Source organism: Candidatus Binatia bacterium (assembly GCA_036493895.1).
Taxonomy (GTDB): Bacteria; Desulfobacterota; Binatia; order UBA1149; family CAITLU01; genus DATNBU01.
On sequence record DASXOZ010000050.1, the window covers coordinates 1 to 57671 of the forward strand.

A 57671-nucleotide genomic window follows, 5' to 3' on the forward strand; every position below is an offset into this window, starting at 1 on the left:
CGCTTGGCAAGTTGCGCCTGGGTCAGCCCGAGATCCTCGCGAAGCCATCGGATCTGCAGCGCGACCGAGAGCCGTGAGCCGATCGCTACGGCAGTCCCCTTGCGTCGTCGCGGGCGCGGAGGCGCAGCCCCGTCCGCCAAGTGAACTTCGAGCCAGCCTTGTAGAGCGTCGCTCGCCATCGCCAGCGCCTCCTCGCGGCTGCCGCCGAACGTCTGGCAACCCGGACAGTCGGGAATCTCGACGAGCCAGTTCTTGCCTTCACGGGTGAGCTTGGCGACGTACTGCATGTTCTTCCTCTCTGCGCTCAGACCAGCTTTACGCCCGACTGCCGCGTGATCGACTTGAGCGTCCCCTTCGGGAGGTCCTTGCGAGGATGCGGCACCGTCACAAGACCCGGCGTGGTCGGGTGCCGGTAGTGGTGATGGGAGCCTTTGGCTCGTGCCAGCGTCCAGCCGGCGGCCTTTAGAGCCCGGATCACCTCACTCGATGACACAGTGAAAAGCTTACAACCAAAAGGTTGTTGCGTCCATCGGTCGTGGCCCGGGGTGCGCCGGCTCTATTGGGCCGCGGGTCCGCGGTGATGCAGGATTTGACCTCACGGTCATTGACGAACACCCGGACCCCGAAGCGCGCATCGCCGGGATTCCGGTATGCGGCGTCACCGGGATCCTCGCTTTCGCAGGGCAGGCGCATCGCGCGCTATTTCGATCCCTCGAGCGTCTGGATCGGTGGCACCTCATCGAGTCGTTTCTGCATGTCGGCGATCTGCTCTGGCGTCGATTTCTTTCCCGTCAGTTGTTCGTACAGGGTCGCGAGAGTCTCACCCGTGATCTGATCACCTTTCAGCATGTGGAGAGTGGCCGAGGGTTTCGTCACGGTTCTTTCTTCCTTTGGCTGGCCGCGCCTCCCGATGTTGCGTTCCGGTTCACTGTAACGAGCTTCTTGTTGGCAATATCGAAATACGCGATTTGATCATTGTGCCTCCCGAAAACCTCGTCTGACACGACTTCAGGCCGCCAACCGCTCGTAGCGATGATGGAGACCGCCCGCCTCCGGGAACGCCACGACCGCCCCACCCCATCGCGAAGCCCGTTTCCGACCGGCCGGCGAGTCCTTCGCCAACGAAAGATGCGTGCGCGACTGGTTGTAGTAGCGAACGTAGCAATCGAGGACGCCTTTCAGCTGGCGCTCGTTGATGGCGACTACATGATCGAGGCATTCCCGTCGAAGCGTACCAATCACTCGCTCGCAGTAGCCGTTCTGCCAAGGAGAGGCTCGCGCCGTCACGACCTGCTGCAGACCGAGCCCCGTCACCCTCCGCGTGAACTCCTCCCCGTAGATCCCGTCGCCATCACGGAACAGGAACTCCGCGTTCGTCTCCCAAGGCAGCGCCTCGACGACTTGTTGTGCGGCCCAAGCGGCAGTCGGATTCGCCGTCACGTTGACGTGGAGAATTCGGCGCCGGCCGTGGTCGAGAACAACGCAGACGTAGCGCAGTGAGAATCGGATCGTCGGCACGACCGCGAAATCGATCGCAATCGATTGGTGCAGCTGGTTGCGAACGAACGTACGCCAACTCTGTGACGGCGGCCGAGGAGACTTGCCGAGATATTTCGACACTGTTGATTCGGAGACGTCGATGCCGAGCATCAGAAGTTCGCCATGAATGCGCGGCGCACCCCACAGCGGATTCTCACGCTGCAATCCGGAGATCAGTTCGCGGGTCTCACGGTCGACGCGAGGCCGACCACCACGCGGTCTGGCCTTCCAACGCCAGTACGCTCGGAAGCCTTCGCGGTGCCACCGAAGCACAGTCTCCGGCCGGACTATGACCAGCGCAGCACGCCATCCCGGCCAGACCCTGGAAAGACCGACCCCGAACATGCGGTCGCGCCACGACAGGCGGACCCGGCGCGAGCCGAGCCGCTGCCTGAGTACCGCGACTTGCTGACGCAACACGACAATCTCGGCCTCTAAGGACGCCCGGGAACGGAACAGGTCACATAACGCGCTGACGAAGAGACGGAACAACGGGCCGGAGGCTTTCTTCGGTCCCGCCCTGCGTTAATGATCGTTGTGCGGATGGGGTTTTCGGGAGGGACAACGGCGAATGAAGCGCATCCGGCGCGCCATACTCGCATCCCCAACGAATTTCGCTCGGAGAAGATCCCTGCGACGCACCTATCCGTCGACGACGAGCTCGAGGAATGATCGGTAGAGCCGGCTCGGCTCTGGACTGACCCTCCCCAGTCATCTACGAAGGTGCCGGCAGCCCGGCGCCACGGCGCCGGAGAGCCGCCACGTCTTCACCGAACCGAGCCGATCCCGTACTTGGAGAACAATGATGCGTACCTCTCTCGCCGCTCGCCTTGGCATCCTCTTCGCGCTCGTCGCATCGATGCCGCCGTGCGACCTCGATGGATCGTGTAATCCCAACGACAATTGCCCCGCGACTTTCAACCCCGATCAGGCAGATGCCGACAACAATGGTATAGGTGATGCGTGTCAGGGTCCCTGCTCGTCCGCTCCGCTGGGCAGCTGCCAGGCCGCGACGCGCGCTTCCCTGCTTCTCAAGAACAAGAGCGACGACCAGAGCGATGCGCTCAAGCTGTCCTTCACCGGCGACACGGCCCAGGACCAGTCCGTGTTCGGCAACCCCACCGAGACCACGGAGACGAGCCTGTGCCTGTACTACGACGGCGCGCTGCAGGTCTCCTACGACGTTCCCGCGAGCGCCACGCTCTGGGCGGACTCCCCCGCTGGGCGAGGTTGGAAATACACGGACAAGGCGGCAACCGCGGCCGGAGTCACGAGCCTCGGGAACAACGCGGCCGAGATGTTCGAGGCCTGCGACGCGGCTGGACATGCGTTACTCGTACCGTCGCAGCTGGGCGTGTGAGCCGACGCGGAAGCGGAGTGTGGCGGCGGCTCGTCGTCGCCGAGGAGAACCAATGGCCCTGCGAAAATACGCAACGCTGCTCCTGACGATCGTGGTAGACGGATGCGGCGCATCGCGCTTGCCGGCGCAATCGACCGCTGTACCGGCTTTCACGGTCCACACCATCGCACTTCCCGGCTCCAGCTCGGCAGGCGCATCCATGGATGGTCTTGCCTACGATCTACGCCATCATCGGGTGTGGGCCCCTGCCGGCAACACCGGCAGCGTTGACGTAGTTGACGTCACCAACGATCGAGTCTCACGGATCGAAGGGTTCGCTACCGCCGAGGTCGAACGAAATGGTACGAAGCGAACTGTCGGACCGAGTTCGGCCGCGGTTGGCGACGGCGTGGTCTATGTCGGCAATCGAGGGGATTCTGGTGTGTGCGCGATTGGGGCGGCGTCGCTGGAGTTGGGCTCGTGCGTCAGGCTCGATTCCCCGCCCGATGCGCTGGCCTACATTGCGACTAGGATGGAGGTCTGGGTAACGACCCCGCACGACAATTCGATTGTGATCCTCGATGCAGCCGCTGGCCGTCCATCTGTCCTGTGTGGTGCCTGTACGGCATCGGCTCCCTGTGTGCCGAATCTGGGAGCGGTCAGGGCCTCCTTGAATCGAGTGGCCAATCAGGGCGACGGCAGCGCCACGGAGGACGTACTTGGTGACAATGCGGCTCTTCGCACCGATGCAGTCCCCGTAGTCCTGCATGTCGACGCTCGCCCCGAGCGCGACGACAGCTGACGCCACGGTGTTCGCGACCAGCGCCTGCGCATCGGCGGCGTCTCCATAAACCGGGCAGGCTCCGCCCGAATACGCGCTATCGAACTGGCTAGCGAGCTTCTCCGCGCACGATGACAGGTCGAGATCCTCTCCCCGCAATGCCTGCTTCGTGCCGATCTTGATGCCGCACGCGGTGGCGCGAGCGACCGCCTTTGCCTTGATTCCGAGGCAGCCGGCGTCCGGAACGGCCTGGGCTGCGGCCGGCGAAACGGCCATGAGAACGATGCAGCCGAGCATCGCCGACGCCTTCCATTGTGATTTCATGAACTCCCCGTCCACCGTGTCGCCGGATGCGGCGAATGTAACAGATGATCAATGGCGAGACGAGGCGGGGATCGACGCGACGCCCTTGGTTTATCGCGCATTCTCTCCCCGGAGAGGCGTTCTGAGAGAGAGAGAGATGCCGCCGCCGCTGGTCGTCGCCGAGTTGCCGGCGATCGTGGTGGTGCGAACTCCCAGGGCTTTCTCAGGTCCTCGCGAGTTTGGATTCTCTGTTTTTCTGTAGAAAGCCAGTTCGTGCTGTGCGGCGATTCCAACCAGATCGTGCACCCGAACTTCTTCTCGTGGTCGGCAGTCAAGACCATGTTCTGGCAGGGACTGGCGGGTGATGCGCTTTCCCGCCAGACGCTCCACGTCCTGCATGCGAATTACCGCAACACGCGCGGCGTCACGGAACTCGCGAACCGTCTCCTCAAGATCAAGCAGGCACGCTTCGGCTCGGTCGATCGCGACAGCAACTTCCTCGTCGAGAGCGCGAGCGAGATGGACGGCGCAGCCTGGCGCCGCTCGCGCAGTGGAGAACACGATGAGCTGGCCCGGATTGGTTGAGAGCACGTATCGACCGGCACGCCAGCTGTGGGCACGCTCTACGCATGGGTGCTACGTGCCGAACCCTGCAATGCTGCTGCGACGAGGCGAGGACTGGGTGCCTGTCTATGAAGCCATGAATCTCGCATGGATCGACCGTGGGACGGCAGGCGGGCCGTATCGTGCGCGGCCCGCGGCCATCATCGAGCGCGTGGTGAGTGAGCGCGAGGAAATGGCGAGACTGCGGGCGGGGGCGGCAGAGTCCCCGGGGGGCGGTCAACGGCCGCGCTAGGAAAACAGTTCGGCCCGCACCGCCACGCCGGGCGCCCGAGACAGCTTCGCGTCGCAGGTGAGAAGGGTGGCCTCGAGCGCCTCGGCAAGGGCGACGTACGCGGCGTCATACGCCGTAAGATTCCGTCGAAGCGCCCAGATTCGACCCAGCAACGGCTCGTGGGCATGCCGCTGCACGTCGAGAGCCTGCAGGCTCTCCAGCGCTGCCAGCGATGACGCGGCGTCCAATTCGCCATCGCGGACGAATCTCCGAAGCGTCTGGGCCACCTCGATATCCGCCAAATGCGGCATGTGTAACGCAAGGTCCGGGTCAGCAATACGCGCTGCGATCGACCGACCGCTCTCCGTGCCGAGAAGCAGTTCGACGAGCGCCGACGCGTCGAGCACGATCATCTCGACTCGCGCTCAGAACGAATGACTTCGGCGGCACTGCGCCGAAACTTTCGGACCGGCTGCGCCTGCAGTCGTTCGAGAACCTCTTGGCGAGTCGGGCGATCGAGCGACTTTCGGATCTCTCGCAGGACGTAATCGGACATCGACATCCCTTCCGTAGCCGCCCGAACTTTCAGACGCCGGTGAAGTTCGGAGGGGACGTTGCGGATCTGGACCATGATCGACATGTCCGATCACTACTTTCATCGGTATTTCATGTCAAGAACGCTGAGGCGACGCCGGAAGTCCAATTGACCTGCGACCCGCTGGGCCTCACCATCACTGAAGCCGCCGCGCGTCTTTGCGTGACCCGTCAGGCGCTCAACAACCTGGTGAACGGGAAAGCAGGGATCTCGCCGGAGATGTCCATTCGCTTGTCCAAGGCGTTCGGCAGCAGCGCCGAGGTCTGGTTGGGCCTGCGGATGCACTACGACCTTGCCCAGGCGGAGAAGACCGCTCACCGCATCAAGGTTCTCAGAATCAAGGCGCCAATCGGCGGTGGCGACAGAGCGAGCGCGGCACACCGCTGAATGCACACCGATCGAACGGGTCCCCGTTCGTAAGTCGCCGTCGGATCGTGCCGCCAAAGACTCGAATCAAAAGGCGCCGCGGGCTCCCTATCCCACTTCTGGAATACCCATCCAATCGTGCCCTGCCCGACCGGCGAGATGCTCGGTGGCGAAGCGCGGCTCCCGAAATCCCTGCGGAGCCAAATCCTCGTGACACCAAATCTCTCTCTGCGGATAAGCCGCGCCGTTTCCCTGGCGGGAGCGGCGCGAAATCCGCCTGATGTCGCGCATGTTTGCGAATTCGAGCAGTCGGGACTCGACGCCAGGCTGTTAACCAAGGCGGCCGCTGAGAGCGCCAATCCGAGGCTGACCGGGGCGAATTTCGCTCTCAGAACGCCTCTCCCGGGAGAGAATTGTGAAAGTGGTTAACCGATTCTGTTAACCATGCGCTTTGAAACGCATCCCGCGATTAACACGTATCCCAACCCACGGCGACGAGTATTGGTACGGCAAGCGCACGTTTACGTGGAGAATCTGCCGGTCAGGTTACATTTCCGTAAGTTGATAGATCGGCGCGGTTGTACGTGGACATGTGGTCCGGCGGCGTGTTACGTAGACGCGAAGCTACGGAATCGGCCTCGGAGGACCTTTTATGAGCCATGTCACACGCACCGCTTCGGCCATCACCGCCCTGCTTTTCGTCACGGCTGCTCCGTTCTGCAGGGAGGCATCTGCGTACTCCGATTCTGTCGCTGCGATGCTCGTCAACACGACGCCGGCGCAGTGGCAGAACGATTCCGACCTCGCAACGAGCTCCGGCGGCCAGACACTCATCGTCTGGGACCTCAGGACGAGCGGGGGAACAGGCACCATTCTTGGACGGATGTACGACGGCAGCGGGCAGCCGATCGACGATGCACAGCGCGATCTGGTGCCGGACCCCAACGGCGACGAGCGCATCACTCCGCGTATCTGCGCACGCGACGACGGCGGCTGGAACGTCGTATGGGCGAATTTTCCGGCGGCCCAACGGGATCCGGTGACACATGCATTACTTCCGCCGACAGCGGCCGATCTCGCGCGAATCGGCATCTTTGCGCAGCACCTGGCCGCCGACGGCTTGCCCATCGGAGAACCGATCGGTGTCACGAACTACGGCCTCAATCCCGGCGTGGTCGAGGCCGATGTCGCCTGCCTGCCGCAAGGTGGCTTCTTCGCAACTTGGCTCGCTTCACCGTACGCAGTGGACAGCGACGGCAATTCGATTCCGCTGCCTCGATCCGTCCGGGGCCGCCGCTTCGATGGTTCCGGCAATCCACTTGGTGACGAAATCCAGATGAACACGGACTGGACTCCGGAGTTCGATCCGGCCATCGCGTCGGATTCTGACGGCCGAACGATCGTCATTTGGGGCGCGGGCTGTCCCACCTACTACGTCGACTGCGACGTGCACCCGGACGGTTCCGGCTCGAGCCTGCAGGGACGCCTGTTCGGACCCGACGGCAATCCGCTCGGACCGGAATTCACGATCAATTCGACACCGCTCGGAAATCAGGGCGATACCGGATACTCCGCGGCCTTCGGCCTGAACGGAGAATTCGTCGTCGCGTTCACGAGCGGCTACATCGTCTGGCCGACCGTTACCGCACGGAGGTTCGCATCAGACGGCACCCCGCTAGGGGACGATTTCGCGGTCAGCGAGACAACCGGTGACCAGCAACTGCACCCCACGCTTGCGCACGACGGTGCCGGCGGATTCCTGTTCATGTGGGAGCGTACGCAGGAATTTCTCTACGGCCGTTCGTTCGACGCGAACGACCTGCCGCTGTTCCCGTCATTCGTTCTGGATGACCAGAATACGGGAGGGCGTGAGCCTCAACTTGCCGGTCACGGCGGAACCTACGATCTGGTCTGGCAAGGTGAAGTCGACGGCCGGTCGATCATGCATCTGTTCCTGACGACGTTGCCGCCGGCGCCCGATCCAGGCGGTACGGGAGGTACGGGAGGGAGATCCGGCGCATTGTGCACGGATGCGCCGGCCACAGGTTGCGGGAGTGCCGAGCCTGGGAGGCTGCGCATTCGAAGCGGCAATGCCGCATCCAGATTGCGCTGGAAGTGGAGCGTCGCCGATGCCGGCAGTGAGCAGTCTGCGATTGCGGCCGGTTCGGCCCTTTGCGTGTACGAAGACGGGACGCTTGTTGCCGGAAGTGCCGTACCGGGCCCCGATGCAGCGCCCGAAGCATGGCAGGCCGCCGACGGTCTGTGGACTTTCGACCAGCCCTCGCAGGGAACATTTGCCGTAAACAAGCTGAAGGTGCGCAACCGTTCCTTGGTCACGAGCTTGGCCCTCGAGGCCACATCGCACGACGCAGCCCTGGTGCACACGGATCCACTCGTCGCGCAGCTCATCGAAAGTGATGCGAGCTGTCGGGAGAGCATCGTCCCTTAGGTCGTCCCGGTCGCAAGCTGCGCCACTGCGGCGCAAGCCGTCAATAGAGAGGAACCTCTCTGTCGGCGAACTCCTGCGCGCACTCAGGCCGGGCTGAACTGACGTTCCCGTGTGGTCTCGAAATTGTGCCGGACCCCGACTGGTGTCCAAATTGGGCCGGACGTTAGCTCGACCCCCTCAGCCTTTAGCCGCTGCGCGCTGAGCGGCCTTCGGCCCGCTCGCTGAGCCAACCATTGTCGTCAGGGAGCGCATAAATGGGGTATTGCCAGAAGGTGCCCCCGCAGCAGGTCGAACCGTTCGCGTCGCGATTTGTCCCGTCCGGGCAAACCGTGAAACAGTCCCTCACCGACAAGCGCATCGACCTCGCCGTTGAAATTCTCGATGCCACCGTCGGTCATCAATGTCGGCAGCTCGTCCGCACTCACTGTGTTGCCGACTGCTTCTTCCAAGATCGCGGCCGCGTTGGCGATCTCGAAACGCTCGGCAACGCGCCACACGAGAATCCTACGACTGAAGTTGTCGATGACCGCGTGGAGCCACACCTTCCTTCCGTCGACCAGACGAACGGCAGAGGTGTCGATGTGCCATACCGCGCGAGTTCAGCCGCTATTTTAGCGGCAGCAAATCAAACTTTCCCGACGCTTCCTCGTAGAAGAGCGCGCCCTCTTTCGTGTCCGCGCCGCTCCAGTGCTTGTGGCCACCGGGGATTCGGATGAAGTCGCCCACGCCGACACGCTTCTGTCCGGCCTCGTCTTTGTAGAGATACGCACCTTTGAGAACGACGATCCAAAGGTCGTTCGTGTGCCTGTGCATACCGGAGTCGAACGCTGGCACGAACTTTGTAAAGCTGCCGTAGGCGCCCTTGTCCGGATCTCCCCATAGAACCGATTTGGAGACACCGGGAATGACCTCCTTGAAGTCGGCTTGCTCGGCGTTCGCAAAAACTAGCGACCTGGTTTTTGGCCGAATCTCTCTCTGCGGATGGTCCGCGCCGTCTCCCTGCCGGCGGGCGGTGCGCTTTCCTGCGGGCCGGGGCCACCTCGGAACGCCCGCCTTGCCGCAGGAGGCGTTCGCGCTAAGGTCGCCATTCCCCCGAGGTGACCGCGATGGATTTCGAGCATTCCGAACGAGCCCGCGCCTACATCGATCTCGCCGAGCGCTTCGTGCGCGAGCGCGTGGTGCCGAGTGAGCAGACCTACGTCGACCAGCTCTCGGGCTCCGGGGACTGGCGCAAGTGGAAGGTTCCGCCGGTCATCGAAGAGCTGAAGACCGAAGCGCGCTCGCTCGGTCTCTGGAACCTCTTCCTGCCCGAGAAGGAATGGGGCGCCGGCCTCGACAACCGCGACTATGCGCCGATCGCGGAGGTCACCGGACGCAGTTATCTGGCGCCCGAGGTCTTCAACTGCGCCGCACCCGACACCGGCAACGCCGAGGTGCTCGTGCGCTACGGCAGCGACGAGCAGAAGGAGCAGTGGCTGCGGCCGCTGCTCGACGGAACCATCCGCTCGGGCTTCTCGATGACGGAGCCGGCCGTTGCCTCCAGCGACGCGACCAACATGAAGGCGACCTGCGAGGTCGAAGGCGACGACGTGGTCCTGAACGGCCAGAAGTGGTGGACCAGCGGTGCCGGCGACCCGCGCTGCCGCTTCCTGATCTTCATGGGCGTGACCGACCCGAACGCGGATCGCCACCACCGTCATTCGATGGTGCTGGTGCCCATCGATGCGCCGGGAGTGAAGATCCTGCGCATGCTGCCGGTGCTCGGACATCTCGGCGAGCCGCACGGGCACGCCGAGATCCTGTTCGACAACGTGCGGCTGCCGAAATCGGCGATCATCGCCGGACCCGGGCGCGGTTTCGAGATCGCGCAGGGCCGCCTCGGCCCCGGTCGCATCCACCATTGCATGCGCGCGATCGGTGCGGCCGAGCGCGCGCTCGAGCGCCTGTGCCGCCGCGCGCTCGGTCGTGTCGCGTTCGGCAAGCCGCTGGCCAATCTCGGCGGCAATCGCGATATCATCGCCGACAGCCGCATGGCCATCGACCAGGCCCGGCTGCTGACGCTGAAGGCCGCCTGGGCGCTCGACAAGCTCGGAACCTTCGGCGCTCTGACCGACATCTCGGCGATCAAGGTCGTCGCGCCGAACGTGCTGCAGAAGGTCACCGACGCCGCCATCCAGATCCACGGAGCCGAGGGCATGACGGACCCCGAGCTGACGCGCCTGCTCGGCATGGCGCGCGCCCTGCGAATCGCCGACGGGCCCGACGAGGTGCACCGCGGCATGGTCGCCCGCCTGGAGCTGAACAAGTACAAGTAGGCGTCATCGTGCGGAAGCCATCCGTGCGGCGTCGCATTCGGAACACACGAGCGATGAGCAAGCACAAGATCGCCGAGCCGTACCGACGAAGCCCGCCCACGGGTTCCTGCGATGCGATCGTCGTCGGCTCCGGAATCGGCGGCCTGGCGGCGGCGGCGCTGCTGGCGCGCCACGGTCGCAGGCGCGTGCTCGTGCTCGAGCGCCACTACACGATCGGCGGCTTCACGCACGTCTTTCGACGTCCGGGCTACGAATGGGACGTTGGGGTCCACTACATCGGCGACACGATGCCGGGCGGCACGATCCGTGCGCTGTTCGACGACATCACCGACGCCCAGCTCCAATGGGCCGACATGGGAGAGATCGTCGAGCGGATCCGGATCGGCGGTGAGGAGTTCGTCTATCCGCGCGGCAAGGCCGAGCTGCGGCGCGAGCTCGTCGCGCGCTTCCCGGCCGAGGCCGGCGCCATCGATCGCTACTTCGAACTCGTCGACGCGGCGGCCGCTACGCTGCAGGACTTCCTCGCGACGCGCGCGATGCCGCGCCTCGTCGGCGCGCTGATCAAACCGATGGCGCGGCGGCGCTTCTTCCGTTTCTCCGATCGCACGACGCGTGAGGTGCTCGAAGGGTTGACGTCGAATCAGGAGCTGATCTCGTTGCTGACGGCGCAGTGGGGAGACTATGGCCTTGCGCCGGCGCGCAGCAGCTTTGCGATCCACGCGCTCGTCACCCAGCACTACTTTCGCGGCGGGTTCTATCCGGTCGGAGGCGCCGGCCGCATCGCCGAGACCATCGCACCGGTGATCCGCGCCGCCGGCGGCGAGCTCCTCGTCAATGCCGAAGTCGCCGGAATCGCCATCGAGGGCGGGCGCGTCGTCGGCGTGCAGATGGCTGAGGACGGCGCGACGCTGCGGGCACCGCTGGTGATCAGCGATGCGGGCGTCGCCAATACCTTCGGGCGGCTGCTGCCGCGTCCGTTCGCCGAAAAGCTCGGATTGCTGCGCGCGCTCGCCGGCATGAAGCCGTCAACGGCGCACGCCTGCCTCTACGTGGGACTCCGCGGCAGCACGCGCGACCTCGGCCTCGAGCGCTCGAACCTCTGGGTCTACCCCGACGGCAACCACGAGCGTTCCGCCGCGGGCGATCCGTCCGCGCAGCCGTTTGCCTACATCTCCTTTCCGTCGGCCAAGGATCCCGACTTCGACCGACGGCATCCGGACCGCTCGACGATCGACATCATGACGTTCCTCTCCTACGACGCCTTCGCGAAATGGGAAGGAACGCGCTGGCAGAAACGCGGCGACGAATACGATACGGCCAAGTCCGCGCTGGCGGCAAAGCTTCTCGAGCTGCTCTATTCGCACGTTCCGCAGACGCGCGGCGCGGTGGAGGTCGCCGAGATGTCCACGCCGCTGTCTACTCGCAATTTCACCGCACATCCTCACGGCGAGATCTACGGGTTCGAGCATACTCCGGAGCGTTTCCGCAACGAGTGGCTGAGGCCGGCCACTCCGGTCCGGGGACTCATGCTCACCGGCGCCGACGTCGCGACGGCCGGCGTTGCCGGCGCGATGATGGGCGGCGCGATCTGCGCGTCGGCGATCCTGCGGCGCAACCTCGTCGGCGCGGCAATTCGCGCAGCGGCGCGGCGCGCAGCCGTGCTCTGACCCTTCGCACGGAAGCCCCGCGTTCCATGCTCAGCGGAACGATCTTTCGACCGGCACTCGGATTCGATCGGGTGGACGAGTCTGGTCGACTCGTGGCACGTCACCGGACGGAAGCACGCACCGGAACGGACAGCTGACCTCCCGGAAGATTCGACATCTTGATTCGAATCGCAGCGAGGAAGTCGCCGCGAGGCAGCCCCTCGGCCGCGAGGTCGACGTCGAACCGGAAAGTCCCGTCCTTGCCTGCGGGATCCATCGCAACGTGAACGGCAGGGCTGTCGCTCCCGAACGATTCGACGGTCGCCGTCTTCTGCCTGGCGACGACGAGAAGAGTCTGGCGGGACGCACCGAGGTTGCCGTCGGAAGTGCCAGACCGGACCTCGCCGAAGTCGACGCTTTCCGTTGTTGCGTAGAGGTCGGGGTGCACGAGAACGTGAACGTCGATCGAGAGCGACTTCGCGAATTCACTCGTCGTAGCGATGAGCAGGCTCGAGTCGTAGCTGCCGGGCGCAAGGTCGGAAGCCGGGACGACTTCGATCCGCGAGACCTTGCCAGGCTCGACGTCGGTCGCCGACGCCGTGAACCACGATGCCCCGGGCTGCAGACTGCGGATCGCGAGGGGCGCCTTCTCGTTGTTCACGAGGCGCAGAGCCGCAGACTTCTTCTCGCCGGCGAATTCGCTGAGATAGACGGGCCCGAAAGGGTCGATGTCGACGGGCAGTCGTACTTCGCCAGACAAAGTGAGCTCGGTCTCGACGCCATCGGGATCGGCGGTGCGCACCACCGCGGTGCCCTCGATCCGGCCGCGCGCGCCTTCAGGCTTCCAATCGATGACGATGTCGGACGAAGCGCCGGGATCGATCACCGCTTTGGCGGTCGACTTCATGCCGGGCTGCGAGAACTGGATGGATTCGATCTGGAGCGGCTTCGCACCGGGGTTCCGCAGCGTGAAGGGATGCGAGACCGTCCGTCCAAGCGTGATGGTGCCGAAATCCCAGGTCGTCGACGACCATTCGCCGCCGGCAATCGCGCCAAGCGGCAGGAACGCGAGAAGCGCCGGGAGCACAACGAACACCGCGACCGGGGCCGACTTCCGGCCCCGGTCGCTACGATCGGGCCTCACTCTTACTTGACCAGATAGAACCTGATCTGCGCCAGCTTGAGACCGTTGTTGTCGTACTGCCACAGGAAGTCATGAAACCCGTCGGCAAACAGCGACACGCTCTGGCAGATCGTCGTTCCGTAGGTCACGCACTGCATCGTCGTCAGCGCCGGCGTCACGTTGGTGAACATCTGCTTGCCCTTGCTGCGTGCCAGCACGTCGTTGCCGCTCGAACAGACGAAGGTTCCATCGGGTGCGGTCGCGCACGTCGTGATCGTCGCGGACCCGTTCGGCGTGCCAAGCGCCCTGGCCCAGACTTCGTAGTTGGCCATGGCAGTACCACCGTTGCAGCCCGTGTCCGTCGTCACGTTCGTATCGCAGGGCAACTGGAACACCGCTCCCTTCGATGCGATCGGCGCTCCGTCACATCCGTACGCCGTGTCGAAAGCGTTGCCGTCGCAGACGGCGAACGGACCGGGAACAAGGTAGATACTGCTCGTCACAGTGCTGTTCTTGGCGCCGAGAGCCGCGAAGATCGTGTGCCGGTCGCCTCCGGTGAGAGGCTGGGTCTTGGGGTTGGTGACGCCGATGATGTTGAGGTTGTAATGCGCCCCGTTCGGCGCCCCGTTGCCGGCATCGGCAACTGCCGACCAGACCAGCACGGCGATAGGAATCACGATACTCAGCTTTCCTTTCATCAATTCTCTCCTCGAAGACATGCAGTAAAAGTTTGTCCGGCCAGAAGGACCAGCCGGTCGTAGCGCAGTTCTGTCCCTTTTGTAGCTATAAGGATAGGCCTGACGTTCCCGGGGAGCAACGGCGATCATTCGACGGCCCCGGTCCTCTCGAGCACGTCGGTACTCCCGACGGCTTAAAATTCCCGGCCAGGCGAGCCGGTAGCGATGGAACGCGGGACGCCCGCCGCCGCAGGACCTTCATCAACTTGTCAGGATTGCCACTGCGCTGGTTGCCGGAATTCCGCCGAGTCTCGCCGCGCCAACTCGCTGATCTAACTGCGCTTGTTGCTCGATCTGCGGCTGACCAGGAACGCGATCGTGCACAAGGTGGTGCCACCGAGGTCTGTGCCGAGAAGCTGGTAGGTCCCGGCACTCACACCATGGCCTGCCAGAATGCCGATGAACCGGCACGTTCCGAGCCCGAACAGGCTGAGAGCGGCGGCGGCCAGTCCCTGCGTGCGGCGATCTTTCGACGCGGCGCTGTAAATCAGGAAAGCGGCCATTCCGAGTTCCATCCCGCCGTACACTGCACGTGCGTCAGACGTGGCGTCGCCATTGGTAAGGACGATACCAAGAGGCAAGGCCATCGAGATCGGATCGAGGAGCCATTGGAGGCCAAAAGCACCAAAAGCGATCGCGCCGATACTCAGCACGCCAATGGCGAGATAGTCCGCTCCTTTCGACGTCATCGCGCACCGCTAAGTCGATCCGGGGCTTGACGCAAACGAGCGGCTGGCGCCGACGTCCATCCTCGTCATTCGAAGCGGCCGGGGTCGCAGTTGGCGACGCTCGCGCTACTCCACCGTAACCCCGGCGATCCCGATGATCTTGCCGGTAGAGCAATCATTGTCTGCGCCGCGCGCGTTCATCACGGCTGCCGTGTTGCCTGCACCCGGGCAATCCGCGAGGCCCGTCGGCTCCACCGCGGGAGCTACAGCGCCCACCAGAGCTCGAGGAACAGCGTATCGTTGTCCTGCGCGCTGCGCCCGGCACCGTCGAAGTTGGACGACGATCCGTCGAAGCGGTTGTAGTGCGTGAACTGGAGCGAGACCTTCAGGTTGCTCATCGGCCAGAAGCTCGGACCGCCCATCTTGTTGAACGGAAGATAATCCGCCTGCACCACGATGCCGTTCGAATCGGGTGAGCCCGTGCGGCTTCCGTACAGCAGCTGGTCGTCGTCGCCGTTGATCGTGAAGAACTGGAAATCCAGGCCGTAGGTCTTGTCGAACAGGTACGTTGCGGTGATCGCAGTGTCCCACAGATCGTCATGCGAGCTTGACGTGAAGCCGAGAACCTTGCTGGCATCCCAGCTTGCGTGCTCGAATATGCTGCTGCCCATCACGGTAATATCGTGCCGGCCGAGATCCCACTGGTACTGCGCATCGAGGCCGACATCGGTCTGATGGTCGTGGCCGGAGTTTTCGATCCGCTGCGGAAACGTGTCCGCGTCCAGGCCGAACGTTCCGACTTCGATCATGGACGCTCCGAACTGCTGCTCGTACGCGAGACGCCAGTTTGGCGCGGCTCCGTCGATTTCGGCCTCTCCGGACGGATCGACGCCGAGCGTGCGCTGCGCCGATGACGATGCCGTACCGTAGACTCCGAGCTCCGCATAAAGATGAGCGTCGAGCCAGGCGTAGGCGCCGGCGCCGACGACCTGCTGGCCGAATCCTCCAGCAATGAGCGGTGACGCCGCGGGCGCCGGAGCGTAGCCCGAGCCCGTGAACGGGAAACCCCATACCGGCGTCGAGTTCCACAGGTCTTCCATCCCGGGATTGTTGTTGACGAAAGCGCCGTAGATGAGCTGGTGGCCGCGAACGGCCGACTGGTTGGCCATGCGGAATTCGGTGTTGTCGATAGAGAACTGGTCGGCAACGCCGTCCCACGTACCCTGCCCCATCACTCCCATATGGTTGACAACGTCGGCGACCTTCTCGGGCAGGATCATGTCCGAATATGGGCCCAGCAAGCGTCCGGCATAAAACAGGCTGATCTGATTGACCTTGACGTTGTCGTTCGAATGCGAGTCGGACGGCAAAGTACTCGTGTCCTGGCCTTCCGTGGTGTGCGTGTAGCCGGGGCCGCCTTCGATCATCATCGCCAGCGGCGGGAGCTTCGTGGCGTGCGCGCTGATCACATAGCCGTTGGCTTTGAATTGACGTCCGAACGCCGTCAGTTGCGGAAACGCGGTATGGCACGCGACACAGGGAAAGCCTGTCTGTCGTGCGAACGACGGCACCGCCGAAGCGTCCAGAGGGACACCGAACAGCGCGGCAGCGACGGTGGCCGTTATCAGCGCGGTGTGCGCGAGATTCTTGATCCCGAAATCGGATCTTTTCGGCTCGGAGTGAAAACGGACAGTCAGCATCGAGAGCATCGTCGATCTCCCCTGCGCGCTTCCTGAGGTCGGCCGAAGCGCACGGAGGTCATCGAGCAATTGCTGTGCCGCGAGAGTGAGGGGTTGGAATCAGGGCGGATTGGAGGAGCGGCGAGCGGCCGTGCCACCGTCGCGAGGCCGAATCCACGGGAAAAGTTGCGAATTTGGGAACGACGTTACGAAGCGGCGAGTTTCGCAGATTTGGGAAGAATTCCCGGTTTATTTGTCAGAGATGCGCGTGGGCGGCGGGGGATGGTTCCAGAAAACCTCTGGCTCGCCGGGTGTTGGCGCACTCCCGGCGTCAGCCATCGCGCCCAACCTCGACGAGCGACGAGGCACGCGTCACGCTCTGAGGTAGCGTAGTGGCCGCCGTCGCCGCCGCGAACCAGCGGTCGTGGAGCAGCATGCCGACGAGCATGGCGGGCACGACGATCAACGCGGCGTGCACCCCGGCACCGAGCGATACCAGCGCCGGGCCGGGACAGAAGCCGCCCAGGCCCCATCCCACGCCGAAGATCGCCGCGCCGCCGAGGAGCCGCGCGTCGATGTCGGTGCGCGTCGGCACCATGAACGACGCCGAGAACAAAGGGCGGGGTCGGGCAAGAACCACGCGACTCAGGAACGCGTGAGTGGCGAGGGCTCCGACCATCACCATAGCCAGGCTCGGATCCCAGGCGCCGGTGAAGTCCAGGAAGCCGACAACCTTCGACGGCTGCGTCATGCCGCCCAACACGAGCCCCAGCGCGAACACCAATCCGCAGGTGAACGCTGACAGCGTTCCCCCGATCACAGCGATCCTCCGAAGAACTGCGTGACCACGAGCGCAGTCGCCGCCCCCGTCGCCATGAAGGTCATGGTGGCCGTGATCGAACGCCGCGAAGCCCGGGCGATGCCACAGACGCCGTGACCACTGGTGCACCCGCTTCCGAGCCTCGAGCCGAATCCGACGAGAAGCCCCGCCATCGCGAGAGTCGGCGCTGACCGGTGCAGCGTCATCGCGAAGCTGTCGGGCGCGAGAGATCCCAGCACCGCCCCGCCAACGAGCAGCCCCAGTGCGAAGCCCGCACGCCAGGATCGTTCGCTTCGCTCTCCGGAAAGCAGACCGCCGACGATGCCGCTGATACCGGCCACGCGGCCGAGCAGCGCCAGCATCGCAGTTGCCGACAGCCCGATCAGAACGCCACCGAGTAGGGAATGCAGAGGCGTGAAGTGCTCCATCGAATCTCCTTAGACCAGCGCGGAAATCGCCGACCCTGCGGTGAACATGGCGAGTAGGACGAGCCCGGCCGCAAACGCCGTCAGGCTCTTCTGTGCATCAATGCGATCGGCGATGCGACCGCCCGCCAGGACGCCGGCGACGGCCGCCACGCTGAACGCACCTGCGACCGTCCAGTCGATCGACGTCGTACCTACGCGCGCTGCCAACGCCACGGCACTGTTGATCGCAACGACCAGAAGCGATGTCCCGATTGCCTGGGGCATGGCGAAGCCGAGCAGCAGTGTCAGCATCGGAACGATCACGAAGCCGCCACCTACGCCGAAGAGTCCGGTCAAAAAGCCGACGCCGCTTCCGCCGGCCACGACCAACAGTGCATGGCGGATGTCGAGCGAAGGGCCAGACTCCGGTGAGCTGGCGGCATGCTCGAGGGCTTCGGCCTCACCGCTCCGCGTGCAGGTTGGGCAGGCAGTGACCATTCTCCAGGCCGCGACCAGGATGAGGCCCGAGAACGCGAGCAGCAACACGTGAGGATCGATCCTGCGGTTGAGCGCCGTTCCCGCGAAAGAGCCGCCGATGCCCGTCGCACCGAACGCGAGACCGGGCCCCATCTTCACTCGCCCGGCCCGATAGTGAGAAGGAAGGCCGGACAACGTCGCGATCCCGACCAGCAGCAGGCTCGTCGTCGTTGCCTGTTGCGGCGTCTGCCCGGCAGCGTACACGAGAGCCGGCACCGCCAGGATGGAACCGCCGCTTCCAAGAGCGCCGAGCGAAAGCCCCACCACGAAACCCAGCGGGGACGCGAGAAGCGCACGGATCACAGCGGTGCTGCGGGCGCCGCAACGGTCACAGCTACGCGCTTGTGAGCGAGCCGGCGGCGCGTGAGCAGCCGTGCGGAATTGGAGATGAAGGCCAACTCGGAACCGACGTGGACGAGAGACGCGAGAATCGGCGTCAAAATCCCCCCGGCCGCGAGCAGCATCGCAACAGCATCGACCAGGATCGTGCCGATGAAGTTTACATGGATGATCCTTCGGCATCGCCGCGCGATCCGCAGCGTTGCGACGAGTCTCAGCAGGTCGTCGCCGATGAGGACAACGCCAGCGCATTCGCGCGCGACATCAGTTCCCGATCCCATCGCGATGCCGACGCTGGCCTCCACGAGCGCCGGGGCGTCGTTGACCCCGTCGCCGACCATCACGACCGTCGCTCCGGCGCGGGTCAGCTCACGAACACGTTCCGCCTTGTCGTGCGGAAGCAGTTCCGCGCGAACCTCGTCGACGCCGAGCCGATCCCCGATGGACGAGGCAATTCCGCGAGCGTCGCCTGTAAGCAGGATGGTGCGAAGTCCCATCGCGCGCATCGCGCGAATCGCCTCGACCGCCTCGGGTCGCAATGTGTCGGCAACCTCGATCGATCCGAGGAACAAGCCCCCACGCGCCACGAAGACCTCGGTGCCGCCCTTGGCGCCGGCCTCCTGTTCAGGCAGAGCGATGCCACTGGCGATCAGGAACGCACGATTCCCCGCCAGGATCTCCGCCCCGTCCGACATCGCGCGGACCCCCTTCCCCGGCTCCGACTCGAAGGAATCGGGCTCGCGCACCGCCTGGCCGACCGCTCTTGCGAGAATTGCCCGCGCGAGCGCGTGCTCCGAGGGACGCTCGGCGGTTGCTGCCGCCGCAAGAAGATCCGTTTCGATCGTTCCGGGTGTGGGTCGCAGCGTCGCGACCTCGGGACGGCCGAAAGTCAACGTGCCCGTCTTGTCGAGAACGACCGTGTCCGCACACCCCATGACCTCGAGCGCGATCCCGCCCTTGATGATTGCGCCCTGGTGCGCGGCACGCCCGATCGCGCCGAGGATCGCCAGCGGCGTTCCGGCGGCGATTCCGCAGGCCCCGGCCGCGATGACGACGGAGATCGTCGCCCGCAGGTCGTGAGTAAAGACGAAGGTCAGCGCCGCCATGGCGAGCGTGAAATAGACGAGGTAGCCGGCGAGACGATCGGCGGTCTTCTGAATCGGAGCGCGGGTACGCTCGGCGTGCTCGACGGTCTCGATGATTTTCCCGAACGTCGTGTCGCGCCCGAGCCGCTCCGTGCGCACGTCGAGCGTGCCGGTCTGGTTGATGGTACCGGCGAAGACGGACGCGCCGAGCAGTTTTGCGACCGGGAGAGACTCGCCGGTGATGGCCGCCTGGTCCACCGTGGAGCTTCCAGCGACGACGGTCCCGTCGACCGGAACGCGCGCGCCGGGCTTCACCACGACCACGTCCCCCTGCTGGACCTCGGAGGCGCCCATTTCCCGGACGGCGCCATCCCTGCGCACGAACACGCGCTGGGGCAGAAACGCGAGGAGGTCCTCGATCGCCCTGCGTCCGCGTCCGACCGTCAGCTTCTCGATCTCCTCCGCGATAAGAACGAAGAGTACGATCACGAGCACCGTGAGGAACTCCCCGATGGCGAGCGCGGCAAGCAACGCAATCGTCATCGAAAGTTCCATCGTCATGCGACGGGCGGGAATTGCCTCCCACGCCTCCTCGAGAATGGGGAAGCCCCCGACCAACGTTACGGCGACAGCAACGACGCCGACCACCCAGCTTCCCGCCACCAGGTGAAGCCCGACGGCAGCAACGGCGACTGCTACAAGTGCGATTCGCGCGAGCGCCACCGGAGTGAAAGGGGCTTCGTGTTCGCTCTCCGGTTCGGCTTGCTCCGAATGCCCTGGAACGTTCGGAACGACCCCGGTCAGGCTACTCACCGCAGACTCCTTCGGAAGACCTTCACGACTTCTTCAGCCGCCTCGTGTCGCTTCGACTTGGCGGACGGATCGACGACATGCGTGTAAAGGTGCTCCTCGAGGAGCTCCGCCATGAGTGCATGGATGGCGCCCCGGCTCGCGGAGAGAGTCATCATGACCTCCGCGCACCCTCGTTCTTCAACCAGGGCGCGCTCCACAGCTTCCAGTTGTCCGCGGATGCGGCGCACGCGGTTCAGGAGTGGCTTCTTGTGCAGGATCGTGTGGCCCATGGGGTCCCTCCGTTTCGGAGGATCGTATACCCCTATAGGGTATATCCCACAAAGCGCCCGGCGACCTGCGTGTAAATCCCGACATTGCCACGCCTGCCCTCGATCCAGGGTAGCGCCCCGGAATTCGACGGGCACTCCGAGTTTCGGGAATCGCCCTCGCGAAACGTCTCACTTCCGAGAACTTTCCGCGGAAGAAGAGATCGTCACTCTGCCTCTGTCCGGTGTCGATGCAGTTCCCAAGACAGCTCGAGGTCAGCGCCGGAGTCGACGCTTGCTGCCCGAGCGCCGATCGCGAGCGCGATCACGCTTCGTCCCTTCCCGCTAAGCCGTGTCCGCGCTGCTTCACCGCACTGCAGGGCAAGATCGAACCGACGCAGGACTCAACGCTGCCCGGGGCAGCGCGGCCTTCCATGCTGCCGGTGCTCGTAACCGCGCCGGCCGCAGCTCCTTCCGCAATGATCCTCGCTCGAGTTCAGTCGCGGTCATGGGAACAACGTTCTTCGCCCACTCCTGAACGACTGCACGTCTCGCTCCTCGTCTAAGATACGGGTTCAAACCTCGACCTTTCGTTCGTGACCATCGTTGCCGCAGGACTTTCCTCTCACATCGAGAGTCACGATATTTCGCCACCTGGATCTAAAAGAAGCGAACGGAGAATTGGTTATGAACATCACGAAGTACGGAACAGTTTCGATCGTTGCGGCAGCTGGAATTCTTGCGATGCTGGCGGCTCCTTCCGTCGGTCTGGCCGAGGACAAGCGGCGGCACTCCCATGACTTCCTCGCGTCGATCGCACGGCTCGAGGCGCGGGCTCGATGAGTCGGTTCGTTTCCGCACGATCCGATCTGGCAGTCGGTGCCCAGCGACTTCTCGTCAGGCGATCGTGACAAACGAATGAACATGCGCGATGCCTGGAGTTTCTTCGCGCGCTCTGCGGCGAATTGCAGAACCTCACATCGCTTTCCGAATTTGCTCGATTGCCAAACATCGGAAAGAGATTGACGCCTACTCGGCGTTGAGGACAAAATTTTGCGGAGACCGTCGCGCCGGATGTCGAGAAACCGATGATGCGATACGACGAGTACTCTTACCGCTTCCTAAGGAAGCGCTTCACCGAGGAGTGTGGAACGACGATGGGACGACAACTACTGATCACTCGACGAGTCACAATGTTCCTGGCTGCCCAGTGCGCGATCGCCGGGTTTGTCGTGAGCGACGTTCGACCGGCCATGGCCGACAGCACAGCCAGTGTGAGCAAGGCACTGACGCCGACAAGCTCGTTTGCGGGAGCGTCCGGCAAGCTGCGCGTGCGGCTTCACGCAAAGCCGGTATCCGGCGCAACGGGAACGCAGGGCAGTTTCAGCGTTTCCGCCAGGCACCTTCCCACCGACAGCAGTTCATTCGATCTGATTGTCGGGGGAGCGAAGGTCGGATCCGTGCAGGCAAACAGCGCCGGTAACGGCTCAGCCTCCTTCAGCACGACTCCGCACGGCAGGTCGGCGCTGCTCGGAGTCGACCCCCGAGGCAAGACGGTCGTAGTTCGCGATACGGCCGGAAGCGGGGCCGACGTGCTGGTGGGAACAGTTCCCGACGACGATGCCGGTTCCGAAGCCTGCTGCACCACGGACGGCGAGGGCGAGTCGGAATGCGAAGACGTCAGCCCGGACCCGACCACCGGCGTCGTGACCTGCAACGGCACGATCCCCCTGGATGCCAATGGGGCGCCCATCAATTCGTGCCTGCCCGATCCGTGCACCACCACAGTACCGCCTCCGCCTCCGGGCACGGCGACGGTCTGTTGCGTTGCCGACTCCGGAGATGAGGAGGCCCAGAACACCGAGTGCGATGATGGCCTCGACCAATGCGCTGCAAATGGCGGCGTGCTGGTTCAGGTCCAGTTGCCGGCGGACTTCCAGCAGGGCGACGACCCCTGTGACCTGAATCCCTGTCAGTCGGTCACGCCGAATCCGCCGCCCCCTCCCTCGTTCTGCTGCGTTGCGCAAAGCAGCGACGATTCGAGCGAAGTCGAGGCGCCGGAATGCGAGGACATGTCGGCTGATGCGTGCGCGAGCATCGGAGCCCCGCCGGTAAACGGCGCGTGCGCGTACACAGACCAGTCAGGCAATCCGGCATCCGTTCCCTGTCCATGATGGAACGACTCGAGCAGACAAGGCTGCGCCGGGCGTGAATCCCGCGAAGCAGCTCGAACCTTGAACGAAGAAGGGCCGCCCGAAATTCAGGGCGGCCCTTTTTCGACGTGCCAGCTCCAAAATCCGGCGCCGGACCCGTCGAACCCGGTGGAATCTACGAGCCGCCGCGGACCGCGCGCACGAAGCCGTCAATGACCTTGTTGTCGGCGTCCAGGCGGCCGTAGCTGAACTCCGCGTACAACGCCGCCTCCGGGAAGGCCGCAGACGTTGTCGACGACCAATACGAGCCAGTCGCCGTGCAACTGCACTTCGGATCGTTGGCTCGTTTCCGGCAAATCCGTGCGAGCATTGCTGGCTCGAGAACTAACGCGGCTCATACACGCGAATCTCGGCCGGTTGGCTGCCACGACTCGGAATCGCCAGGTAGAGTCTCTTCGAGGCGGGCGCAAGCAACGATGTGCGCGAGCGTGCCGACGTCACGATCCGTTGGCTTCGTCGCCAGCCTTTCCCGTCCGGCGCGAACACGTCCAGGAATCCTTCCCCGCCGGACGCGTAAAGCAATCCCGTATCGCCGTCCAGGAACAGGTCGTCGACGTCGGCGACACAGTCGAAGGACGCAATCGTGGCTCCTGATTCCGTATCCAGCACGACGACCTGCGGTGGGTTCCGGCAACCGACGAACAACCGATGATGCCTTTGGTCGAGAGCCATCGGGAAGTTCTCGCAGTGCGCAGGCAACGCCCACGATGCGAGGACGTTGTGCTTGTCGCGGTCAACGACTGCCACGGACGAGGTCGCGGGCAGATTGACGAATGCGCGCGATCCGAGGCTTTCCATCTCGAACGCTTCAGGATGCGACGTCAATGGAATATCGGCCAGCCGCGTGCCGGTTTTTACGTCGATGATTCCAATTCCGCCGGAGCCGAAGCCCACATAGAGCTTGCCCTGCGTTTCATCGAAACGCAGGTTGTCGGCATCGGAACGGAAGTCTGCCGAGGAGATTTCTCTCAGCGTTTGCGCATCGTAGAAACGGCAGCTGCCGTCACCACCGCTGCTGACGGCGACTTGGCCGGCACCGGAAAGGTATGCGACGCCCTGGGGTTCGGTCACTCCCGCGATGCGGCCCGCGATGCTGCCGCCTTCGAGATCGACGACGAGGACGGAGTTGCTGGCGAGCGCGGCCACGAAGAGTCGCTTGCCCGCGGCGTCGATCGTCATGTGATCGATGCGGCCTGAGATGCCGGGCAGCGCGATGGTGCGGACGAGCTCGAGATGGGATTCGCCTGCCGACGCGTCAGGCACTGGAACTGACCCCAGCAGTAGCGAGAGAACGCAGAGGTTTCCGACTGCCCGACCAATCGTCAGCGCCATAGTCCTGATCCAGAAAAGGCTGTCACCCTCAGGCGGGGAGCCGGTCCAATAACACGCCGCTTCCGCAATGGAAGATCGAAAGGTTCACCCGGTTGGGGCGGGTCAACTTCGAGCGCACGACTTCGAGGTTTCCAGGCGGTCCTGTTCTCATTATTTTCGTTGCGTGCCGTTACCCCCGAAAGCGGTTGCCTCAGTTGGTGCCGAGCCGTTGCGCGAGAGCGAGGAGCGGTTTCGCATCGCGACGCAAGCAGGAAAAATCGGCGTCTGGGACTGGGACATCCTCGCCGACCGGATTCTATGGAGCGAATCGCTCTACACCATCTACGGCGTGACCCCGGGGAAGACCCACACGATCGAAGACTTCCGGGCCAGGGTCCACCCTGACGACCGCGACATGGTCCGCAGCGCGATCGGCAACGCGCTGGAGCACGACTCGCCCTCCGAGCTCGAATATCGCGCGGTGCGGCCGGACGGAAAAATCGTCTGGCTGTTCATCAACGCGAAAGTGATTCGCTCCGATGGCCGCCCGGTGAGAATGGTCGGTTCCACCCTGGACATCACCGAACGCAAGCGCGTCGAGATTGCCCTTCGCGAGAGCGAGCAACGCTTCGTCAAAGCTTTCAGCGCCAGTCCGCTCTGTCTGACGATATCGTCCCTTGCTACCGGCAAATTGCTGGAGGTGAACGAAGCATTCGTTGCGGTCACCGGTTACTCGCGCGACGAAGCGATCGGCAGGACCACCGCCGAGCTGGGCGTATGGGTACAGCCGAACGAACGGGAAGAGGAGCTGACTGCGGTCGAGGCTGCAGGATCGCTTCGCAACCGCGAGTATCGCTTTCGCATGCGCAACGGCCAGGAGATCACCGGGCTGCTCTCTGCCGAGGTGATCGACGTGGCCGGCGAGCGGTGCGCCTTGACGGTCATCCAGGACATCACCGACCGCACGAAATACGAGGAGGCATTGCGCGTGGCGGATCGTCGCAAGGACGAGTTCATCGCCACCCTCGCTCACGAGCTGCGCAATCCGCTGGCACCGATCCGCAACGGCATCGAACTTCTCAAGCGCGCGGCCGACGACCCTGTCCGCAATGCCGAGGTACTGGCGATGATGGACCGGCAGCTCGCACAGATGGTGCGCCTCGTCGACGACCTGCTCGACGTCAGCCGCATCAGCCGCGGCAAGTTCGAGCTGCGCACCGAACCGATCGAGCTGTCGAAGGCCGTTCGCAACGCCGTCGAAAGCTGCCGTCCGACCATGGACAGTGCCGGTCACCACTTCGTCGTCAGTGATCCCGACGAGACGATCCTGGTGCAGGCGGATCTTGCACGCCTGTCGCAGGTCATTGCGAATCTTCTCGACAATGCGGCCAAATACTCACCGCGCGGCAGCACGATCCGCCTCAGCGTCGAGTCCGGTCCGGGCGAGGCCGTGGTGCGGGTTCGCGACAACGGCATCGGCATTCCCACGTCGATGCTGCCGCAGGTCTTCGAGATGTTCACGCGCGCCGACACGTCGCTGGAGAAGCCGCAGTCGGGTCTCGGCATCGGCCTGACCATCGTCAAGCGGCTGGTGGAAATGCACGGCGGAAGCATCGAGGCGCACAGTGAAGGCGAAGGCAAGGGCAGCGAGTTTGTCGTGCGGTTGCCACGTCTCGGCTCGTCGCCGGCCCAGGAAGACTCTGCGTTCGACGCGACGCCCGATGTGACACACTGCCGGGTGCTGGTCGTGGACGACAATCGCGATTCAGCAGAGAGCATGGCGATGGTGCTCGGCGCCATGGGACACGAGACGCGCATCGCCTACGATGGTCGCCAGGCACTCGCGTCCGCGGAATCCTTCCAGCCCGACATGATCCTGCTCGACATCGGCATGCCGGTCATGAACGGCTACGAAGCCTGCCGCCGCATCCGCGAGCTGCCGTGGGGACGCAACGTGATGGTAGTGGCGATGACGGGATGGGGACACCTGCAAGATCGCGAGCGCTCGCGCAACGCCGGGTTCGACCATCACCTGACCAAGCCCGTCGACGTCGCGTCGCTGCAGCAGCTGCTCGCGGACCGGACGGGTTCCGGCTCCGGTGCGGGCGCACCTTCGTCGGCGTAACGGCCCGTCATCTGTTCGCGGTTGGGGGACAGATCGAGCGATCGTCCGGGCAAGTGCTGGATTCACTCCTTTAGCAGCTGTGCCTAGCAGGCTGCGGAAAAACCCCTCCCGTCGGCCCGCACGCCGCTTGCACGCGACACCGGCGTTGCGAAAACTTGCTGTAGTCCGCAGCTACAGCGGCGTTTTCGCGCCTTGGTGTCGCGCGCAATCGACGCACGGACCTCGGTCCGGAGTTTTTCCGCAACCTGCTAGAGAATCGTTCCGTGCATGACCACCATGGCGACCGAGAAATAGATTACCAGCCCGGTCACATCCACGAGCGTCGCGACAAAAGGAGCGGAGGAAGTGGCGGGGTCGGCACCGAGGCGTCGCAGGATCAGCGGGAGCATCGATCCCGAGATGGTTCCCCACAGCACGACGCCGACCAGGGAGAATGCAACCGTGAGCGCCACCAGGACCCAGTGGGGACCGTAGATGTCCGAGAACGCGCTCCACAACGCGATACGCACGAAACCGATCGAGCCGAGGATCGCGCCGAGCGCGAGTCCCGACAGGACTTCGCGGCTTGCGATCTTCCACCAGTCTCCCAGCCGGAATTCCCCGAGTGCCATTGCACGGATGATGATCGTAGAGGCCTGGGAGCCCGAGTTTCCGCCGCTCGAGATGATCAGCGGCACGAACAGCGCCAGCACGACCGCTTTCGAGATCTCGCCTTCGAAATGACCCATCGCCGTGGCGGTGAGCATCTCGCCGATGAACAGGACGACCAGCCACGTCGCGCGCTTCTTCACCATCGTCGCAAACGAAGTCGTCATGTACGGCTGGTCGAGGGCGCCCGGTTCGACGCCGCCCATTCGCAGGGCGTTCTCGGTCTCTTCCTCGACCATCACGTCGATCACGTCGTCGACGGTCACAAACCCCACGACCCTCCCCTCCTTCTCGAGCACGGGCACGGCGAGCAGGTTGTACTTGCTGATCTTCTGCGCGACTCGCTCCTGCGGCTCGTGGACGCCCACGCTGATCGGTCGTCGCCGCATGACGTCCGTCACCGCCGTGGCCGGACCGGCCATGATGAGATCCTTTAACGAAACCGCTCCCAGGAGACGGTCTGACCCCGGCTCGAGGACATAGCACGCATAGATCGATTCCTTCTCGGCAGCTTCCGTACGGATGCAGTCGATCGCCTGCGACACCGTCATGGCCGGCTCGAGCCTGACGAACTCCGTCGTCATGATCCCGCCGGCCGATTTCGGCGGATATTTGAGCAGCACCTCGACCTCCGCGCGGACGGCGGCGCTGAGGTTCGGCAACATGCGGTGTCGCTCGTGCGGGCTCATCCGCCGAAGCACGTACGCCCGCTCGTCTGACGATAGCGCTTCGAGGATCTGCGCGGCCTTCGCGGGATCGAGTTGTTCGACGATCGTGCCGCGGCGCCGCAGGTCGGGCTGGTCGAGCACCTGGACCGCTTTGTTCAGCGGCAGGTGCCCGAGGGCGTGAGCTGCCTCGGCCGTCGACATGTGGTTCAGAAGGTCTGCGAGGTCAGCGTCCCGCTGCTCCAGCAACTCGCTCGGAAAGTCCGGCGGCTCGTGCTCGAGCGAAGACCGCAGCGCGTCGATCAGTTCCTGTTGGTTCGACATAAAGACTCCTGAGGGCGCCCGGCAACCCACACCATCGGCGATGTCGGTCCACTGGTCGTGAACCGCGCCGGCCGAGCGGGCAACACGGGCGCAGACGATACGAGTCGCACGCCCGCTTCTTCAACTGGAATGAAATCTGGCCGCGTCACCCGCAAGAACAAACTCCGGAACGCCGCAGCGCCGGCGGGGACCAGCTGCCGTAAGGTGTCGATCCCCTGAAAGTTCCCCATTGATTCTATTGCCATCCTCGCCATCGTCCTGGCATCGCGCGATGAGAGTCCGGCCGAGGATCGAAGGGCCACCCGCTGACGAACGGGTGACGTCCGTTCACGGGCGCGAACCGGATCCTTTCTCAGGGCCGCGGCTGCTCCGAGGCGGCTCGATCACTGCGCAACGCAGCCCGGCTCGTCGCTCGCGCTTCCAGTCGCCGGCGCTTTGGCGCATTGGTGAGTGCCACGATGAGACGACTCGCCCTCGCCACCGCGTCGCTGAACTTTCTCCTTTTCTCCGGTTTGATATCGGTCCCGCCGGCCGGCGCGGCCCATACCAAGGGTCGTGAGGTCGCGCCGCTCGCACCGGAATTCAAACCGGGTGACTACGTCTGGAAACCGGAGGCCTCGCCCGCCGGACCGGTCGTCGTCATCGTCAGCATCCCCGAACAGACGATGTTCGTTTATCGCAACGGCGTGCGAATCGGTCGATCCACCGTCAGCACCGGCGCGAAGGGGCACGCGACGCCGACCGGCGTCTTCACCATCCTTCAAAAGAAAGTGGATCACGAGTCCTCGATCTACAAGGGCTCGAAGATGCCGCACATGCAGCGACTGACGTGGGGCGGCATCGCGATGCACGCCGGTCAGCTCCCCGGCTATCCGGCGTCCCACGGGTGCGTGAGACTGCCCGTGGATTTCGCTGCCAAGCTCTACAAGGTGACGACCATGGGCACGACCGTCATCGTGACGGATCAGCGCAACGCGCCTGGCCGGACCGCCGACCCCGGCCTGCTGCTCAGCGGCAAGACCGGAGAAGCACCCGGGGCACCATTGCCCGTCCAGGGCTTCGAATGGCAGCCGGAGAAATCTCCGAACGGCGCCGTGTCGATCATTTTCAGCATGGCGGACATGGTCGCCTACGTGTATCGCAATGGCGTGCAGATCGGGCGCGCGAGCTTCGGCCTCGACGAGCAGAGGCGTGTGCACGGAAGTCACGTCTACTCCGCGCTCGCAGCGGCGAATGTGGATGGTCCTCGTGAGTGGCTCTCCACTACGAGCATCGGCGGCGGTACGGCGCCGGACGTAAAGACCCTCGCTGCCGCTACGACAACGATCTCCGCAGAGTTCGTCAGGAACGTGCGCGCGATCGTGGAACCGGGGACGTCGCTGATTCTTACCGACCTGCCGGTGTCGCCCCAGACTCACAGCGAAAAAGGCTTCGAGATCATGACCACGGATCCGGAGTAGGCGCGCGGCTACGGCACCCAGTCTACCGAATGATCTTGCAAATAATCATCGACCGCCGCACCAACGGTCGGATGGAACGTCTCCTCCCCCAGCAGTTCCATCAGCTCGAAGCGTACCAGCTTTTCCTTCACCGGATCTTTCATCTCGGCAAAGTGCAGCTCGATGCCCGCCTGTCTGAGCGTCGTAGCGAGTTCGCTCAGCATGTCGGCCGCCGTGACGTCGACACTCGTCATGGGCTCGGCGGCCACTGTGACTCGACGAATCGAGTCAGGGGCCTCACGGATGGCCTCGACCATGCACTGCTGGAATAGGTCGGCATTGGCGAAGAACAGCGGCGCATCCCACCGGAACAGCAACAGTCCTGGCACGAGGCGTGCCTCCGGATAGCGCTGGATATCGTGAAAGCCGCGCACGCCCTCGACGCGTCCGAGCACGGCGTAATGCGGCCGCCAGCCGTCCCACAGAAACTCGATCACCGCCAGCACGACCGCGATGCAGATTCCCGGCACGGCGCCCAGGATCAGCACGCCGGCAAAACAGGTCATCGACAGCCAGAACTCCCACTGCTGGATCCGAAAGATCCGCTTCAGGTCCGCGAACTCGAAAAGGCCGATTGCCGCAGCGATCACCACCGCCGCCAGGGCGCTGCTCGGCAGGTTTTTCAGCAGGTCGGGCGATGCGACCAACAGCAGCGCCACGGCTAACGCACTGACGACCCCGGTCAGTTGGGTTTTGTCGCCGGCAGCTTCGGCAACCGGGGTACGCGACGAACTGCTGCTGATCGGAAAACCCTGGAAAAAGCCCGCCGCCAGGTTGGCGACACCCAGTCCAACCATTTCCTGGTTGGGATCGACATAGCTGCGAGTGCGCGCCGCATAGGTTCGTGACAGCACGCTGGTGTCGGCGAAAGCCACCAGTGCCGCAGCCACGCCGCCGAGAAGTACGCTCGTGACATCCACACCGCTCAGTCACGGAAGCGCGAAGGATGGCAGGCCCTGGGGCACTGCACCGAGAACCTTGACGCCGTGGCTGCTGAGATCGAGCCCTGCAACCGCCAGTGTTGCCAGCCCCATCACGATCAGCAGCGACGGCAGGCGCGGGACGCGCTTGAGCGCAAGAATCAGCGCGAGGCTGCCGCCGCCGACCGCGAAGCTATACCAGTTCGCTCGACCGGCGAGCAGTGCCTGTACCAGGTGCCAGACATCCAGTCCTGGACGCTCGCTTGTCAGCGAGATTCCGAAGAGCTTCGGGCTCTGGCTGATCAGCACGGCCAGTGCGATGCCGTTCATGTAGCCATAGCGTATCGGCTTGGAGAGCAGCTCGGTGATGAACCCGAGACCCGACAGACCCGCAAGGATGCACACCGAACCGCTGACAACGGCCATCATGCCGGCCAGCGGCACCGCACGCATCGGATCAGAGCCGGACAGCGGCAGGACGACGCCGAGGATCAGCGCGGCAAGCGCCGAATCCGGACCGAGCACCAATATGCGACTCGGGCCGAATGCGGCGTATGCCAGCAGCGGGACGATCGTCGCGTACAGGCCGTAGACACCCGGCACACCGGAAGCTTCTGCGTAAGCGATACCGGCCGGCACCAGCATGCTGGTAAGTACCAGGCCGGCAGTCAGGTCATCGATCAGCCAGCGCCGCTCGTACTGCCTGAGCATGCCCAGACCCGGCAGCCAGCGCTGCCATCCGGTCTGGCGAGTCGGGATCGCGAGAGAGATGCTCCTGGAACCGGCCTGCAGTTCGACCGACATCTTCGTGCCCTTATCGCGTCAGCGAAGCAGGGCGAACTCCACGTCACGAGAACTTACCTGCGTCACAGCAGACTTCATCGGAACTTCATATAAAATCGAGTATTCTCGCCCGTCGAGAGTTTCCCGTGCCGTCCGCTCCGAGACAAAATGGCTCCCCCATGGAGTTCCTGCCTGCGTTCGAGCGGCGGCACCGCATCCAACACGGACGGGACAGGCATCGTTGATCGCCTCTGACGCCCTAAGAAGGGGGCTCGCGTCGATGCGCCGACCTTCCTGGCTGACGAAGGCGTCGCTTCTCATCACGGGGACCGCGCAAGACCCGGTGGCGTTCGTGGCCAAGCTCCGCGACGAGGACCCCGTCTTCTGGATCCCGTACTACGAAGCGTGGCTCGTGACCCGGCACGATGACGTGCGGGCATTGTTCGCGGACGCGCGGGTGACAACCGATGCCCGCGCATATGAGCGCCACATCCCGTCGGGCATCGCTGGCGCCGCGCGCTGGCTCGGTGCGATGCCGTTTCGCTCGATGCAATCGGACCCCCAGTCGGTGCCGCGTCGCCTGGCGATGGGCGTGCTGACACCGCGCGCCGTCGAGAGAACAGAGGAACGCATCCGTGAGGTGGTCGAACAGTGTGCCGCGCCGCTGCGGTCGCGCTCCGACGTGGTCGACCTGATGACGGAGTTCACAACCCCGATTTCCACGATGGCCATCGGCCGCATCCTCGGGGTGCCGCCGAAGGGTGCCGACGAGATTCGCTTTCGTCAGCTGGCCGTCAAAGCCACGCGCGGCATTCGGCCCTTCCTCAGCGACGAGAAGCGGCTCAAGTCCGAGCGCTCCGCGGTGGAGATGTGCGAGTACGTGTCCGAGCTTGTCCGGGAACGTCGACGCGAGCCTGCCGACGATATGATTTCGGACCTGCTCGGTGCCTCTCGGGCGACCAGCAGCGATGAGATCGATGATGTCGTCCGTATTGTGGCCGCGCTCGTCTCGGCCGGAACGGGAACCGTCGGCACCGCCTGCGCGCGCGCACTGCGCACGCTGCTGCTGCATCCCGCTCAACTCTGCCAACTGCGTAGCGATCGATCACTGCTGCCCAACGCCGTGGACGAATTGCTGCGCTACGACAGCGGGCTGGCCGTGGTGCCCCGCTATGCGCTCGAGGACTTCGAACTTCGCGGACGAGCCATCAAGAAGGGACAGCTGGTGGCACCCTGTATCCTTGCGGCCAATCGCGATCCGGACGTGTTCACGGATCCAGACCGCCTCGACCTCGGCCGTGACTGCAGGCAGGCGCTCAGCTTCGGGTATGGGCCCCACTACTGCACGGGCACCGGCATTGCGCGTATCGAAATGCGGCTGATGCTCGACGCGGCTCTCGATTTCCTGCCACCCCGCGCCCGGCTTCTGACGGACCAGATCCGCTGGAGCGCCAGGGGCATGATGGCTCAGATCAGGAGCCTTCCGGTCGACTTTGGGGCGTGACTGGTTTGCGCCCATGGCACCACTCGGTCTCCCCGAGGACGCGTGCCGCGAAAATGCCATGAAGAAACTGCCTGAGATCACTTTACTGTTCTGGATCATGAAGATCGCAGCAACGACACTCGGCGAAACAGCCGGTGATCTCCTGGCCCAGACTTTGGGCGTCGGGTACGCCGTCGCCTCTCTCCTGCTGCTTGGCCTGTTCGTGATCAGTCTGGCGCTGCAGCTGCGTGCGCGAAAATTTCATCCCCCGCTCTACTGGACCGTGATCCTTTCCACGAGCACGGCCGGTACGACGATGTCGGACTTTATCAATCGCACCGCGGGGCTCGGTTACGCAGGCGGAGCGTTGCTCCTGATCATTGCGCTGGCAGTTGTTTTCGCTGTCTGGCATCGCAGCGGCTACCCATTCGACGTCGCCACCATCACGACTGTGCGGGGCGAATCGCTCTATTGGGCGGCGATCCTCGTCTCCAATACCCTCGGCACTTCGCTGGGGGACTTCCTTGCCGACAGCTCGGGCCTTGGCTTCCTCGGAGGCGCGCTGGTGGTGAGCGGCTTGCTGGCGGCCCTCGTCATCGCCAGGTCCACTACGCGCGTCTCGCACACGTCGCTTTTCTGGATGGCGTTTGTCCTGACCCGACCGCTCGGCGCGACGACGGGCGATTTTTTCACCAAGCCGATCGCCGCCGGCGGCATGGGCTACGGGACACTCGGCTCGTCGGTCATCCTTGGTTCTGTCCTGGTGGCACTGATCGCCCACACGTATCGAAAGCAGCAGCAGCCGGTATTGGTCACGCCGCTGACTGTCTGAACCTGCAACCGAACACGAACTGGCTTGCCGCTGTCCAGCCCGCGCGCGGCGACCACTGCGCCACGGCGACCGAGCCTGCCGGTGCCAAAGCGTCCAGTGAAGCGCTTCGGCGGGGGGGCACGATGCGGTTGTTGTTGACACCCCCGCGCTCATCGGCGTAACCATTCGCTATCGCGCTCCTCCTGCCTGGACGTCGAACTGGGGGTCGTATGCAGCTGCGCCTCATCGTCATTTGTATTCCTGCGCTGGTGTTCATTGCTGCATCGGCTCGCGCCGACGTGGCGGATCATCTCAAGTGCTACAAGATCAAAGATCCGCTGAACCTGTCCGCAACGGCCGACCTCAACACTCCGCTCTTCGGCGCCGACGCCGGATGTTCGATCTCCAAGGCCAAGCTCTTTTGCGTACCTGCGACAAAGACCAACGTTTCGGCGAAGAACAAGACGACAGGCACGACGATCACGCTGCAACGCGTGGATGGTCCCGACCCCGGAGCCCGCATCTGCTACAAGGTGAAGTGCCCGGCCTCGGTCCCCGATCAGGAAATCAGTGACCAGTTCGGGACACGAACCGTGGGTGTTGTCGGCAGCTCCTTGCTCTGCACTCCTGCGGTCCAGGGGCCCGTGCCGACGACGACCACCACAACGACGACGACCACCCTCTCGTGCGGGTCGCCGTCGCTTCCCTGCTGCGGCAGCGTATGCAACGTCGGCTGCTGTGTAGGAGGGACCTGCGTCGCCGAGGGTCAGCAATGTGGCGCGCCGAGCTGCAGCGACTCGACGGCCTGTGCCTTCGAGGGCGACCCGACCTGCGATGAGACCGGGACGAAGCAGCAGAACTGTACGCCGCAAGTCTGTTCGACTGGTAGCTGCACTGCCGGCACTCCCTTCTCGCAGACGATCGATTGCTCGCGCTCGACGGATGGTACAACTTGTTTGGTCACGCAATCCGGTTGTCCCGTCAATAATTTCCGTGAGATTTGCTGCAGCGGGGGAACCTGCAGCCAGCAGTGCGCTCCATGCGGGCCGTGAAGGTCCGATCCCGGAGCTGGTTCAGCGCTCCTCGGCGTAGAGACGCAGCGCGAATCTGCCGGCCGCCGTCGCTCGCAGCGCCTCGACTTCCTCGCGCCACGCCGGCGTCAGTCGGTCCAGCGGTAGGCGGCGCATGCTCGCGGCGCTTCCGGCGTAGCCTTCCGGGAACAGCGCAAGCGCTGCCAGGCTTGCGAACGTGATGTCGACGAAGGTCTTCTCCGGTCCTGCTTCGAGATAGCGGCGACCGTCCGAGAGCATCGCGTCCACTTCGGCGAACACGCGCCGGGTCGCCTCCAGTCCCTCTTTGGCTCGCGGCCCGCTGACGCCGAGCGCCCGCCGCAGCATCGTCGCGAGCGGAAATCGAATGTACGGAAGGATCCCGCGCTGCCAGCCTGGGATCTGCGGCTCGTCAATGCCCCACATCAGCAACGTCAGGTCGGGCTGCTCGAGTAGATGCCAGTACGACCAGAGGCGGACATTGATCCCGAGTTCCTCGTCGAAGTGCTTCTCGAGCGCGAGCCGCTCCGGCGACGGAGCAAGCAGCCCGGCAGCCGGCAACGTCGCCGACCACGCGCCCCACAGGTAGCGCAGGATCTGCGACGATTCGCAGATCGTCGAGCGTGCCGCTGGAACGACGAGCATCGGCACTGTGCGGCCGGTCAGCAAAAGGCCGAGGATGCCGATGCTCGGCAGCTCGCGATACGGAATTCCCGTTGCATCCAGGCACCAGCGAACCTTCTCGACGTAGTGCGAGTACGTGATCGTGTGCAGCTCGAGAGTGCTGTCTGCCGGAGGCGACATCACCCGTCGCTGGCGCAGGGCCAGTCCGGCAGCTGCGACGAGTGCCGTCGCCACGAGCGCCGCCGCTACACCGAGCCCCAGGAGTGCCGTGACGGGTGCGAGCGCATAAAGCGCGAGCGTCTGGAGCGTGATCGGGTCGCCGAGTCGCATCAGTCCGGATCCTTTGCCAGGCAAGCCACGACCCCCGCCGGACGTTCGGCGAGCGCGTCGTCCGTCAGCGTGCGGAACGGATCCGTACCGCAGGGGCAACGCCGAGCCTAACCGGGCGCCGACGCCTCGGCGGCGTACTGTCCATTGCTAAACCCTCGGCCTTCGGGCATCCGGGAACGCGACTGATCGGACGAGGCACTGACGAGGTCGAGGAGATTGTGATGGCGACAACGATGCGCGCCGCGGTGTTCTGCGGAAAAGGAAAGATCGAGATTCGCGAAGTCCCTCGTCCCGAGCCCGGGGTCGGCGATGCGCTCGTCCGGATCACGCTCACGACGATTTGCGGGACCGACGTTCACATTCTCAAAGGAGAGTATCCTGTCCGTGAGGGTTTGATCATCGGGCACGAGCCGGTGGGCGTGATCGAGTCGCTGGGAGCCGGTGTGACGGGGTATGCGCTGGGAGATCGCGTGATCGTCGGCGCCATCACACCGTGCGGCCAGTGCGGCGCCTGCCTTTCCGGTACGCATTCGCAGTGCGGGCACGGCGGCAACGGCTACGAGGCCATCGGCGGCTGGCGATTCGGCAACACCATCAACGGCTGCCAGGCCGAATACGTCGTCGTGCCCAACGCGCAGGCCAACCTCGCCAGGATCCCGGATGGGCTCTCGGACGAGGAAGTGCTGCTGTGTCCCGACATCATGTCGACCGGATTCTCGGCCGCAGAAAACGGCCACGTGCGCCTCGGCGACGCCGTGGCGGTTTTCGCCCAGGGACCGATCGGCCTGTGCGCGACGGCTGGCGCCCGCCTCGCCGGCGCGTCGCTGGTCATCGGTGTCGACAGCGTGCCCCATCGACTCGAAGTCGCGCGACGCATGGGCGCGGACGTCGTGATCAACTACAAGGAGCAGGACGTGATCGGGGAGATCAAGCGCCTGACAGGCGGCGGCGTGGACGTCGCGATCGAAGCGCTCGGAACCCAATCCACGTTCGAAAATGCGCTGCGCAGCGTCCGTCCCGGCGGGACGGTCTCCAGTCTCGGCGTCTACTCGGGCCACCTCATGGTGCCGCTCGATACGATCGCCGCCGGCCTCGGCGACCACACCATCGTAACGTCGCTCTGCCCGGGCGGCAAAGAGCGTATGCGCCGCCTCATGAACATCGTCGCGGCAAAACGCTTTCCGTTCGGGGAACTGGTCACGCACCCGTTCGCTTTGGCCGACATCGAAGCTGCATACGACCTGTTCGCCCATCAACGCGACGGGGTGATGAAAGTCGCCATTCGCCCGTGACCAATGGACCTCGCCGGTCAATTCCTTTCGATCGCCTTCACGCCCGTTGCCGCCGCAGCCCTTGTTTTGACCCGGCCCGTTCGGCATCTGGAGCCTGACCGGCGGGGCTTCGGGCCTCGGCCGAACTCCGGGATGGCAGCAGCGCGCCGTCAACCACCGATCCGTCCTGCTACGTGCCTACTTCGTGCAACCCCGGTTGTTCTTGCCCTTCACGCAGGTGGTGCCGTTCGGTCCCTGGACGACCCCTTTCCCGTTCTTGGTCTTGGCTTCCCCACCTCTGCTGCCCTTGGTGGTCGTAACGCCGTTCGCGTTCTGTTGGGATGCCCGTGCAGTTCCGGTTTTCGAGTTATAAGTGGCAGTTCCGTTCTGGCCGCTGACCGCATGTTGATCGCTGTCGCCGTTCGGAACGACCACAGCGGCGGGAGCTCCGTTCTTCGGAACAATCACGGCCTTGTCTCCGTTGCTGCAAACGGTCCGGCCGCCGGGGCCGGTCTTGCAGTCCGCATATGCGCTCGAAGCGATTGCCAGCAAGGCGAGGACTGCGAGTGTGGTCTTCATGTTCCGTTTCTCCTCTCGGGTTATGACGCGATGCGATCGAAAAGCGAGGTCTTACCTCGTCTATGATTGCTTGCTGCTTGCCGCAAGTAGAATGCCGCCGCCTTGCGCTCGTCGCGGTCCGGCCAGCAGGCTGGTTCTCGAGGAAAATCCTCGCCCGACGAGCGGATGCCGCCGGCCGGGAAGGATCCCGTTGGCGCAGGTGGGAACGAACGCGCTTTCCGAAACCGACGGTTGGCTTGGATTGTTCGCTGCGGGCAACCAAGGCCGCGCCCTCGGTCGCGTTTTCAACCGGCCGAGTTTTGGCACGATCGCGGGAAGCTGCGGTTTCTGTTGGCCTTTGCCGTGGGATATCGTCCGCCGCGCGTTCACGGGGTGTCTGAACTCCAGGTGGCTGCCGATTGCAGCGCAATGGTCGCGAACCGCAATTACCATGCGGAGGGTGCGTTATGACGAAGACAATCTTCCTTGCACTATTCAGCCTCGGCCTTCTGCTGACTTCCGACTTCGCTTTGGCCGGCGGCAAACCCGGCGGGGCAACGTGCAACGTCAGCAGAAGCTGCAAGAGCCTGATCTGCATCCGACAGAACCCGAGCGACAAATTCGGCACCTGCTGCACACCACTGTCGTGTGCCGCGCTCGGTGCCCAGTGCGGCAGCATCGACAATGGCTGCGGCATCCAGATTGACTGCGGATCGTGCGACTCCAACAGCAACTGCGTGAGCAACCAGTGCGTGGCGATTCCGACGACGACCACGACCTCCACGACGTCCACGACGACCTCCACTACCACCTCGACGACCACGACCACGACGACGACGTCCACTACCACTTCCACGACCACGACCACGACCTCCACGACGACGTCGACGAACTCGACGACGACGACGACAGTGCCGGCCGTAGCCGACTTGTCGCTCAGCAACGTCCCTTCGACGAGCGAGATCTTCGGAACCAACGCGCCGGTCACGTTCAACCTGACGCTGCAAAACGCCGGCCCGGACACGGGCACGGGCATCGCGGTCACGGATCTCCTCCCGGTGGCGTTCAATTTCGACTCCGCCATCGCCAGCCAGGGGTCATACAATGCCGATACGGGCGTCTGGTCTGTCGGCACGCTCGCGAGCGGCAACCAGGCGACGCTCGGAATCGATACCCACGCGAACAGCTGTACAGGGAGCGCGCAGCCGAACACCGCCGAGGTTACCGCCTCGGATCAGGCGGATCCCGACTCTACGCCCGGCAATGGCGTGGTCGGCGAGGACGATGAGTCGATAGCGTCGGTCCTGTTCGGCTGCGACTGAGCAGCCGTCCATCATGCTGGGGATGCTCCTTGCCCTGCTCGCCTCCGGGACGCGCCTTCGCGTTGCAGAGGCGATCGGGCTGGGCGCGCTGGAAAGGTGGCGTCCGGCAGTGCCCGGCCAGCGAATCCTCCGGCGCGGCGTCGCGCTCGACGTCGCGTTCTCCTATCTCGTTCCCGTGATCATCTATCCCGCAATGTATGGCGTGCTCCTGCTCCTGCGGGGTGCGCAGGGCATCCGCGGGCCGCTCGGGCAGCTCGACTTCGCGGCGCAAGTCGTGCTGGCAGTAATCGTCGGCGACGTTGTCGCGTACTGGAAGCACCGACTGCTGCACACGCGGCTGCTCTGGCCGTTCCACGCCGCACACCACAGCTCGGTCGAGGTGGACTGGTGGTCGAACGAGCGCGTCCATCCGGTCGAGTCGGCGATCAACGCGACCACGCAAGCCGTGACGCTCGTCCTGCTCGGCTTCGCGCCGGCGGCGATAGGTCTGGCCGTTGCGACCCGTCAGACGTACAGCGCTTTCACGCATGCAAACGTGCGTCTTTCGTTCGGGCGGCTCGGCTGGCTCTTCGTGAGCCCCCACCAGCACCGCTGGCATCACTCCGACGAACCCGCGATGGCGGCCCGCAACTTCGCCAACATGTTTGCCGTGCTCGACGTGCTGGGTGGGACGTGGACGGTACCGGAGGCGCAGCCGCAGTCGTTCGGCATCCGGGGCCGGACAGTAGCGAAGGGATTCATCGGTCAACTGGTCGCGCCGTTCATGGATATCGTGACACGACGCGCGCAGAGCATCGTGCCGGTGACCCCCGCGGTGCCTGACGACGCAGCCAGCGATCTCCAGGAAGCCGGGGGGCTCCGTCCGGCTGCCGAATGAGCAGCACGAGGTGATACAGATGAGTGAGCTTCGGTATCCGAACGAGAGCAGAGAGTATCGGGACGCTCGCGACAGCCTGCTGAAGGATGAGGAAGAGCTCGTCGCCAGGATCAAGGCCGTCGCGGCAAAACGCCGCTCGCTTCCGCTCGGCGGCGAGTTGAAGGAGGACTACGTCTTCCGGCGGGCCAGCGAAGGCCACGTCGGCGCGAGCGTAAGATTCTCCGAGCTGTTCGAAGACAAGAGCTCGCTGCTCCTCTACTCGTTCATGTACGGTCCGAACTGGGACAACCCCTGCCCTTCGTGCACTTCCTTGATGGACGGGTTCGATCGCAGCTCGTACCAGGTCACTCGCAATGCCGCGTTCGTGGCACTGGCCAAGGCCCCTGCCGAGAAGATCCACTCCTGGGCGAAACAGCGCGGCTGGTCGCAGATCTCGCTGATCTCCGGCGCGGAGAGCTCGTTCCAGGCCGACTACAAGTGCCAGGGAGCCGGCGACGACATGCAACTGCCGGTGATGCTCTGCTTCCGGAAGAAGGACGGGAAGATCTATCACTTCTGGTCGACGGAGCTGCCGCACAACCACGTCGATACCGTGTGGCCGTACTGGAACCTGATGGACTTTACGCCGGAGGGACGGCCCGACATCGTGACTCCGCCCCAGAAGTTCCGGTCGGAGTTTCTCGAGAAGAACTATTTGAACAAGAAGTGAGGGCGAACGGCCTCGGGGACGCCGCACGAGGAGTCGACAGAAACGTGGCCCGATCCTTGCTTCACATCAGGATGTACGCCGCATAGAGCGCGTACCGGCCACCGACGGGAAGCCAGATGCTCGCGAGATGCATCCTTCTCGAGCGGCGGACAAAGGAGAGAGCAAGAATGAGCGCTGCAGCGAAGAAATCCACACGGACGAAGAAGTCGGCGAAAAAGGCACCTGCGAGCACGGTGTCCAAGGTCCAGAAGGCGCTGTCGCGCGAAGCCAGGAGCGCCTACGGTGAGATCCAGTCGGGCGTCCAGGGTCTCCAGAAGGCAATCGTTGAGATCCGCAAAGGTGCGAATCGAGCCGAAAAGAAGATCGAAGCCGATGCCCGCCGTCAGATCAGCGAGCTGCGCAAGGAAGCCAGGATCCATCTCGGCAAGCTCGAGCGTGCCCAGCGCGATGCCAAGCGACGTCTTGGGAAACTCGCCACCGCCGCCGACGAGTCATGGGTAGAAATCAAGGACGCGGCCAACGCGGCGCTGAAGGATGCGACAAAGACGGCGGACTTCGTGATCCGCCGCATTCGCAAGGCCATCGGTGCCTGATCGGGGCCTCGACGCGGCGAAATAACCGCTGCGCCGGGAATTCCCGTTTCGGCGAAACCGGTGCTCGATTCTTCGCAGGATCGGGGACTCGTGGAGCTCCGCACCGCTTCCCCGGAATGGAAGCGGTGCGGAAACCCAGCCCCGGGTCTGCCGCTGGCGGTGGGTTCCGAGCCCGTTTGACGATCGTGCGGGTGAGCGCCATCGTCCGCGCCAATGATGCATACCGAGCTCGTCCGCTCCTGCATGCGCGGACAACGTATTCGCATGACCGCCGTCTCCTTCGCATGCGCTGCGGCGTTCGGCTGCGCCGCTTCGGCCGGTTCCGTCTCCGCGCCGCCCCCTGCCCGCCTGGACACCCTCGATTCGGGCTTCCTGTCCGACTACAAGCGGTTGCAGCCTACCGAGCAGTCGCCGTCCGTGCTGATGTTCCGCGACGCAGGCGTGAAAAAGGGCTACCGCAAACTCCTGTTCCGTCCGATCCAGGTCTGGCGCGGCGCCGACCAGCGCCTCGAAGACATTCCCGATACCGATCTGCAGTACCTGGCCGACTCCTTCTACCGCGCGATGGTGACGCCGCTCGGCCACTCTTTCGAGCTGGTCGAGAAGCCGGGGCCGGGCGTTCTCGAAATCCAGGTCGCGCTGACGCTCGTCACCAAACCTCACCAGCCGATCGACTTCTTCTCGACCGCCGTTCCCGTGCGCGACCTTCACGAGCGAACGCAGCAAATGAGCGACGGGACAAAGCTGTTCGTGCACGACTGCGCGCTCGAAGTGGAGTTGTCCGAAGCAGGCCCGGCGTCGGCCACACACGCAGCCGGCAAGCCGGCTCGGCCGAAGCGGATCGTGAAGGCAGAATTCTTCGACAAACGCCGCGGCAGCGAATCCCCCAAGGCTGCCGTCCAGAGCTGGACCGACCTGGACGCGGTGTTCGCGAAGTGGGCGACGACCTTTGACAGCCAGCTCGTCGCGCTGAAGGACGGAACGTTCAAACCGAGGTTCACCGTCGCCACCAAGCCCGCGGCGAAGACTCACTGAGAGAGCGGAAGCGCGGCCGAGGCCCGGCGCTCTTACCAGCAGTCGACCTGGGCGTTGGCGGTGCAGCGATACACGGTATCGTCGTCGTCACCCTGCGCGTTCCAGTTGCAAAGGCCGCGGTCGAAGCTGCGGTTGATCTTCGGCTCACCGCCGGAGTTCTGGCAGCGGTTCGCGCTGTCGTCCTGGGCTGCACCGACCGCATCGGCGCAGCAGTCGCGCTGGTTGTCCTCCGTCCACCCCGTATCGCCCCATCCGACGTAGGAAGTCGCCCACGCCGCGGACGGCATTACCATCTGCACGAAAAGCAGGGCGCCGACCGCGAAGGTGGCGGCGGCGAGCACGGTGTTGCTCGCGACCGGGAGTTGTACGCGCTTGGGGTTCACCGGCCGTACCTAGCACGAGTTCTCGCGTCGAGCGAGGGGGGTTCTCCCTTTGCGCATCGTCCGCGCCGCCGACCGGAGCGGCGCGAAATCTGCGTGATGCCGCAGGACCTTGCGACACTGGCCCTAACGCTGACCGTCAGGCACGTTCCAGATCGATGACTCGGTGCCTATCGATCGTAGCATCCTGGGATCTCGCCCCGGGACCACGCAAGCTTCGCCGATCGGACAGGTTTTTTTCCTGGAAAAGCCCGATTTCGACTGGGGTGCTGTGATGAGAGCTTCACCGCTTTCGATCACGGTCCTGATCGTCGCTGGATCGGCGTTCATCTACAGTCCCGGTATCGGCTATGGCGGATGGCTTCCGGGGACGCTGCCGGCCTCACCTTGGATTTACCTGGTTTTCCGGCTGGTCTTCCGATTTACGAAAACTTGAAAGCGCCGAATATGGGATTCCTCGACTTCGTATCCCCATGACACCGTCCCCGCTATATTCTCGCATCACGATCGGAGCGGCCTTCGTCGTATGGTGGCTCTACGTTTTCTGGGGTAGCGGGGATATGCACCTCGTCTTGCTGCTGTTCTTACTGTTCTTGTTTTGGCCCCGCACTCCCTCTGCTCCGTGGCGATAGCGAGCGTGTGGCGAAAGACGTAGACCTACGGCAGGTTGAGGCTGTTCACGGAGACCTCGGAGAAGACCCGCCGGCGCTCACGTTGCCACTCGACCGAGACCCATGCGGATTGCCCGTCTGTCCCGGCCACCTGTTGCGCAAATATCGACGCGCAGCTTTCATCAGTCGCGCCAACGGTCGATGATCGCCTGAATAAGGCGTCTTGATGACGCGGTGGCAGAACAGGGCGCCAGGCCGCCACCAAGGGGACCCAGATGACACTGAAAAATCGTCTCATGGCCGAATGCGTCGGAACGTTCTGGCTCGTATTCGGTGGTTGCGGGAGCGCCGTTCTGGCCGCTGCCTTTCCGAATGTCGGAATCGGGCTGCTCGGGGTCTCGCTGGCGTTTGGCCTCACCGTACTCACGATGGCCTATGCGATCGGCCACATCTCGGGCTGCCACCTCAACCCGGCCGTAACCCTTGGCCTGGCTACCGCCCGGCGCTTTCCATGGTCCGACGTCGCCTCCTACATGGTCGCGCAGGTCGTGGGCGCGACCGTCGCTTCGCTTGTCCTCTATCTCATCGCCAGCGGTCATCCGGGATTCAGCCTCGCCGGTGGCTTTGCTGCCAACGGGTACGGCGCGCATTCGCCGGGAGGCTATTCGGTGCTCGCTGCACTTCTGAGCGAGACCGTGCTGACCGCGATGTTTCTCGTCGTCATCCTCGGCGCGACCGATCGTCGCTCGCCGGCCGGCTTCGCGGGAATTGCGATCGGACTTGCACTGACGCTCATCCATTTGATCGGTATTCCGGTAACCAATCTGTCGGTGAACCCGGCACGCAGCACCGGTCCGGCCATCATCGTCGGAGGATGGGCACTGGGACAGTTGTGGCTGTTCTGGATCGCGCCGATGGGCGGAGCGGTGATCGGGAGCATCCTCTATCGCAGCATTGCCGGCGAGGACATCTGAGGTGAGGATGAAGGACTTCGTTACCGGCGCGATGCGGTCGCACCCTTCGGTTTCGTCGGTCTCTTCTTCGGGCTGAACAATAGATCCGGTTCCTGGTCTCCCGGTCCCGTTCTCCAATCGACAGGATGGCGACAATCGGCGACCGAATCGTGATCTCGAGTGTCACCCGGATCCGCCGCCCGGAGGGCCCGGAACTCGAGCTCGACAGCTCAGTCTTGTCGAAACCGATGACGCCGGCCGCCTGCGCCGCGTGACTCTTTTCGACCCCCAGGACCGTTCCGAAGCGATGGTCGTCGCCGTGCAAGTGGAGATGGCTCCCGACTTCATGCCGGAGCCGCTGAACGTGATGGCGTGGAACTGCCACGGCCTCGTGATCCTCACCCGTGCTTACGGGAACCTGCAGGGAGACGGCCCCTACGAGAACGTCAGCTCGTCCATTTTCATGACGTCCGGGGAACGGCTGGCTCGTGTCGAGCCCTTCGCGACGGGCGAGACCTCCGAGGCCCTTGCGCGCTTCGACGAGATTTGCGCCGCGCTCGACGTGCAACAGGCGCTTTGACGTTCTCCGTCGGAAACGTCCGCTCCTGTTTGAAAACACCGATGATTGAGGATTTTGCGCGTTCGTCCTGCGAACGGATCCCCACTCCTGTCACCAGCAGCTACTGTGAGACGAATCACTAGTGGGCAATGTGTTCGGCGTCATGATTGTCGCCGCTCGGGGTAGCACCACCCGTGCCTCCAGCCCGCCACCGTCCCTGTTCGAAAGCCGTAATTGTCCGCCGAGTGACGCCGCGAGCTGGTCCGCGATCGCAAGGCCGAGACCGGTGCCGCCCGTCTCGCGGCTGCGGGAGTTTTCGAGCCTGACGAAAGGCTCGACGACGGCCGCAAGCTTGTCCGCGGGAATGCCGGGGCCGCGGTCTCGCACAGTGATCGCAAGAGTTTCCGGCGACAGCGTCTGGACGAGGATGTCGACATCGTCCGCGAAGATCAGCGCGTTGTCGGCAAGGTTGGAGACGATGCGCGTCAGCGCGCGGGGCCTCGTGACGATCGCAGCGCCGGCATCGTCGCGCTCGTCTCGAAGCAGCAGGGACCTCCCGGCGTCGGCGTAGTCGAAAACCAGGCTCTCGAGCAATGCGTGCAGGTCGACGCGACAAAACGGCTCCCGCGCCGCCTCCGCACTGCGTGCATAGGCAATGCCTTCACGCACCAGCGCCTGCATCTGGTCGAGGTCGGAGCCGAGCTTCGGTCGCAGCTCGGCGTCGGTGCTCATTTCGACGCGCAGCCGCATCCTCGTGATCGGAGTCTGAAGATCGTGCGAGACGGATGCGAGGATCTGCATTCGCTCACGCAGATGTGCCGCAATGCGACCCTGCATCGCGTTGAAGGCGGCAGCGGCACGCGCGACTTCGACGGGCCCGTCTTCCGGAAGCGCGCCGCCGGCGGGATCCGAGCCCATTTGATCTGCCGCAGCAGCCAGGTCGGCAAGCGGCCTCGTCACGCTTCGCACCGCCAGCCAGGTAAAGAGCGCAAGCAGCAAGAGCTGGAGAGCGAGCAGGACGACCACCCACGGCGACAGTGCCATGCCCGGCGACTCGAGCTCGACCGAAACCGGCGCTCCGTCGGCGAGCGCGAACTGCAGATCTAACCGCTCGCCGTCAGCTGCGCTTGCTTTGACCGGGCGCGAGCCGAGGGCATCGGAAACCGCCTGGACGAGCTCGGCGGCCGAAGACGGCGGGGCGTCTGGCGAAACCGGGCCGGGGCCGAGCGCGTAACGATAGTTGCGGCGCGCGATCCGCTCGAGCCAATGCGGCCTCTCCTCGGCAGGTACGCGCTCGAGAATGGCGACCGAACCCGCGATGTCGCGCGCAACGTAGGCAATCATCATGCGGCGGGTGCTCATGCCCCGCTCTGCCAGCACGAGCAGCATCGTCAGAGCCTGGGTTACCGCGAGCCCGGCAAAAAGAATCAGCGCGATGCGGCCGAACAGCGTTTTCGGCCAGAGTCTCATCGCGCCTCGTCGCGCGCTTTGACCGACACCGTAAATACGTAGCCTTCGCTGCGCACGGTCTTGATGTAGCGGGGCTCGCGCGCCTCGTCGCCGAGCCTCTGTCGCAGGCGGCTGACGAGCAGGTCGATCGAGCGGTCGAAGACGTCCGCCTCGCGGCCCTGGGTGAGGTCGAGGAGCTGATCGCGGGTGAGCACACGGCTCGGATGCTCGAGAAACACGAGCAGCAGCCGGTACTCGGCGCCGCTCAGCGGAACCACGGTGTCGCCGGCGTCGACCAGATGACGGGTCGTCGTGTCGAGAGTCCAGTCGCCGAACTCGAGGCGCCGTGTCCTTTCGGGCGGCCTCAAGTTCGGCGGCAGCATCCGCGTGCGACGCAGGACAGCCCGGATTCGCGCGAGCAGCTCACGGGCGGCGAAAGGCTTTGCGAGGTAGTCGTCGGCGCCCATTTCCAGGCCGACGACGCGATCCACTTCGTCGCCGCGCGCCGTCAGCATCAGGATCGGCAAGGCGCGATGCGGGCCGGCGCGCAACTCTCGGCACAGCGTCAGCCCATCGTCGCCGGGCAGCATCAGGTCGAGCACGACGAGGTCGACCGAACCTGCTGCCAAGGCCTCGCGCATGCGCCGGCCGTCGGGCACCGCCGACGTGCGCACTCCGTTCCTGCCGAGGTACTCGGCCAGCAGCTCGCGCAGCTCGCGATCGTCGTCGACGACGAGGACGTGGTCAGACCTTTCCATTGCAAATTCGCCGCCGGCGGCTCCGCCGCGCTTCCATAGCGCAAACCGGATCCTGACACCCGGACGATTTGTAACAGACTGTGTCGGCATGCGTCTCTGACACGGGAGCTTGCGAAACAGTGTCCATCCGACACACGGGGGATACGTCCGGGGCGTCCACTGCCCCTCGTCCGCACGCCGACAGCCCGATTCGGGTCGTCAAGGACGGCGGCAAGGAGCGATCATCCATGAGCAGTCCCGCACGAAAGTGGCTCCCGGTGCTTCTTCTCGTCGCCGCGGCGACGGCGACGGCGATCGCTGTCGCCGCGCAACCCGGTGTTCCCACCGCCACTGCCGGCGCCGAGCTCGGGCGCTGGATCACCGAGAGCGGCAACCTTGAAGTCGAGATCGCTCCCTGCGGCGACGCGCTGTGCGGGACGGTCACGCGAGTGCTCGCCAATCACTCGATGAGCGATTCCGGCAAGGAGATGGCCGCCGCCGACTCGCGCTCGCCGCTCGGCACGAAGCTCGTCTACGACCTCGTCGCCAGCGGCGACAACCAGTGGCGCGGCCAGATCTACAACCGCGAGAACGGCAAGACTTATCGTTGCATCGTTTCTGTCGAGGACGCCAACAGGCTGCGGGTACGCGGCTACGTGGGCATTCCGTGGATCGGCAAAACGCAGATCTGGACTCGCGTATCGTGATCGAAGCGGCGCTCGCATTCTGCTGCGGCTCGCTCACGTTGCTGTCGCCTTGCGTGCTGCCGATGCTGCCGGTGATCCTCGGCGCCTCGGTCGGGCGTTCCAATCCGCTGCGGCCGCTCGCGATCGCCGGCGGGTTCGTCGTGTCGTTTTCGGTCGTCGCTCTCGCGCTCGGAACCGTCGCCACGACGCTCGGTCTTTCGGCCACTACGCTGCGCAGCGCGGCCATTGCCGGACTTTTCGTATTCGGGTTCCTGATGATCTGGCCCGCGCCCTTTGAGCTGCTTTCCGCGCCTTTGGGCCGCCTGGCCGGGCGCGCAGCGCGTGTGCGTGGCGACGGTACGCTCGGCGCGTTCGTCCTGGGCGCCACGCTCGCCGTGGCGTGGACGCCTTGCGCTGGACCGGTGCTCGGAGCGGCGCTGACGCAGGTCGCGACCAGCGGCATCTCCTTTCATGCGGCGCTGCTCATCCTCTGCTTCGCACTCGGCGAGGGCCTGGTGATGCTCGCGATCGCCCGCAGCGGCCAGCTCGCGAGCCGTCGAATACGCGGCTTCCTGCCGTGGGCGCACCGCGTGCAGCAGGCGTTCGGTGGCGTCGTGATCCTGGCCGCGATTGCGATGCGCTATCGCTACGACGCGTTGTTGACGCTCTGGATCGCAAATCGCGGCTGACGGGGATTCGATGAAACCCTCCACCTTCTCGTTTGCCGCTACGGTGGCACTGCTCGTTGCAGTCCTCGCCGGCGGCCTCGGAATCCCGTCGGCAGCCACCGAGGCCGGCGACTATGGCCCGGCCCCGGAATTCGCAGGCATCGGCGCGTGGATCAACTCGGCACCGCTGACGATGGCGTCGTTGCGCGGCAAGGTCGTGCTCGTCGATTTCTGGACCTGGTCCTGCGCAAACTGCGTGCGATCACTGCCCCACGTTCGCGACTGGCACGAGCGCTACTCCGCGGATGGTCTCGTGGTGATCGGCGTGCACACGCCGGAGTCGGACTTCGAGAAGGACCGCGCCGACCTCGAGTCTGCAATCGCACGCTACGGCATTCGTCATGCGGTGGCGCAGGACAACGACTGGGCGACCTGGAAGGCCTGGGGCAATCACTACTGGCCGGCGGTCTACCTCGTCGACCGGCGCGGGCACATCGTGCTGCGGCACATGGGAGAAGGCGGCTACGAAGAAATCGACGCAGCGATACGGCGAGAGCTCGGTCGGTGACGCTTACGATCGGCGGACGAGCCGCGGAAACACCCCTCCCCCCGGGCCGGGGTCTTTCCGAGGCCCGCTAGACGTCACAGGCACTGTAGAGCACCTGGTTCGGTGAGTCCGGGGCCTTGGTGGGCCCGACGACCACGCCCTTCGTCGATTTATCGACGAGATGGGCCTTCACCTGGGCGGGTGTCCACGTGTGATGCTCGTCCAGGACCTGTGCGGCCACTCCGCCGAGAAAGGCGGCCGAGATCGAAGTGCCGCTGACACTCACGATGCTCCCCAGGAGCCCATCGGTATCGATGCCCACGCCGGGCGCGAAGAACGAGACACAGGTGCCACCGTTGGAGAACGGAGCGATGTGGTCCTTCAGGTCCACGACGTCCGTGTTGTCGGTGGCCGCGGCGGTCATGACGCTCGTGGCCGAGGCCGGAGAGTACTTGCATGCGTCGGCATGGCGATTGCCGGCCGCAGCAACAGTAGTGATTCCCGCTGCGGTCGCCGCGTCGACGGCGGCATTCAGGGCGTTGTTCAACTTGCCGGCGAGGGAGAGAACGATCACCGACGGCTTGGGGCTGGCCAGGTAGTTGTCGGTTGCCCATTCGAGGCCGGCCACCACGTCCGAAGCGAAGCCGATGCCTTTGCAGTTGAGCGCGCGCACCGCGATGAGCGACACCTGCTTGGCGACTCCGTACGTCGTCCCGCCGATCGTGCCCGCTACGGCCGTGCCGTGTCCGTTGCAGTCCTGATCGGTGCCGTCGATCTCGTCGGCGCCCCAGGATGCCCGCCCGCCGAGATCGGAGTTCGTCGTATCGATGCCGGTGTCGATCACGTAAACGTTGACGGCCGCACCCGTGAACTCGTACTGATACTCGCCGTCCAGCGTGATTGCCCGCTCGCTGAGGCGGTCCAGTCCCCAGCTCGGGACCGCCGACTGTGTCACACACACGATCTGGGCGAGCTGAACCTTGCGATCATGCTCGACGGTCACTCCGGGCCCGCCGCGAAGCTGCTTGATCAGCGCTCCGGGGAGCTTTCCCGAATAGCCTTCGTGAAAGATGTGAGTGATGACCGCGCCGCTGGCGGTGGCCTGGTTCGCGGCCGCCTGGACGTCGGTCCCGGGAGGTAATGTAACGATTGCCCGGCCCGCCGAGGCAGCCGAGGCCGTTGCGAGTATCCAGCTGCACACCAGTAGTGCGGTGAGTTTCGCTCCCCTCATCCGAACCCCTCCTAATTCCGAGATTGGGGAAATCTAGCCGAGTACTTGGCAGCGTCGCAACTGAAAGTCGCCCCAGAAGGGGGCTGTCGAGCGACGAAGCCCGCGATTCTCCAGGTCCTCGCAGAGGCAGTCGCCGTCAGTGCATGCCGGCATGCGATCGTTCTTCGATCGACCGCAGCAGCGTGCCGAGCGCGTGCACGTCCGCCGGTTTGACCAGGTGGTAGTCGAATCCGGCTTCGCGCGAGCGGCGGCGGTCTTCGTCCTGGCCCCACCCCGTCATCGCGATGAGCGTGACGGCAAGCGGCTGCTGGCGGATGCGGCGCGCCACTTCGTGGCCGTCCATTCCCGGCATTCCGATATCGAGCAGCACGACCGCGGGCTGGAAATCCGACAGTGCCTCGATTGCTGCCGCGCCGTCGTAAACGACGCGCGTTTCGACACCGAGGCAGTCGAGAAGAGCGCCGAGGCTGTCGGCCGCATCGACGTTGTCATCGACGACCATCACGCGCCGGCCTGCGAGATCGTGGATCGAGACGGCATCGACATCATCGCAGCCCGCCGCGGCACCCGCGGCAGCGACCGGAAGGCGAACGGTGAACTCGCTGCCCCTGCCGATTCCCTCGCTGCTCGCGTCGACCGATCCCCCGTGCATCTCGACCAGGCGCTTGACCAGCGTCAATCCGATTCCGAGGCCGCCTTGCGCACGAGTGGGACTCTGCGCGACCTGCGTGAACAGATCGAATACACGCGGCAACATCTCGCGCGCGATGCCGGTGCCGTTGTCGCGCACCGCGATCTCGACCACAGGGCCGGCGCGTCGCACGCGGAGCCAGATTTGTCCGCCGGAGTCCGTGTACTTCGCCGCGTTGTTGAGCAGGTTGGCCAGCACCTGTGCGAGCCGAACCGGATCGGCATCGAGGAAGATCCCTTCCACGGGCAAATCCATTTCGACCCGATGTCCCGCGGTATCGATCTGCGGCCGACTCGCCTCGAGCGCGGCGCGCACCACCTCCTCGAGCTCGACGCGCTCCTTGCGCAGATCGATCTTGTCGCGAGTGATCCGCGAAATCTCCAGCAGGTCGTCCACCAGGCGCACCATGTGGTTGACCTGGCGCTCCATCATCGCCGCCAGCTTGGCAATCTCCGGTGACGAGCCGCCTTCTTCGAGATTGTGCAGGATGAAGAGCGAGTTGCGGATCGGCGCGAGGGGGTTGCGCAGCTCGTGCGCGAGGATCGCCAGGAATTCGTCCTTGCGACGATCGTTGGTCCGCAGTGCCTCCTCGTTGCGCTCGCGCTCGGCAAGATGGCGCCGGATTTCGTATTGGCGTCGTCGGGCGCGAAGCGCGCTCCTGGCAGCACTGACGAGCGCCGCGACTCGCGTCGGTCGCTCGAGCACCGTCACGTTGCCGAGCAGCCCCATGGCCCGCGCGATCGCCTCGGAGTCGGCGCCGTGGCGTGCGAGCACGAGAACCGGAAGATCCGACCATGGCGGCTGGCGCGCCATCCACTGGGCAAGCCGGTACTGCTCTTCTCCCGCGAGCACTTCTTCCGGAAGCAGCAGAGCGCCGGCACCGTCATCCAGCTCGGCGCACAACTCGCGGATTGCGAGAAAGCAATTCGCCTCGATCCCGGCGTCGCCGAGGATACGGGCAGTCAGCGCCGCATCCTTTTCGGTCGGGGCAAGCGCGAGCATGCGCAGCTCGTTGTGCCCTTCCCTCATGGACGGGCCTCTTCCGTCCCCTCGTCTTCCCCGGATCCGTCGAACTCCGGGGTGCCGGTGAGGATCCCCCGGAACTTTCTGAGCGGCGGCCCGATGTGGATGCCGCCGTCGTCCATCCGGAATTCACGGATCGTCCGTTCGTGCGCACTGCCGCGCTTCTTGACCACGGAAATCGCCTGTCGCACGGCCCCTCGCGCCTCGAAATAGCGCATGAGCACGACGGTATCGGCCAGGTAGCTCGCATCGACCGGCGACTGCATATGACCACCGATCAGACCCTGGTGCGCACTGATCATGACCGTCGCGACGCCCGCGTGGCCGAGATACGCCAGCAACTCATGGAGCTGGATGACGAGGAACCTCTCGCCGGGCATCGCGTTGAGGTAGCCGTTCAAGCTGTCGATCACGATCACCGCGGCCGATCGCTTCTCTACCGCTTCCCGCACCGCCTGGATGAACGCTCCCGGCGCGAGCTCGGCAGGATCGACTTTCTGCAGTGTCAGGCGCCCGGATTTGACGTGGTCTTCCAGGGGCATGCCGAGCCCGGTCGCGCGCATCCGAAGCGTGAGCAGGCTTTCGTCGAAAGAGAATAGCGCTGCTTTCTGGCCTCGCTCCGCGGCCATCCAGACGAGACGCGTGGCGATCGTGGATTTTCCGGTGCCTGGTGCACCGGCGATGAGCATGCTCGTTCCCCGCTCGATGCCTCCTCCGAGCAGATGGTCGAGCTCGGCCAGCCCGCTCGACAGCAGCTCGGGGGCCTTGGGCGCAGAATGCTCGCGCGCAACCAGGCGCGCGAACACCTCGACACCGCCGCGGCGGATCACGTAGTCGTGATAACCGCTGCGAAACGGCACGCCGCGATACTTGACGACGCGCATGCGGCGGCGGTCGGCGCCGTAGTCGGGATTCATCTGTTCGAGAAGCACTACGCCGTGCGCGATGCTCTGCACCTGGAGATCATGGTCGGTGCTCGTCATGTCGTCCAGAAGGATCACGGTGCATCGCCGACCGGCGAAGAATTGCTTGAGGGCGAGGATCTGCCGCCGGTATCGCAGCGGATTGCCGGCGAGAAGCCGCAGCTCAGACAGGGAATCGAAGACAGCGCGCACCGGTTTTTCTCTGTCCACGTCCTCCAGAATCGTTCGGATCGTCTCCCCGAGCTCGATCTCGGATGGATGGAACATCGTGTACTGCGCGTCGGGCTTCAGGCTGTCCTCCGACGGGATGATCTCGCGGATCGTGACGCCGTCGAGCGACCATCCGTGCGACTCCGCGACGCCCTGCAGCTCCGCGGCCGATTCGGACAAGGTGATGTAGAGGACCGGCTCGCCCCGGCGGGCGCCTTCGAGCAGGAACTGCATTGCGATCGTCGTCTTTCCGGACCCGGGAACGCCTTCGACAAGATAGAGCCGATCTTGCGTGAGCCCGCCGCCGAGCACTTCGTCCAGCCCCTGGACGCCGGACGTGACGAAGCTCGAAGCGCTGGCGGAATCTTGGGCATTCATGATCTCTGCCTTTTTGAAGGTGACCACGCAGCGGGGCTCGCACGAAAGGGACCGAAACTATTCCACGAAACCGAAAGGCCCGAAAGATTCCCGCCTGCCTTCAGGGGGTGCGCACCTGCAGAAGTGAGCATGCGCGTGGGCCCTGCTCGGTACCCCGGCAACGTGCCACCACGGTGAGCAATGGCGTCCGCAATCAGTGGCCCACTCGTTGCGGCAGCAGCCCACCCAGAATGTTCACGAGAGTGTCGGGATCGACAGGCTTCGGCACATGCGTCGCAAATCCAGCCGCCAGCGCGCGCTCCCTGTCCTCGTCCCGCGTAAAACCGGTCAGCGCGACAGCCGAGAACGAGTCGCGCGTGCGGGTCTTCTGGATGCGACGCAGCAGCGAATAGCCGTCCTCCTCGGGCATGCTGAGGTCCGAAACCAGCACGTCCGGTTCCTGCTCCACGAACGCCCTCCACGCGTCGGCCGCGGACGAAGCAGACCGGACCGACGCACCACTGACGCGCAGTACCATCGACATCGCGTCGAGGGAATCCACGTCGTCGTCCACGAGCAGGACCTGCACGCCGTCGAGTCGACGAACGCTGCGGTTCGGCGCCGGTGCCGGCTGCCCGCGCGTCGAAGAGAGCGCCAACTCCGGAATGCGAACCTCGAAAGTCGCGCCTCGGCCGATACCGTCGCTTCTCGCGCGGACCGTGCCGCCGTGAAGCTCGACCAGTTGCTTGACGATCGCCAGGCCGAGACCAAGTCCGCCATACCGGCGCGTCGACGAGGTGTCCGCTTGCGTGAAATGCTCGAAGAGCCGCGGCAGGAACGACGGGTCGATGCCATCGCCGGTATCCGACACGGCGACAACCGACTGGTCGCCCTCACGCCGGCACTCCAGTGTTACGCGTCCGCCCGATGGCGTGAATTTCATCGCGTTGTCGAGCAGGTTGGCGAAAACCTGATGCAGCCGACCGGTGTCGCCGAGCACGAGACCGCAGCCGCCGTCGAGCACCGACAGATCGATGCCCTGCGCGGCCGCGCGCGGCAGGCATTCGTCGGACGCATTGCCGACGATGCCGCCGAGATCGACCGGCTTTCGATCGAGCTCCACCTTGCCGGCGGCGATCCGCGAGACATCCAGCATGTCGCGCACGAGCTGCAACTGCACGCGGACATTTCTCTCGACCGAATCCAGGGCGCGCGTCCGTTGCGTTTCGTCGAGCCGACCCTCCCGCAGGAGCGTCAGCCAGTTCAGAATTCCCTGCAGCGGCGAGCGCAGCTCGTGGGAGACCGTCGCAAGAAATTCATCCTTTGTGCGGTTGGCGTCCTCGGCTGCAGCGCGGGCAAATTCGATGGACTGCTCCATCCTCTTGCGATCGTCGATGTCGACCACGGCCGCAACCCAGCCGTCGCAACGTCCCGAGCGATCGAACGTCGGCCGGTACGTTGCCGTGATCCATCGCAACCCGATATTCTTGACGTCGAGCAGCTGCTCGTAGTGAACGACCTCGCCTTCGAGCACGCGCTCGAAATGAGGACGGAGCTGCTCAAAGGCGTCGCGGCCGAGGATGTCGACGATCGGACGGCCGACGATTTCGTCCACCTCCAGCTCCAGCCACTCTGCGTAGGGTTTGCTGACCCAGACGTAGTGGAGATCCCGGCTGCAACGAGTCACCAGTGCCGACATCGTCTCGGAAATCTGGCGCAGCTGTTCGTCGGCCGCCCGCAGCGACTGCTCGCTGCGCTTGCGTTCGACGTATTCGGCGGCCTGTCGCGCCAGCAGCTCGAGAAGCACAAAATCCGCGTCGTGTGGACGATGAGGCTGCGAAAAGTGGGTCGAGATCGTGCCGAGCACGTGCCCGGCTGCGCTCTTGAGAGGCGTCGATTGCACAGCCCGGATACCGGCGGCCAGCACGACCTCCAGAGTCCACGGGTCGGCAAAAACCGGGCTGTCCAGAACGTTCTCGACGACGACCCGAGAGCCCGTCCTCAGCGCGGCAGTGCAGGCCGAATCGGCGCCGGCACGGACTTCACCGAAGAACTCCACGAAGCGCGGCGGCAGCCCTTTGTGGGCACCGATCCGCAGCACGTTCGCCGTCTCGTCCAGAATGTGAATGGCCCCCTTTTCGGCGCCCATCACCCACATCGCGGTCTCGAGCATCCTTGCCAGGCACTCCTCGAGCGACGGCCCGAGCTGCACGAAGTACTCGGACAGTTCGTGGATCCTCGTGAGCGCGTCCGCCCTCTGTCGCAACTCCGTCGTTTCGACGAAGTAACACGCGACTGCGAAGTCGCCGTCGGGAAGCAGGATGCGGTGAATCTCCCACTCGTAGGATTCGACGTCCTCGAGATCGACGCGAGTCCACGTCGAGCGTTGCGAATGATACGGCTGACCAGTCTCCAGGGTACAACGGAAATGCGAGACGAGCTCGCGAGCCGTCGGCTCCGGGAACAGGATCCGCATCGCGTCCAACAGCTCGCATCCGATCACCGGTCGAACATTGCGGAATATCCCGTTCCTGGATCGCGCGTCCATGTGGACGATGCGAAGGGAGGAATCGACGACGGCCATGCCGAACGGCGAATGCTCGATCACGCTCCGCAGCGCTCCATGCGTCAGCGCGTCGGTTTCCTCCGTTCGCACGATCGGATTGGCCATGTGCTACCTGTCCTGCGGGCAGAAGCTGGACGGGATCATCCCCGAGCGGTTTTCGAATCCGCAGAGTCCCGGGCTTTTACCGCAACAGCGTCGCTTTGACAGCCCCGCGCACCGCTCTCTCGGGTATCTTTGTAACTCGGATCACAACCCTGGTCTCCAACTCATGGCCGCCTTGGTGGGTGGCCCTGAAGGGCAGCTATGCGATTCGTTCGCCCTCCTCTGAGACGTCGGCGGGACGTCCTCTTTGCGAGCGCGGAGCGCGGGGGCTTGCTCCATCGAGGCCCCCGGGCCCCGTCTACTGCGACACCGGCGGATCGCCCAGCGGCATCCCCCCATAGAGCACACCGCCGTTTCCATCCTGGTAGGTTTGCCACGGGATCGTTCCCTGCTGATCGACGCCAGGCTTGGTGAAGTCGCAGACACCGTCCGAAAACAGTGCCTGCAGTTGCGCCCACTGGGCGTCGGTCAGTGCAACGAGCCCGTAGTTGTCGCCGCGGTCGAGCGGCCGCAGCTGGCATTTGTTGGTGTCGGTCGTGATCGCATCGCCGGCTACGGTTCGCGGCGTGCCGTACGTCGCGACGACTGCCTGGCCGCAGAGATCGTCGAGCAGTTTCTGTCCCGCGCCGTCGTAGCAGCGGTCCGTGAGATCGGAAGGCTTGTCGTCCAGGACCTTCTGCGCAATCGGTTTGGAGGAGCCGTCCTGTTCGATGACAGCGAGCCAGCGGTCCATCGCGATGAAACTGTTCTTGGTGCACTCCGCATCGCCGAGCAGCGCCACCGGGCCCTCCCAGATGAGCTGGTTGCCGTGTCCTCCGTGCTCGCGGTCCAGGCGCGCGCGAATCGCGAACGCACGATAGGCATCATGGAACGCTCCGGGATCGGGGCCGCGGCAATCAATGATGGGGGTACGGTCGAGGTTGTTGGTCTCATTGACGAGGCCGGTGCGATACGCGTTGGCGAGCGCCGGCCGGGTCGCGGCAATGCGAGCCGCAGTGGGATTGATGTCGACGTCCAGGCCGCCGATCTTCTGGTTGAGATCGAGAAACTGTGCGGCGGTGATGGTGCCCTGTTGCAGCGCGCCGAGGCCGTACTGCACGCCGACGTTGTCGATCGGAACCCCGGCAAAACCGTGACCGAGCGCCTGCTCGTTGGCCGACCAGTCGGACGGGGGCCGCGGCCCGAACAGGTTGATCGCCGCGTCCTGGATGTCGCAGCGTACGCCGCCCGGGTTGGTCTGGGGATCGTAACGCTCTTCGGCGCTGACTCCGGCGCAGGCATCGGTGGGAACCGCCACGTGGAACTGCGCCTGGTCGCTGACTTCCGAGTTGACGATGGTGATGTGTCCCTGCACGTCGGACATCTGGTTCGGCGTCCACGCGATGCCGGTGCCCCATTTGGTCGGATCGGTGAAGTACGCGAGCGTGAGGTGGTAGTCGAGGAACTGGGTCGCCGTGCCCCACGCGTCGGGGAATGAGCAGGTCGGGAGGATTCCGTCATAGAATCCCGGGTACGCGTTGGCGATCCATTGCGCGGCAAGCGATCCGCCCGAGCAGCCCGAGCCGATCATGTAGCGAACCTCGCCGAGCTCTTCGATCAGGCGTTCCTTCGCCATGATGAGCGACTCGGCCTGCACGGCGACGTTGCAATTGTGTCCGCTGTTGTCGAGCGCCGTGGACATCGTCGCGAAACCCTCGCCGAGCGCGTACTCCGCGGTCGAAGCCGGATCGGCAACGGTGCCGCCGGTCGTCGTATCGGGCGCCGTTCCCGTCTGGTGGTCCACTCCGCACGATGCGCCGTGCACGACGAGAACCTTGTGGTTCCACTGCGGCTGCGGATCCCACGGCGTCCACGGCTGTCCGGGCTGGAACAGCGTGGAAATCTGGTACTGGTCGCGATCCTGGTAACCGTTCTCGACACGCACGATGAAAGGAACGGTGACGCCTTGGTCCGTCGTCGTCTGGGCTACATCGGTCGGAGGATTGTTCGGGTCGTATGCCTGGAAACCCGTCGCCGCCGGGCTGGTGGACTTGTAGACGTACGTGTAGACCGGCGGCTGGTTGCACTGCGCGTCGACGGCGCCGGACTGGCAAATCCACGGCAGGATCTGCGGACCCGAGAGCAGCGGCCCGCCGTTTGGATGATCAGTGATCGTCAGCTGGCGCCGCACGTTGCCGATGTGCGCCGAAACCACGTTCGCACCGAGC

General features: G+C 64.6%; 54 protein-coding genes and 2 pseudogenes (1 of these 56 running past the window's edge). 25 read left to right on the forward strand and 31 right to left on the reverse strand.

Annotation, left to right across the window (positions count from 1 at the left end; genetic code table 11):
- The 4 genes from VGK20_12365 to VGK20_12380 form a co-directional block, all read right to left on the reverse strand.
- Positions 1–287, reverse strand: a 287-nt coding sequence (locus VGK20_12365) for a type II toxin-antitoxin system HicB family antitoxin (GenBank protein HEY2774832.1), incomplete at its 3' end; no start/stop codon positions are given.
- Positions 288–304: 17 nt separating this feature from the next.
- Positions 305–493 carry a type II toxin-antitoxin system HicA family toxin gene (locus tag VGK20_12370; protein ID HEY2774833.1) on the reverse strand — a complete coding sequence of 63 codons (189 nt, stop codon included), beginning with the start codon at positions 491–493 and terminating at the stop codon, positions 305–307.
- 206 nt (positions 494–699) lie between these two features.
- Positions 700–876, reverse strand: coding sequence for a hypothetical protein (locus VGK20_12375; GenBank protein HEY2774834.1), 177 nt, complete (start codon positions 874–876; stop codon positions 700–702).
- Positions 877–1008: 132 nt separating this feature from the next.
- Complete coding sequence (locus tag VGK20_12380) at positions 1009–2031, reverse strand: integrase core domain-containing protein (GenBank protein ID HEY2774835.1); 1023 nt, start codon at positions 2029–2031, stop codon at positions 1009–1011.
- Positions 2032–2344: 313 nt separating this feature from the next.
- On the opposite strand from VGK20_12380, the gene VGK20_12385 reads away from it, so the two are divergent.
- Entirely contained in the window at positions 2345–2899 is a 555-nt protein-coding gene (locus VGK20_12385) for a hypothetical protein (protein HEY2774836.1), read from the forward strand.
- A 298-nt stretch (positions 2900–3197) separates the two neighbouring features.
- On the opposite strand, the gene VGK20_12390 is transcribed toward VGK20_12385, so the two are convergent.
- Positions 3198–3998: a hypothetical protein gene (locus tag VGK20_12390; protein HEY2774837.1), complete on the reverse strand. Its 801-nt coding sequence runs from the start codon at positions 3996–3998 to the stop codon at positions 3198–3200.
- Here VGK20_12390 and VGK20_12395 point away from each other — a divergent pair.
- Both VGK20_12395 and VGK20_12400 read left to right on the forward strand, forming a co-directional pair.
- Entirely contained in the window at positions 3943–4224 is a 282-nt protein-coding gene (locus VGK20_12395; protein HEY2774838.1) for a hypothetical protein, read from the forward strand. The genes VGK20_12390 and VGK20_12395 overlap by 56 nt on opposite strands.
- Before the next feature lie 5 nt (positions 4225–4229).
- A pseudogene (locus VGK20_12400) lies at positions 4230–4478 on the forward strand (hypothetical protein).
- 336 nt (positions 4479–4814) lie between these two features.
- Here VGK20_12400 and VGK20_12405 read toward each other — a convergent pair.
- Positions 4815–5210: a type II toxin-antitoxin system VapC family toxin gene (locus VGK20_12405; protein HEY2774839.1), complete on the reverse strand. Its 396-nt coding sequence runs from the start codon at positions 5208–5210 to the stop codon at positions 4815–4817.
- On the reverse strand, positions 5207–5437 hold the full coding sequence (locus VGK20_12410) for a hypothetical protein (GenBank protein ID HEY2774840.1): 231 nt from the start codon (positions 5435–5437) through the stop codon (positions 5207–5209). The genes VGK20_12405 and VGK20_12410 overlap by 4 nt, the downstream gene beginning before the upstream one ends.
- Before the next feature lie 63 nt (positions 5438–5500).
- On the opposite strand from VGK20_12410, the gene VGK20_12415 reads away from it, so the two are divergent.
- Both VGK20_12415 and VGK20_12420 read left to right on the forward strand, forming a co-directional pair.
- Positions 5501–5779 carry a HigA family addiction module antitoxin gene (locus tag VGK20_12415; protein ID HEY2774841.1) on the forward strand — a complete coding sequence of 93 codons (279 nt, stop codon included), beginning with the start codon at positions 5501–5503 and terminating at the stop codon, positions 5777–5779.
- 631 nt (positions 5780–6410) lie between these two features.
- Complete coding sequence (locus VGK20_12420) at positions 6411–8207, forward strand: hypothetical protein (protein ID HEY2774842.1); 1797 nt, start codon at positions 6411–6413, stop codon at positions 8205–8207.
- Positions 8208–8446: 239 nt separating this feature from the next.
- Here VGK20_12420 and VGK20_12425 read toward each other — a convergent pair whose 3' ends face one another.
- Both VGK20_12425 and VGK20_12430 read right to left on the reverse strand, forming a co-directional pair.
- Entirely contained in the window at positions 8447–8788 is a 342-nt protein-coding gene (locus VGK20_12425) for a transposase family protein (protein HEY2774843.1), read from the reverse strand.
- A 25-nt stretch (positions 8789–8813) separates the two neighbouring features.
- Positions 8814–9176: a DUF4437 domain-containing protein gene (locus VGK20_12430; GenBank protein ID HEY2774844.1), complete on the reverse strand. Its 363-nt coding sequence runs from the start codon at positions 9174–9176 to the stop codon at positions 8814–8816.
- A 137-nt stretch (positions 9177–9313) separates the two neighbouring features.
- Between VGK20_12430 and VGK20_12435 the strand changes: the two genes are divergently transcribed.
- Entirely contained in the window at positions 9314–10522 is a 1209-nt protein-coding gene (locus VGK20_12435; GenBank protein HEY2774845.1) for an acyl-CoA dehydrogenase family protein, read from the forward strand.
- 53 nt (positions 10523–10575) lie between these two features.
- Positions 10576–12189 carry an NAD(P)/FAD-dependent oxidoreductase gene (locus tag VGK20_12440; protein ID HEY2774846.1) on the forward strand — a complete coding sequence of 538 codons (1614 nt, stop codon included), beginning with the start codon at positions 10576–10578 and terminating at the stop codon, positions 12187–12189.
- A 100-nt stretch (positions 12190–12289) separates the two neighbouring features.
- Here VGK20_12440 and VGK20_12445 read toward each other — a convergent pair whose 3' ends face one another.
- From VGK20_12445 to VGK20_12485, 9 genes are all read right to left on the reverse strand, one after another.
- Positions 12290–13264, reverse strand: a complete 975-nt coding sequence (locus VGK20_12445; protein HEY2774847.1) for a DUF1573 domain-containing protein — start codon at positions 13262–13264, stop codon at positions 12290–12292.
- Positions 13265–13314: 50 nt separating this feature from the next.
- Positions 13315–13989, reverse strand: coding sequence for a hypothetical protein (locus VGK20_12450; GenBank protein HEY2774848.1), 675 nt, complete (start codon positions 13987–13989; stop codon positions 13315–13317).
- A 311-nt stretch (positions 13990–14300) separates the two neighbouring features.
- A complete protein-coding gene (locus tag VGK20_12455) occupies positions 14301–14717 on the reverse strand; it encodes a DUF4345 family protein (protein ID HEY2774849.1) in 417 nt (138 codons plus the stop codon).
- Positions 14718–14959: 242 nt separating this feature from the next.
- The gene (locus VGK20_12460) at positions 14960–16405 is read right to left on the reverse strand and encodes a hypothetical protein (GenBank protein ID HEY2774850.1); all 1446 of its coding nucleotides are present in this window, start codon (positions 16403–16405) and stop codon (positions 14960–14962) included.
- A 301-nt stretch (positions 16406–16706) separates the two neighbouring features.
- Complete coding sequence (locus tag VGK20_12465; GenBank protein HEY2774851.1) at positions 16707–17192, reverse strand: DUF6691 family protein; 486 nt, start codon at positions 17190–17192, stop codon at positions 16707–16709.
- Positions 17192–17623, reverse strand: a complete 432-nt coding sequence (locus tag VGK20_12470) for a YeeE/YedE thiosulfate transporter family protein (protein HEY2774852.1) — start codon at positions 17621–17623, stop codon at positions 17192–17194. Before VGK20_12470 ends, VGK20_12465 begins: the two co-directional genes overlap by 1 nt.
- A gap of 9 nt (positions 17624–17632) precedes the next feature.
- Positions 17633–18442, reverse strand: a complete 810-nt coding sequence (locus VGK20_12475; GenBank protein ID HEY2774853.1) for a sulfite exporter TauE/SafE family protein — start codon at positions 18440–18442, stop codon at positions 17633–17635.
- The gene (locus tag VGK20_12480; GenBank protein HEY2774854.1) at positions 18439–20376 is read right to left on the reverse strand and encodes a cation-translocating P-type ATPase; all 1938 of its coding nucleotides are present in this window, start codon (positions 20374–20376) and stop codon (positions 18439–18441) included. The genes VGK20_12475 and VGK20_12480 overlap by 4 nt, the downstream gene beginning before the upstream one ends.
- A complete protein-coding gene (locus tag VGK20_12485) occupies positions 20373–20645 on the reverse strand; it encodes a metal/formaldehyde-sensitive transcriptional repressor (GenBank protein HEY2774855.1) in 273 nt (90 codons plus the stop codon). The genes VGK20_12480 and VGK20_12485 overlap by 4 nt, the downstream gene beginning before the upstream one ends.
- 663 nt (positions 20646–21308) lie before the next feature.
- On the opposite strand from VGK20_12485, the gene VGK20_12490 reads away from it, so the two are divergent.
- A complete protein-coding gene (locus tag VGK20_12490) occupies positions 21309–21464 on the forward strand; it encodes a hypothetical protein (protein HEY2774856.1) in 156 nt (51 codons plus the stop codon).
- Positions 21465–21709: 245 nt separating this feature from the next.
- On the forward strand, positions 21710–22795 hold the full coding sequence (locus VGK20_12495; GenBank protein ID HEY2774857.1) for a hypothetical protein: 1086 nt from the start codon (positions 21710–21712) through the stop codon (positions 22793–22795).
- Positions 22796–23158: 363 nt separating this feature from the next.
- Here the strand turns inward: VGK20_12495 and VGK20_12500 are convergent, their stop codons facing one another.
- Entirely contained in the window at positions 23159–24166 is a 1008-nt protein-coding gene (locus VGK20_12500; GenBank protein ID HEY2774858.1) for a hypothetical protein, read from the reverse strand.
- A 208-nt stretch (positions 24167–24374) separates the two neighbouring features.
- Here VGK20_12500 and VGK20_12505 point away from each other — a divergent pair, with 208 nt between their 5' ends.
- Positions 24375–26270 carry an ATP-binding protein gene (locus VGK20_12505; GenBank protein HEY2774859.1) on the forward strand — a complete coding sequence of 632 codons (1896 nt, stop codon included), beginning with the start codon at positions 24375–24377 and terminating at the stop codon, positions 26268–26270.
- Positions 26271–26518: 248 nt separating this feature from the next.
- On the opposite strand, the gene mgtE is transcribed toward VGK20_12505, so the two are convergent.
- Positions 26519–27907 carry a magnesium transporter gene (gene mgtE, locus VGK20_12510; protein HEY2774860.1) on the reverse strand — a complete coding sequence of 463 codons (1389 nt, stop codon included), beginning with the start codon at positions 27905–27907 and terminating at the stop codon, positions 26519–26521.
- A gap of 458 nt (positions 27908–28365) precedes the next feature.
- Here mgtE and VGK20_12515 point away from each other — a divergent pair, with 458 nt between their 5' ends.
- Positions 28366–29367 (forward strand): L,D-transpeptidase, encoded by a 1002-nt coding sequence (locus VGK20_12515; protein HEY2774861.1) that lies wholly within the window; start codon positions 28366–28368, stop codon positions 29365–29367.
- A gap of 8 nt (positions 29368–29375) precedes the next feature.
- Here VGK20_12515 and VGK20_12520 read toward each other — a convergent pair.
- A pseudogene (locus VGK20_12520) lies at positions 29376–31037 on the reverse strand (SulP family inorganic anion transporter).
- Positions 31038–31350: 313 nt separating this feature from the next.
- Here VGK20_12520 and VGK20_12525 point away from each other — a divergent pair.
- The 3 genes from VGK20_12525 (at position 31351) to VGK20_12535 (ending at position 34455) form a co-directional block, all read left to right on the forward strand.
- Positions 31351–32613 (forward strand): cytochrome P450, encoded by a 1263-nt coding sequence (locus tag VGK20_12525; protein HEY2774862.1) that lies wholly within the window; start codon positions 31351–31353, stop codon positions 32611–32613.
- Positions 32614–32671: 58 nt separating this feature from the next.
- On the forward strand, positions 32672–33424 hold the full coding sequence (locus tag VGK20_12530; protein HEY2774863.1) for a hypothetical protein: 753 nt from the start codon (positions 32672–32674) through the stop codon (positions 33422–33424).
- A 209-nt stretch (positions 33425–33633) separates the two neighbouring features.
- Complete coding sequence (locus VGK20_12535) at positions 33634–34455, forward strand: hypothetical protein (protein ID HEY2774864.1); 822 nt, start codon at positions 33634–33636, stop codon at positions 34453–34455.
- A gap of 21 nt (positions 34456–34476) precedes the next feature.
- On the opposite strand, the gene VGK20_12540 is transcribed toward VGK20_12535, so the two are convergent.
- Positions 34477–35406, reverse strand: coding sequence for a glutathione S-transferase N-terminal domain-containing protein (locus VGK20_12540; protein HEY2774865.1), 930 nt, complete (start codon positions 35404–35406; stop codon positions 34477–34479).
- A 233-nt stretch (positions 35407–35639) separates the two neighbouring features.
- Here VGK20_12540 and VGK20_12545 point away from each other — a divergent pair, with 233 nt between their 5' ends.
- The gene (locus VGK20_12545; protein HEY2774866.1) at positions 35640–36698 is read left to right on the forward strand and encodes a zinc-binding dehydrogenase; all 1059 of its coding nucleotides are present in this window, start codon (positions 35640–35642) and stop codon (positions 36696–36698) included.
- Positions 36699–36875: 177 nt separating this feature from the next.
- On the opposite strand, the gene VGK20_12550 is transcribed toward VGK20_12545, so the two are convergent.
- Complete coding sequence (locus VGK20_12550; GenBank protein HEY2774867.1) at positions 36876–37256, reverse strand: hypothetical protein; 381 nt, start codon at positions 37254–37256, stop codon at positions 36876–36878.
- A gap of 446 nt (positions 37257–37702) precedes the next feature.
- Here VGK20_12550 and VGK20_12555 point away from each other — a divergent pair, with 446 nt between their 5' ends.
- The 5 genes from VGK20_12555 to VGK20_12575 all read left to right on the forward strand — a co-directional run bounded on the left by VGK20_12555 (position 37703) and on the right by VGK20_12575 (position 41771).
- Positions 37703–38557: a DUF11 domain-containing protein gene (locus VGK20_12555; GenBank protein HEY2774868.1), complete on the forward strand. Its 855-nt coding sequence runs from the start codon at positions 37703–37705 to the stop codon at positions 38555–38557.
- A 13-nt stretch (positions 38558–38570) separates the two neighbouring features.
- Entirely contained in the window at positions 38571–39434 is an 864-nt protein-coding gene (locus VGK20_12560; protein ID HEY2774869.1) for a sterol desaturase family protein, read from the forward strand.
- Between the two features lie 19 nt (positions 39435–39453).
- Complete coding sequence (locus VGK20_12565) at positions 39454–40143, forward strand: DUF899 family protein (GenBank protein HEY2774870.1); 690 nt, start codon at positions 39454–39456, stop codon at positions 40141–40143.
- Positions 40144–40310: 167 nt separating this feature from the next.
- A complete protein-coding gene (locus VGK20_12570; GenBank protein ID HEY2774871.1) occupies positions 40311–40736 on the forward strand; it encodes a hypothetical protein in 426 nt (141 codons plus the stop codon).
- A 213-nt stretch (positions 40737–40949) separates the two neighbouring features.
- A complete protein-coding gene (locus VGK20_12575; GenBank protein ID HEY2774872.1) occupies positions 40950–41771 on the forward strand; it encodes a DUF3313 domain-containing protein in 822 nt (273 codons plus the stop codon).
- A gap of 32 nt (positions 41772–41803) precedes the next feature.
- On the opposite strand, the gene VGK20_12580 is transcribed toward VGK20_12575, so the two are convergent.
- Positions 41804–42154, reverse strand: a complete 351-nt coding sequence (locus VGK20_12580) for a hypothetical protein (protein HEY2774873.1) — start codon at positions 42152–42154, stop codon at positions 41804–41806.
- A gap of 883 nt (positions 42155–43037) precedes the next feature.
- On the opposite strand from VGK20_12580, the gene aqpZ reads away from it, so the two are divergent.
- Positions 43038–43736 carry an aquaporin Z gene (gene aqpZ / locus VGK20_12585; protein HEY2774874.1) on the forward strand — a complete coding sequence of 233 codons (699 nt, stop codon included), beginning with the start codon at positions 43038–43040 and terminating at the stop codon, positions 43734–43736.
- Between the two features lie 250 nt (positions 43737–43986).
- The gene (locus VGK20_12590; GenBank protein HEY2774875.1) at positions 43987–44295 is read left to right on the forward strand and encodes a hypothetical protein; all 309 of its coding nucleotides are present in this window, start codon (positions 43987–43989) and stop codon (positions 44293–44295) included.
- Positions 44296–44385: 90 nt separating this feature from the next.
- Here the strand turns inward: VGK20_12590 and VGK20_12595 are convergent, their stop codons facing one another.
- The gene (locus tag VGK20_12595; protein HEY2774876.1) at positions 44386–45744 is read right to left on the reverse strand and encodes a HAMP domain-containing sensor histidine kinase; all 1359 of its coding nucleotides are present in this window, start codon (positions 45742–45744) and stop codon (positions 44386–44388) included.
- Positions 45741–46481, reverse strand: coding sequence for a response regulator (locus VGK20_12600; protein ID HEY2774877.1), 741 nt, complete (start codon positions 46479–46481; stop codon positions 45741–45743). Before VGK20_12600 ends, VGK20_12595 begins: the two co-directional genes overlap by 4 nt.
- A 227-nt stretch (positions 46482–46708) precedes the next feature.
- On the opposite strand from VGK20_12600, the gene VGK20_12605 reads away from it, so the two are divergent.
- Genes VGK20_12605 through VGK20_12615 form a run of 3 tightly spaced genes read left to right on the forward strand, consistent with a single transcriptional unit; the run spans position 46709 to position 48382 of the window.
- Positions 46709–47167, forward strand: coding sequence for a DUF2147 domain-containing protein (locus tag VGK20_12605; protein ID HEY2774878.1), 459 nt, complete (start codon positions 46709–46711; stop codon positions 47165–47167).
- Positions 47128–47835, forward strand: a complete 708-nt coding sequence (locus VGK20_12610) for a cytochrome c biogenesis CcdA family protein (GenBank protein HEY2774879.1) — start codon at positions 47128–47130, stop codon at positions 47833–47835. Before VGK20_12605 ends, VGK20_12610 begins: the two co-directional genes overlap by 40 nt.
- Before the next feature lie 10 nt (positions 47836–47845).
- Positions 47846–48382 carry a redoxin domain-containing protein gene (locus VGK20_12615; protein ID HEY2774880.1) on the forward strand — a complete coding sequence of 179 codons (537 nt, stop codon included), beginning with the start codon at positions 47846–47848 and terminating at the stop codon, positions 48380–48382.
- 67 nt (positions 48383–48449) lie between these two features.
- On the opposite strand, the gene VGK20_12620 is transcribed toward VGK20_12615, so the two are convergent.
- The 5 genes from VGK20_12620 to VGK20_12640 form a co-directional block, all read right to left on the reverse strand.
- Positions 48450–49592 carry a S8 family serine peptidase gene (locus VGK20_12620; protein HEY2774881.1) on the reverse strand — a complete coding sequence of 381 codons (1143 nt, stop codon included), beginning with the start codon at positions 49590–49592 and terminating at the stop codon, positions 48450–48452.
- 136 nt (positions 49593–49728) lie between these two features.
- Positions 49729–51312, reverse strand: a complete 1584-nt coding sequence (locus VGK20_12625; protein ID HEY2774882.1) for an ATP-binding protein — start codon at positions 51310–51312, stop codon at positions 49729–49731.
- Entirely contained in the window at positions 51309–52817 is a 1509-nt protein-coding gene (locus VGK20_12630; GenBank protein ID HEY2774883.1) for an ATPase domain-containing protein, read from the reverse strand. Before VGK20_12630 ends, VGK20_12625 begins: the two co-directional genes overlap by 4 nt.
- Before the next feature lie 193 nt (positions 52818–53010).
- Positions 53011–55467, reverse strand: a complete 2457-nt coding sequence (locus VGK20_12635) for an ATP-binding protein (protein ID HEY2774884.1) — start codon at positions 55465–55467, stop codon at positions 53011–53013.
- Positions 55468–55762: 295 nt separating this feature from the next.
- Positions 55763–57671, reverse strand: the 3' portion of a protein-coding gene (locus VGK20_12640; GenBank protein HEY2774885.1) for a DUF6351 family protein. It continues 683 nt past the right edge of the window; the window shows 1909 of its 2592 coding nt (coding positions 684–2592); its start codon lies beyond the right edge, outside the window; its stop codon occupies positions 55763–55765.

Bases quoted from the DNA above. Each gene is read 5' to 3' on its own strand.
- VGK20_12405 (HEY2774839.1), bottom strand. From the start codon at position 5,210: ATGATCGTGCTCGACGCGTCGGCGCTCGTCGAACTGCTTCTCGGCACG.
- VGK20_12435 (HEY2774845.1), top strand. From the start codon at position 9,314: ATGGATTTCGAGCATTCCGAACGAGCCCGCGCCTACATCGATCTCGCC.
- VGK20_12550 (HEY2774867.1), bottom strand. From the start codon at position 37,256: ATGAAGACCACACTCGCAGTCCTCGCCTTGCTGGCAATCGCTTCGAGC.
- mgtE (HEY2774860.1), bottom strand. From the start codon at position 27,907: ATGTCGAACCAACAGGAACTGATCGACGCGCTGCGGTCTTCGCTCGAG.
- VGK20_12450 (HEY2774848.1), bottom strand. From the start codon at position 13,989: ATGAAAGGAAAGCTGAGTATCGTGATTCCTATCGCCGTGCTGGTCTGG.
- VGK20_12570 (HEY2774871.1), top strand. From the start codon at position 40,311: ATGAGCGCTGCAGCGAAGAAATCCACACGGACGAAGAAGTCGGCGAAA.
- VGK20_12635 (HEY2774884.1), bottom strand. From the start codon at position 55,467: ATGGCCAATCCGATCGTGCGAACGGAGGAAACCGACGCGCTGACGCAT.
- VGK20_12545 (HEY2774866.1), top strand. From the start codon at position 35,640: ATGCGCGCCGCGGTGTTCTGCGGAAAAGGAAAGATCGAGATTCGCGAA.
- VGK20_12620 (HEY2774881.1), bottom strand. From the start codon at position 49,592: ATGAGGGGAGCGAAACTCACCGCACTACTGGTGTGCAGCTGGATACTC.
- VGK20_12410 (HEY2774840.1), bottom strand. From the start codon at position 5,437: ATGTCGATCATGGTCCAGATCCGCAACGTCCCCTCCGAACTTCACCGG.
- VGK20_12460 (HEY2774850.1), bottom strand. From the start codon at position 16,405: ATGCTCTCGATGCTGACTGTCCGTTTTCACTCCGAGCCGAAAAGATCC.
- VGK20_12595 (HEY2774876.1), bottom strand. From the start codon at position 45,744: ATGAGACTCTGGCCGAAAACGCTGTTCGGCCGCATCGCGCTGATTCTT.
- VGK20_12440 (HEY2774846.1), top strand. From the start codon at position 10,576: ATGAGCAAGCACAAGATCGCCGAGCCGTACCGACGAAGCCCGCCCACG.
- VGK20_12555 (HEY2774868.1), top strand. From the start codon at position 37,703: ATGACGAAGACAATCTTCCTTGCACTATTCAGCCTCGGCCTTCTGCTG.
- VGK20_12625 (HEY2774882.1), bottom strand. From the start codon at position 51,312: ATGAGGGAAGGGCACAACGAGCTGCGCATGCTCGCGCTTGCCCCGACC.
- VGK20_12470 (HEY2774852.1), bottom strand. From the start codon at position 17,623: ATGGAGCACTTCACGCCTCTGCATTCCCTACTCGGTGGCGTTCTGATC.
- VGK20_12605 (HEY2774878.1), top strand. From the start codon at position 46,709: ATGAGCAGTCCCGCACGAAAGTGGCTCCCGGTGCTTCTTCTCGTCGCC.
- VGK20_12600 (HEY2774877.1), bottom strand. From the start codon at position 46,481: ATGGAAAGGTCTGACCACGTCCTCGTCGTCGACGACGATCGCGAGCTG.
- aqpZ (HEY2774874.1), top strand. From the start codon at position 43,038: ATGACACTGAAAAATCGTCTCATGGCCGAATGCGTCGGAACGTTCTGG.
- VGK20_12575 (HEY2774872.1), top strand. From the start codon at position 40,950: ATGATGCATACCGAGCTCGTCCGCTCCTGCATGCGCGGACAACGTATT.
- VGK20_12530 (HEY2774863.1), top strand. From the start codon at position 32,672: ATGAAGAAACTGCCTGAGATCACTTTACTGTTCTGGATCATGAAGATC.
- VGK20_12490 (HEY2774856.1), top strand. From the start codon at position 21,309: ATGAACATCACGAAGTACGGAACAGTTTCGATCGTTGCGGCAGCTGGA.
- VGK20_12615 (HEY2774880.1), top strand. From the start codon at position 47,846: ATGAAACCCTCCACCTTCTCGTTTGCCGCTACGGTGGCACTGCTCGTT.
- VGK20_12495 (HEY2774857.1), top strand. From the start codon at position 21,710: ATGATGCGATACGACGAGTACTCTTACCGCTTCCTAAGGAAGCGCTTC.
- VGK20_12420 (HEY2774842.1), top strand. From the start codon at position 6,411: ATGAGCCATGTCACACGCACCGCTTCGGCCATCACCGCCCTGCTTTTC.
- VGK20_12385 (HEY2774836.1), top strand. From the start codon at position 2,345: ATGCGTACCTCTCTCGCCGCTCGCCTTGGCATCCTCTTCGCGCTCGTC.
- VGK20_12560 (HEY2774869.1), top strand. From the start codon at position 38,571: ATGCTGGGGATGCTCCTTGCCCTGCTCGCCTCCGGGACGCGCCTTCGC.
- VGK20_12455 (HEY2774849.1), bottom strand. From the start codon at position 14,717: ATGACGTCGAAAGGAGCGGACTATCTCGCCATTGGCGTGCTGAGTATC.
- VGK20_12500 (HEY2774858.1), bottom strand. From the start codon at position 24,166: ATGGCGCTGACGATTGGTCGGGCAGTCGGAAACCTCTGCGTTCTCTCG.
- VGK20_12540 (HEY2774865.1), bottom strand. From the start codon at position 35,406: ATGCGACTCGGCGACCCGATCACGCTCCAGACGCTCGCGCTTTATGCG.
- VGK20_12630 (HEY2774883.1), bottom strand. From the start codon at position 52,817: ATGAATGCCCAAGATTCCGCCAGCGCTTCGAGCTTCGTCACGTCCGGC.
- VGK20_12395 (HEY2774838.1), top strand. From the start codon at position 3,943: ATGCAGCCGAGCATCGCCGACGCCTTCCATTGTGATTTCATGAACTCC.
- VGK20_12565 (HEY2774870.1), top strand. From the start codon at position 39,454: ATGAGTGAGCTTCGGTATCCGAACGAGAGCAGAGAGTATCGGGACGCT.
- VGK20_12535 (HEY2774864.1), top strand. From the start codon at position 33,634: ATGCAGCTGCGCCTCATCGTCATTTGTATTCCTGCGCTGGTGTTCATT.
- VGK20_12515 (HEY2774861.1), top strand. From the start codon at position 28,366: ATGAGACGACTCGCCCTCGCCACCGCGTCGCTGAACTTTCTCCTTTTC.
- VGK20_12485 (HEY2774855.1), bottom strand. From the start codon at position 20,645: ATGGGCCACACGATCCTGCACAAGAAGCCACTCCTGAACCGCGTGCGC.